Raw genomic sequence first — 47556 nt, forward strand, 5'->3', positions numbered from 1 at the left:
CTACGGCAAGACCGGCGCCAAGACGACTCAGGCCGCGAAGTACAAGGTCGAGGAGCACGTGTCCCTGAAGTGCGCCGTCACCGGCGGCTACGACGGTGGCCCGTGGCTCTTCAAGTACAGCAACGCCAAGCGTCTCGGCTACGTCAACGGTGTCACCAGCCTGCTGTACGACGCCGATGGCAACGACCGCTGGGACCACATCTCCAGCCCGTACTTCGACGGTGAGACCGCTGCGGTCTACAACGCCGCGAAGAACGTCTGGTCGGGCCAGATCACCCCGATGCCCAAGTAAGTCGGGTTGATCTCCCGGAGTCGGGGGTCCAAACCCCGGTTCCATCTGCTTCACCCGAAGGGCCTGGCTCGCGCCAGGCCCTTCGGCCATTTCTGATGACATTTCTGACAAGATCCCTGATTGTTTGTGACCAGAGGGACAGGAGTGTCGATAGGGTCGTAACACCCCTTACAGATAGATTTGTGGAGCCATCCCGTGAAGCGCCTGCTCATCCCCCTCGCAGCCGCCAGCCTGGGCCTTACCGCTCTGGCTATACCGGCCCAAGCCGCCCCCCACTGGGTCAAGGACCCTCTGACACCCCAAGCGAAGGACGCCTACGGCGCCGCCTCCTTCTGGCTCGACGCCAACGGCGCGGCCCTCAATAAGGCCACCCAGTACCACTGGGACGCCAAGAAGGTCGACAAGATCGTTCGTAAGGGCGGCACCACTCCCGACGACGGCAAGCCGGGCGCCACGGCTCCTTCGACGACCGGCTCGGGCGGCAAGACCAAGAACGTCAACCTGCCGAAGACCATCGGCAAGGTCTTCTTCATCGACAAGGCCGGCAAGCACCGCTGGTGCTCGGCCACCTCGATCCAGTCCCGCCACCGCAACCTCGTAGCCACCGCCGGCCATTGCGTGTACGAGAGCGGCCAGGACGTCTTCGCCAAGTGGGTCTTCGTCCCCGGCTACTACCAGGGCACGGCTAAGTTCGGTGTCTACGTGGGCGCCTACGCCTTCACGACCTACGACCTCGACACCTACGACGACTACGACGGCGACTACGCGTTCGTGGCCGTACACAACGGCTTCGCGCTGGCCGGCGAGAAGCAGGTCAGTAAGGCCGACTACGACAAATGGGTCGGGGACAAGTGGGCCAAGGACGTTCCCATCGACGAGGCCGAGTACAAGAAGTGTGTCGACCTCAACGGTGGTGAGAGCCACGGCTGCTGGGCCAAGCTCAGCATGACCAGCGACATCGTCGGTCCCGACTACAAGGGTGCCAAGAAACTGGCCTACAAGGAGGTCGACAAGGAGGCCTTCGACAAGGCCTCCAAGGGCACCGGCAACGGCACGCAGGCTCCGGATAAGACCGTCACCAACCAGGTCACCAAGTCGGAGTACTGGGCCTACAAGGGCCCCGGCTACCGCAAGATCGACAAGGCTGGCAACTTCACCATCACCCACTACTTCCTGAAGTACTGGGTCAAGGAGACGTCCAAGACCGACTACTTCAAGACGGTCTTCTACGTCGGCATCGCCAAGGACACCGGCCGCCTCGGTGACGTCGTCGGCGGCCAGGGCTTCGCCTGGAACCAGCCGATGAACCAGCAGACGATGGTCTTCGGCTACCCGGCCGCCCCGCACCCCGACGGCGACAAGCCGTTCACCGGCGTGACGCCGAAGTACTGCTACGGCAAGACGGGCACCAAGACCATCCAGGCGAACATGTTCAAGGTGGAGACCCACCAGGTGCTCAAGTGCTCGATGACCCCGGGCGCCGACGGCGGCCCGTGGCTCATCAAGTGGAACAACTCCAAGCGCACCGGCTACGTCAACGGCGTGACCAGCGTGTTCTACGACAACGACGGCAACGACCGGGTCGACCACATCAGCTCGGCCTACTTCGACGGCGAGACGGCGGACGTCTACAACAAGGCGAACTACGCCCAGACGAAGTCGATCGTCGGCCCGAACGGCGAGCTCCTGCAGTAGTCAAGGGCACTGAAGGTCACTGACTCTGCCCCGTAACCGGTGGTTGCGGTCAGTGACCTTCAGTGCAGTAGCGGTGGAGAGCAGGTTGAGGCTGCCGGAGTAGCGACCTCCCTGCCCAAGCAGTCGCATAGGCTCGCCCATCAGACTGCCGTCCAACGGAATCACCTTGGCCTCAGCTAGCGGTTATGCGTCGTTGTCAGTTAGGCCGGACCAGCCTTGGAGGACAAGGCGGCGAGCCCGGCGCGGGCGTCCGTCAGCTGATACGGGTCGTCGATCCGCGTCGCGATCTGCAGCGCCGCACCGAAGTGTTCCGAGGCCTTCTCAGGATCCCCGCACGCTTCGTATGCACGCCCGAGCCCATTGAGCACTTTGCATTCGGTCAACCGCTCCGGCAGTTCCCGAGCATGTGCCAGAGCCTCCTGTTGCACTCGGAGCGCGTCCATGGGCGTCCCCTGTTGCAGGAGGACCTGCCCAAGGTGGTACAGCGCGAGTGTCTCCAACGCCATGTCACCGAGGTCGCGAGCAATTGTCAGGGCCAGATCTACGGACTCCCGCGCCGCTCGTAACTGCCGCAGGTCAAGGTGGGCCGTGGCCATCTCGAACAAGACGTACGTCTCATCGTGCCGACGGTCTTTCTGGCGGACCCACGCCAGAATCTGATTGAGGTGCTCCATCGCCTGGTGTGTCTTGCCCAGACGGAGGTTGATCTGGCCGGCCAAATAGACGGTGGCCATCTCTCCGGCTCTGTCATTTCTCTCGCGGTACAGCTCCAGTGCCTCATCATTGCTGATGAGGGCAGCGGTCAGGTCGCCGGTTCTGAATAGCCCGAACGCCACGTAGTTCAATGCCTCGGCCTGCAGGCGCTTGTCGCCCGTGGCCACGGCGAGTTCCACCGCTCTTCGTTGGCAGTCCAGGAAGGCGGCATACTCGTTGGATTCCATGAGGGCATGGCCCAGGGCGGTTAGGATCTTCACTTCCCCGCCCCGGTCGCCTAGCTTCCGGACGACCTCCAGCGCGACGCGATGCGTGGTGATCCAGTCATCGATGTGCCGAGCCACGTAGCAGTAGTACGCGGTGATGTAAGCGAGCTGCCAGGCGTGCACCGGCCAGCCGTGCCGGGCTGCGTGCACCACCAGCATGACGGTGTTGTCATGCTCGCTATTGAGCCAGGCCATTGCGCTCTCCCGGTTGGCGAACTCCTTCCCCCCATGCGCGGGGCGCGGAACGGTCGGGGTCAGGAGCATGGCGTCGGGATCGACGTGGGCCATTGCAGCTCGCGCCGCATGCACGTGCCATCCGAGCAGCCGTTCCCATACCTTCGACTGCTCGCCTTCGTCCTCGGCGAGTTCCCTGGCGTACTCGCGGATGAGGTCGTGCATGTTCACTCTCTGCCCGGTCCAGTTCACCAGGTGGGCGCGGGCCAGCGCCTTCAGGCAACGGTGCGTGGTCTCCGTACTCTGGTCGGTCATGGCCGCAAGGGCGTCGAGGCTGAGGTCGTGGCCTGGGTGAAGGCTCGCGATGCGGAATGTGGTACGTACAGGTTCAGGCAGCGTCCGGTAGGAGGTGGCGATGGCGGCGCGTATCCCCGAGTGGGGATCCTCCACGAAGTCGAGGGCTTCGAGTCGGTTGCCGGTGCGGAGCCGGGTCACCAGGTCGGTCGCCGTCACCTCGGCGTCGCGGAGCTGCGCGGCGGCTAGGCGCAGCGCGAGAGGCAGATAGCCACATAGGGCGGCCAGTTCCGTGATCGACGCTGGATCGTGTTCACCGTCCAGGAGGCTATGCAGAAGCGTCTGCGCCTCCTCGGGAGGGAGCATGTCGAGAGTGACGACTTTGACGTCGTGGGTGACGGTGAGTCCACGCAGCGTGTCCCTGCTGGTGATCAGCACCCGGCTCGTCGGCGAGCCGGGAAGTAGTGGGCGGACCTGGTCGGCGGTGGCTGCGTTGTCCAACACGATGAGCATGTGCTTACCGGCGACGGTCGAGCGGTACAAGGCCGAGCGTTCGTCCACGTTCACGGGGATCTGCGTTTGCGGCACGCCGAGCCCTCTGAGAAGCTGCCATAGCGCTTGGCCGGATGTGACTGGCGCGCTCCTTGAATAACCGTGCAGGTTCACGTACAGATGACCGTCGGGGAAGCAGGCGGCCCGGCTATGCCCCCAGTGGACGGTCAAGGCGGTTTTGCCGACACCGCCCGCGCCCGTGACAGCGGCGATCAGCAGGCTGCCACCGTGTGTGGACAGGAGCGTGTCCAGTGTGGCGAGATGACGCTCGCGGCCGGTGAAGCGTACGGTGTCGGCTGGCAACTGCCGGGCTACAATGTCCAGCCGCAGTTGCGTCTCCCGCTGCCGTACCGGATCAGCAAGCTTCGCGGTGTCCGGGTCACCAGCAAGAATTTCCTCGTGCAATCGCTGGAGTGCATCACCGGGCTCCAGCCCGAGCTCATCTCGGAGGCATTGGCGCGCCAGCCGGTACTCCTCCAGCGCGTCCGCGCGCCGGCCGTCGCGATGTAACGCGATCATGAGCTGAGCGCGGAAGCGTTCGCGTAAGGGTGCCGTGGTGATGAGCTGCCGAAGCTCACCAATCAGTTCCACGTGTCGCCCCAGGGCCAGGTCCGCCTCGATGCGATCAGTGAGGGCGGCCATGCGCAGTTCCTCCAGCGCGCGGCCCTCCAGTCTCTGGAACTCGAGGCGTGTGCCCGCCAGCGCAGGCCCTCGCCACAGGTCCAGCGCGACGCGCAGTCGTTCGGTGGCCCTCCTCATGTCTCCCTCAGCCCGGGCAGCGTCCGCGTCGGCAACCTCAGCGAGGAAGACCGCCAGGTCTGAGCCACGCGGCGGAACTTTCAGCGCGTAGCCTCCGGATCTGGTGGTCAGGGCCGCCCCGGCGGCGAGGACGCGGCGCAGGGACCACAGGTGATGGTGCAGTGCTCTGCGCCCCGCGGCCGGCGGCTGGTCGCCCCACAGCGCGTAGAGCAACTCGTGGTGCGGCACCACCTGGTTCGCGCGCAGAACGAGGAGCGCGAAGAGAGTCCGCTGTTTCTCGCCGACGATCGGCACCATGGTCCGGTCATGCCAGACCTCCACCGGTCCCAGGACGCGAAACATCAACTTGGCTCCCTTTCTCGGTCATGGTGTTCCCGGCCGTGATTCGCCCAGTCTCGGCACCCACATCAGGCGATAACACTTTTACACACAAGATCATGACAGAGTCGAGAGAGCCTCCACAGCACCACCCTCCATGCTGCTTTATGTCGGTCTTATCTCCTCCGATCGCCTACCGATCAATACCTTGGAGGTTGGATGCACATCCGCCGAAAGGCCTGTTTAGCCGTGCCCGGCAACAGGCGGACCTGGCGACGAGCAACCCTCACAGCCGGGTTGGTGACCTCGCTTCTCTTATCCCCCGGCTATGTGGCGCAGGCCGCCGGCTCGTCATCCATCACTACGCCCACCCCTGCCCCTGGGGCCGAGAAGGCTCCTCAGGTCACCGAGCGCGCCGACCGCGTCTCCGCTGCCCTGAGTGCGCGTCTGCAGGGCAGCCGGGTCCTGGTCACTGACGAGACCACGGAGATCAGCCTCACCTACGTCAACCCGGACGGCACCATCACCCTGGAGACCTCCTCCGATCCCGTACGCGTCAAGAAGGACGGCAAATGGACGCCTGTGGACACCACACTCGCGGTGTCCGGCGGGTTCCTCAAGCCCAAGGCGGCTCTGGCGGACGTCTCCTTCTCGACGGGCGGCGCGGAGCGGACCTTCGCGCAGCTGACACGTTCCGACAAGGAGTTCTACGCCCTCACGTGGCCCACTCCCCTACCAACGCCCAAGGTCGAAAGCAATAAGGCCACCTATGCCAACGCCGCGGGCCCCGGTGCGGACCTTGTCCTGACTGCGCTTCCCACTGGCTTCCGCCATGACATCGTGCTGCGCCAACGTCCCAGTGGCCCTGTCGAGTACAAGATCCCTGTCAAGACCGGCGGACTGAAGCTCACCGAGACCAAGCAGGGCCAGCTGAAGCTCACCGACGGCAAGGGCAAGACCGTCGCTTCGGCGCCCGCACCTGTGATGTACGACTCGCCCGGTCAGGCCATCAAGACCGACAGCTCCCGTAAGGGGAAACTGGAGACGGAACTCTCCGCCGAAGGCGATCAGCAGTTCCTGGTGCTCAAACCCGATCCTGAGTTCCTTTCCGACCCACGCACCCGCTGGCCCGTGGTCGTCGATCCCACGCTGACGCTGAACGTGCAGTCCTACCGGACCCTGTACGCGCCGTGCGACGACGGCACCCAGCTCACCTCAGCCGAGATGGTGACCGGCATCATCGACGGCTACTGGGACTGGGAAGGCTGCGGCGCCCACAGCGAGGAGGAACAGGACGTCCCCGCCCGGGCGCTGGTGAAGTTCAACACCTCCAGCCTCGTCGGCAAGCACGTGGTCAACGCGCGCCTCGACCTCAACACGACCATGGTGGGCTACGAGGAACAGCCGGCCTGTCCGGTCGGCCGGAAGCTCACGGTCCGCCGTCTGACCGGAACGTGGTCACCCAGCACCGTCCGGTGGAGGAATCAGCCCGCGACGACGAACGACGGCTCCGTAACCACGGCTCCGCCCTCCGCTTGCCTCGGCGCCAGCCTGGTCGAGGACGTCATGTGGAGCATCCCGATCACGTCGATCGCCCAGGCGTGGGCCGACGGCGCGGCAGGCAACGGGCTGCAGCTCAAGCTCGACGACGAGGCAACGGACAGCGGCAACTTCTACTGGGAATTCAATCCCGTGACGCTCTCCCTGACCTTCGGCAGCACCCCGTGGACGGAGAACTTGCGGGCCGCGCCGATCACGGGGAACGACGGAACCTTCTACACGAACACCCTCACACCAAACCTGTGGGCGGGAGCCAGGGACGGCGACGGCGGGCTCCTGAAGGTCGACTTCGAGGTCGAGCACGATCCGGCTGACACCGCGCACGGTACGGGCGCCATCTGGAGCGGCTCTGTCGACGGCGTTCAGGCCGGCCTGAACGCTAAGATCAAAATACCTGAAGGCAAGATTTCGGACGCTTGGCAGATCCGTTGGCGGGCCCGCGCCTCCGACGGCATCGAGACCTCCGAGTGGTCGCCCTGGCAGAAGATCACCGTAGACACCACTCCTCCCACGCTGGTGTCAGGCAGCACGGGCTGCTCCCATCCCGAGGGTTCGTGGAAGCCGTTGGACTGGAACGGTGACTCTCAATGCTTCATGAACTCCTACGCAGACGATCTCGACGGCTACCAATACGGGATCGACGACCCCACGATGCCGAAGACGCTGGACAAGTACAGCGGAGAGTTCTCCATCTCATCGCTTTCCACCGGTTGGCACACCATTTACATGAAAGCCCGCGACAAGGCGCACAACACCTCTCCGGTCTATAAGACGAGCTTCGGGATCGGGGTTGGCGGGCTCGTACAGCACGCCTCCCGTACGTCGAGGGCGGTGACCTTGGAGACCGCCGCCGCACCCGCCAAGACCAAAGTCAGCTACGAGTACCAGATCGGTGACTCCGAGGACAGCCCCTGGGCCATGTGGCTACCTGTCCCTCCCCAGGACGTCACGGTGCCCGGTTCGGGACAGCCACTGGTGTCGTGGCCCCAGGTCCGCACGGACACCTCGCAGAACTTCTCACCCCTGATCTGGGATCTCGCGAAGACGCTCCAGGGCAAGGCGGACGAAGGAGGCAAGGTCCAGGTTCGTGCCTGCCTCTTGGGCGCCGCCGATGAGGAGGAGTGCTCGGACCCGATCACTGTGCTGCTCGACCAGAGCGCCTTTGGCGGCTCTTACGCCACGGCCGACATCGGCCCCGGCAAGTTGGCGACGCAGAGCGGCGACTTCGCCCTGGAGGCCACTGACACCAGCCTCTTCGACACTTCCATCAAGCGAACGCACACCACCCTGCGGCCGGAGGCCGACCGCCCGGACGAGCAGCTCGTCGAGAACAAGGTGTTCGGACCGGGATGGCGGGCCGAGTTCCCCGCGCCGCCCACCAGCGTGCCCAACTTGGCCCCCTCGGGTGATGGCGAGTCAGGCGCGCTGCAACTGATTGGGCCCGACGGCTCGACCTGGACGTACGTCAGGCGCGGAGAGAACTTCGTCGGCGTTGGCGACGCGGCCGACGGATCCCTCATCACCTTCGACTCCGGGCAGATGGTCTTCACAGATGCGCTCGGCAACAAGACGACCTACGTCAAGGTGAACGGGAGATGGGTGGTCGCGCGCACGGAGACACCCGCTACCGAGTCGGCCACCACCTACTACCGGGACGGCCAGGGGCGCATCACCCGTGTCCTTACACCGGTCGCCGCGAACGTGGCCTGCGGCGACGTCCTGGCGGCCGGTTGCCGTGCCATCGATCTGTCGTACGCGACCAGCACAACGGCCACCGGCGTTGCCTCGGGCTGGGGAGACTACACCGGCCAAGCCAAGAGCGTGACCTACACGGCGTTCGACCCCGCCACAGGCGCGATAAAGACGACCGTGATGGCCGCGTACACGTACGACTCAACAGGGCACCTGCGCCAGGTGACCGACCCGCGCACAGGTCTGGCGGCCACCTACTACTACAACGCGGAGGGCCGGGTCAGCCAGTTCACACCGCCGGGGCTCGCGCCCTGGCGCTTCGGTTACGACGGTCGCGGCCGGCTGATCGACGTGCAGCGGGAAGGTGGAGACACCGACCCGACCATGGCGATCGTCTACGACGTGCCCACCGGCGGTACAGATGCGCCGGTGGATCTGACTGCTGCCCAGACCAGCAGGTGGGGGCAGGCCACCGACCTGCCCGTGACGGGAACCGCTATCTTCCCCGCGTCGCATGTGCCGCCGCGCCAGGGTGAGACGTATCGTCCCGGCGCCTCTGACTGGGAATACGCCTCGCTTGTCTACACCGACGTGGATGGCCGGTCGGTCAACACCGTCCAGTATGGTGCCGGAACCTGGCAAATCGGCGCGACCCGGTACGACGACAAGGGGCGCACCGTGTGGGACCTGGAGGCGGGCAACCGGGCACAGGCCCTGGCGCCGACCGAGGACACCGACCCGTACGTGAGTGGAAGGTCCGATTCGGCCGCCCGCGCCGACCTGCTCGCCAGCGTGTCGACCTACACGAGCGACGGCGACCTCAGCACGGAGTTGGGGCCTGCTCGACTGATAACTCTGGCTGACGGACGTCTGGTGTCAGCGCGAGCGAGCACGACCAACGTCTACGACGAAGGCAAACCGTCCCAGGCGGTCACCTATCGGCTGGTCACCACCAGTACCTCCAAGCCAGTCATCCTGGACGGGACGGCCACCCCGACGACCGCGGACAGCCAAGTGGTCGAGACCGGGTATGACCCGATCGGCTCGGGCGACGCCTCAGGGTGGAACCTGCGCAAGGCCACCTCAGTCACAACCGTGGTGCCGGGTGGGACCGACGTCGTGCAGCGCATGCGGTACGACGCGGCCGGGCGCGAGTTCGAACGCAGAATGCCGGCCTCCGCAGGTGCCGACGCCGGCACGACGGTCACCCGCTACTACACGGCCGGCGCTCAGCCCGAGGCGGCCGAGTGCGGCAACAAACCGCAGTGGGCGGGCTGGATCTGCCGGACCGGGCCGGCCTCTCAGCCGACAGGCTCCCCGATACCGTCACGCTCCACCACCTACGCCTACTACGGTGACAACGCCGTACGCACCGACACCTCCGGCAACGTCACGCGTACAGTCACGATCACCCATGACGCCGCAGGGCGGGTTACGGCCACCGAGACGCAGGTCACCCCGGAGGGCGCGGGCGGTGCGGTCGTTCCGGAATTCACCTACACCTACAGCCCGACGACCGGCCTGCCCAGCCAGACGACCTCCGGCGACCAGACCATCACGCAGGAGCACGATGCCTTCGGACGGCTGATCTCCAGCACCGACGCCACCGGCAACACCGGCACTGTCACCTACAACATTGACGGTCAGATCGCCACAACCCACGACGGCAAGGGCCAGATCACCTTCTCCTACGACGGCGTGGACGCCTCCGGCCGGAAGGAGCACCGCGGGCTGGTCACTCGCATCGACACGGGAGCGGGGGTGTTCACCGGCAGTTACGACGAAAGCGGCGGGCTGAGGACACAGGTCTACCCCGGCGGCCTGACCGCCACCAGCCGCTATGACTCGGCCGGCGTCCAGATCGGCCTGCAATACGCCAAGAACGACACCACCTGGCTCTCCTACACGGCCGTCCCCGACATCCAGGGACGGGTGGCCCAACGGCAGGGACCGGGCGGCAGCACCCAGAAATACCGATACGACGGTGCCAGCCGGTTGGTCGAGGTCGAGGACACGTACGACGGGACCTGCACCACCCGCCTGTACTCCTTCACCCCCAGGACGAACCGGGCCTCGCAGAGCGAATATCCCTCGACCGGAGGATGCAGCACCACGGGAACCCCTGTTGTCCAGAACTTCGACTACGACGCGGCCGACCGCATCGTCACTGGCGGTTATGTGTACGACAACCTCGGCCGGACCACCACGTTGCCGGCCGAGCATGCGTCCGGCGGCTCCGACGTGACCCTCGGCTACTACTCCGACGACCGGGTCGCCACGATCACCCAAGCCGGACAGAGCAAGGCCTTCAGCCGAGACCCGATGGGGCGGGTCACCAAGACCGTCACGACCGGCGGCCCCAAGCCCGGCACCACCGTCAACCACTACAGCGGAGCGGAGGACAGCCCTGCCTGGATCAGCGAGACCGACGGCTCCTGGACCCGGAACCTGCTCGGTCTTTCCGGCCTGGCCGCGGTTCAGCGCAGCGATGGCAGTGTCATCCTGCAACTGGCCAACCTGAACGGTGACATCTCGGCGACCACCACCTCTGCGGGGACCGGGATCAGCAGCTACACCGAGTACACGGAGTACGGGGCGCCGCGGCCTTCGGCCGCGGACTCGCGCCGCTACGGCTGGCTGGGCAGCTACCAGCGGGACGGCGACGCCATCGGCGGACTCGTTCTCATGGGGCGCCGTGTGTACAACCCCGTCACTGGACGCTTCCTGCAGCTCGACCCGGTGGAGGGCGGCAGCGCGAACGCCTACGAGTACTGCAGCGGAGACCCGATCAACAAGACCGACCTCGCAGGCGAGGACGACTACCTCGGCGGTCGCGGCGAGTGGTCCGACATCAAGAGCGAGCGCGCCACCTTCGAGGAACAGGTCATCGGGACCGCCTTCGCGGCCACCTGCCACGCGCTGAAAGTCATCTGCGGAGACTGGATCTCGTTCACTCTCGAAGTGCGTGACTATTACCGCACGCACACCCAGGTCAAACATTTCCTGGAACGCAGGACGATAACTAGGATCACTTGCAGTAGGTCCATAAAGGGCGCATGCATAGGCCATACCACCGTGAAGATACCCCAGACCAGAAAGCGGACAGAAACCACAGTCACCAGCTACCACAAGAAGGTGAGCGTCCACACATGGAGGTCGGGCAGTGTCGTACTCATGCGGCGAGTGATCGACACGGGCTGGCGAGTGACCGGTCGTAAAGTGACCTTTACCTACACTGCGTGGGTGAGCTCGGCAGGCCCGTACAAGGCAAGCTTCCCCTGACCATTCCGCATCCTCACCCCTCCGATGCCGCACCTCCGGTGCGGGCAGTGCGGTGTCGGAGGGGGCTCGGCAAGATTCACCCTCGCACCCACGGAGGACACGTGCAGTCCACGCAGAACCCCCCTATGCCAGGATCGGTACGGGCAGCTCGCGCGATCATGTGCGTTCAGCTTCTCATGCTGATCCTGTTGACTGTCGTCCTGTTCCTGCCGCTCGCGCTCAACGGCATCCTGCTTCCCAACTTCTTCTACGGGATCGGCGGGGCCGCGCTCATCGGCTTGCTGATCATTATGATGAGGACTCGAGGGCGGTGGGTGCGATGGGCCAGTGGAGCAGTTCAGCTCGCGGTGGGTGCCAACGCGATCGTGGGGCTGTTCGGTGGCCTGAACGTCGGATCGTTCGCCGGACTCGCGCTGGCCGTGGCGGTCACCACGCTTCTGCTGAGCTCTTCCTCCGCTGCATGGTTCAGCGGTGCCAGATGAGGGCGTCGAGGAGGTCAGCGATCTGAAGTTCAAGAAAGGGTGTCGCCAGGCCGGGTGACCATGTGAGAGGCACAACGAGCGGACCATTGACTGTCGATGGTCCGCTCGAGTGCCTCGGGCGGTTTGCTCGGTTGAGCCGTTTCTCCTGGAACCTGCCTAGGCAGGGCGACCCCAGCCGAACCACCCTGACGCCCCGACCTTGACGGCGATGCCGACCAGTCCAGGACCCGAGTCGTTGGCGCCGGTCTCCGGGCATCTCGGTCACTTCCTTGCCGGCATGGTGCCTGTAGGACCGGCACGGAGCCAAGTCGCCTCACCCACTCCATATGAGAGGGGAACATCAACTCGCGGATTGTTTCCCTCAAACGACCGCCGGCTCCCGCGTCCGCTCCCTCAGCGCCCGGACCGGGGCCTCGTTCTTGTACGGCTCCAGCCGCCTGCGCAGGTCGGCCATGTAGGTGCGGGAGCGGGCCGACTGCAGCTCGCTCCCCAGCGTCATGGCGCCGAGAGCCACCGAGCAGGCTTCCTCCAGCTCGCCGCACTGCAGCAGCCCGGCGGCCAGCAGCGACAGGTTGAACATGCGGCCGCGCACGAAGCGGCCGTCCATGTCGAGCGAGCGCCGCGCCTGTCGTACGGTGCGCTCGCCCTCCCCCAGGTCGCGGAAGCAGTGAGCGATCTTGGCCGACAGGTAGGCCTCGTCGAAGTAGCCCAGCCAGGGCGGCTCCCCGGCCGGCTTGCGGACGTCGAACGCACGCTCGGCCTCGTGCAGCGCGCCGCCGCAGGCGCGGGCGTCGCCCAGCCCGGCGTGCGCGTGCGCCTCCAGCACGTGGCTGGAGGCCAGCAGGGTGGCCACCCCGGCGCGGCGGGCCGAGAGCTGCGCGGCCCGCGCCAGGTCGAGCGCGTGCGCGTGCTGGCCCATGTAGACCGCCTGGTGCGCCATGCCCGCCAGGATCTCGCCGCCCAGGGCGTGGTCGTCGGAGCCCCTGGCCAGGCGCAGCGCCTGGATGAGGTAGCGCTGGGCGAGGCCGTGCTGCTCCAGGTCGTAGGCCATCCAGCCGGCCAGCCTGGTGAGCTCGGCGGCGGCCGCGGCCAGCTCGCGGCCGGTCTTGTCGCCGTACGAGCCGTCCTTGAGGAGCGGCGTCACCGCGGTGTCCAGATATCTCACGACAGACGAGCGCACGCGCCCGCTGCCGAACCGGTTGTCGAGCTCCCCGAACGAACGGGTGACCTCGTGGATGGCGGCGATGTCCGCACTGCCCACCCTGCGGGCGCCCGCCGCGCTGGGCCGCCCTTCCGGCGGGGAGGTGAGCCACCGCACCGCCCCTACGGAGCCCGCCCCGATCGCGAACGTCGAATCGAGCAGGAACCTCCGTCTCTCCACATCGGCCCGCCACAGCGCCGTCACGGTCGCGACCCCCTCCTGCCACGTGTGCGTGAACTCCTGCCCGAGATCGAGGGGCGTAGCGGCGGCGGGCATGCCCAGGTCATCAGCCGTGACGGGCCTGCCCAGCCGCTGTGCGAAGATCTCGGTCAGGAGCCCGGGCACCGGGTCCCGCGGCCGCTGGCCACCGATCCATCGGAGGACGGAGCTGTGGTCGTACTTGAGGCCGGGGGTGCCACGCGTGGCTCCCAGATCGTTGAGGCGCCTGGCCAGACCCTTGTGGGAAAAGCCCGCCTCCACGATGAGCTGCCGCAGCAGTCGATTGGGCTCGCGTTTCATCGCTCTCCTCCAGGCAGGAGCCGGCGCCCGCATCCTTACAGAGGGCTCTTGTTATAGCACGCTGGGTAAAGGATGTTTGAGGAATCCTTCACTCGCTGCCGACCCGGCGGGCTCCTGCCTGGAGAGAAAACGATCAGGCGCGGGCGACTCCGTCGGCCCTGGCCTGCGCGGCGACGGCGGCCGTGACCGCGGGGGCGACCCGCTCGTCGAACGGGCTCGGGATGACGTAGTCGGCGCTGAGGTCGTCGCCCACCACGCCCGCGAGCGCGTCGGCGGCGGCCACCTTCATGTTCTCGGTGATCGTGGTGGCCCGCACGTCGAGGGCGCCGCGGAAGACGCCGGGGAAGGCCAGCACGTTGTTGATCTGGTTGGGGAAGTCGGAGCGGCCGGTGGCCACGACCGCCGCGTGGCGGGCGGCGACGGCGGGCTCGACCTCGGGCGTCGGGTTGGACAGCGCGAACACGATGGCGCCGTCGGCCATGGCGGCGACCGCCCGCTCGGCGACGGTCGAGCCGGACAGGCCGACGAACACGTCCGCCCCTGCCAGCGCGTCCTCGGTGGACCCGGTGTGCTTGGCGCGGTTGGTCTCGCGGGCCAGGGCCTCCTTGACCGGGTTGAGCCCTTCGCGGCCGGAGTAGATCATGCCCTTGGAGTCGGCGACGGCGATGTCGCCGATGCCGGCCTCCAGCAGGATGCGGCTGACCGCGACGCCGGACGCCCCGGCCCCGGCCACCACGGCCCGCAGGTCGCCCAGCGAGCGGCCGGTCAGGCGGGCGGCGTTGCGCAGCGCGGCCAGCACCACGATCGCCGTGCCGTGCTGGTCGTCGTGGAAGACGGGGATGTCGAGCCGCTCGCGGAGTTGCTTCTCGACCTCGAAGCAGCGCGGCGCGCTGATGTCCTCGAGGTTGATGCCCCCGAACGAGGGCGCCAGCCGCACCACGGTCTCCACCAGCTCGTCGACGTCGGTGCAGGCGAGGCAGATGGGCACCGCGTCGACGCCGCCGAACTCCTTGAACAGCAGCGCCTTGCCCTCCATGACCGGCATGGCGGCCACGGGTCCGATGTCGCCCAGGCCGAGCACGGCGGTGCCGTCGCTGACGACGGCGACCACGTTGGAGATCCAGGTATAGGTGTCGGCCAGCGCGGGCGTCTCGGCGATGGCGCTGCAGACGCGTGCAACGCCGGGCGTGTAGGCGAGCGCCAGATCGTCGGCGTTGCGCACCGGAACGGTCGAGCGGACCTCAAGCTTCCCCCCGCGGTGCAGGGCGAAGGCCGGATCGGATTCGTGAGCGGATGTGATGGACACAGCGACCCCAGTAGTGGTTGTGACGGAAGAGACCTTGGGCAGACGGGCGGAGATGCCTGGCCTCGGTTCGCCAGGATCCCCTCGTCGATGCCTCGGAGGGGTACGGGGGTCACCCGTCGCTCCATAGTGACACATGCTGAGACGGGATCAGGTAGCCCCCCTGACGCCGCTTCGTTGACGCATCGTTAAAAGCCCGATGACTGACTGCAGCTAAACCCGCTCTAAACTGCACAAAGCTCAACCTTTCTCCGCATACCACTTCGAGGAGGCCTCCCCGTGGCCCTCTGGTCCATGAAGCGCCGAGGCATGGCCGCCGGCGCCCTTGCGTTGACCGCCACCCTGACCCTGTCCGCGTGCGGCAGCGACTCGGGAAGTTCCGGTACGACCTCCGCCAGCGCCTCCGCGGACGCCGGTGACGCGGCGGGCGGCGCCAAGCTGGTGCAGCCCGGCAAGCTGACGGTCTGCACCAACGTCCCCTACGAGCCGTTCCAGTTCAAGGAAGGCGACAAGATCGTCGGCTTCGACGTCGACATCGTGGACCTCGTCGCCAAGAAGCTCGGCGTCGAGCAGGAGATCGTCGACATCGACTTCGCGGTGATCAAGAGCGGCGCCGCCATGGCCACCAACAAGTGCGACCTGGCCGCCGCCGGCATGACCATCACCGAGGAGCGCAAGGCGAACATCACGTTCTCCGACCCGTACTTCGACGCCACCCAGGCCCTCCTGGCCAAGAAGGGCACCGGCGCCACGTCCCTGGAGGACGTCAAGGCCAAGGGTCTCAAGCTGGGCGCCCAGGCCAGCACGACCGGCCTCGACTACGTCAAGAAGAACGGGTTCGACCCGACCGAGTACGCCGACTCCCCCAAGGAGCTCCTCGCTCTGCAGGCCGGCCAGGCCGACGTGATCGTCCAGGACCTGCCCGTGGTGCTCACCTGGCTGAAGAAGCCGGAGATCGCGGAGAAGTTCGAGCTGATCGCCAGCCTCGACACCGGCGAGCAGTACGGGCTCGGCATGAAGAAGGACGCCGACCCGGTGCTGGTCAAGACCGTCAACGAGGAGCTCGCGGCGGCGAAGTCGGACGGCAGGTACGAAGAGATCTTCGTGAAGTGGTTCGACAAGAAGCCCGGCGAGCTGGGCTGATCCATGGCGGACCAGCCGAAGGCGGCTGAGCCGGCCCGGCGCCGGCTCAGCCCTCGCAAGAGGCAGCGCATCTTCCGCGGCGTCCAGTACGCCATCCTGGTCGCCGCCTTGGTCGCCCTCGCCCTTTACGCCGACTGGGCCAGCCTGGCCCAGAACTTCGCGCGGCTGGACATCGCCGAGCTGATGCTGCCCGACCTGTTCACGGTCGCGCTGCTCAACACGATGGTGTACGCGGTCGGCGGGTTTCTGTTCTCCTTCGTGTTCGGCCTGATCGTGGCGCTGATGCGGCTGTCCACGGTGGGCCCGTACCGGTGGCTGGCGACGCTCTACATCGAGATCTTCCGGGGCGTGCCCGCCCTGCTGGTCTTCCTGATGATCGTCTTCCTGCCGCTGGCGCTGCCAGGTTTCGCGGTGCCCTTCGGCACCTACGGCCAGGCCATTCTCGGCCTCGGCCTGGTCGGCACCGCCTACCAGGCGGAGATCTTCCGGGCGGGCCTGCAGGCGGTGCCCCGGGGGCAGACGGAGGCCGCCAGGTCGCTGGGCATGTCGGCGACCAGGGCCCAGTTCACCGTGGTGGTCCCGCAGGCCATCCGGATCGTCATCCCGCCGACCACCAACCAGTTCGTGGCCCTGCTCAAGGACTCCTCGCTGGTGCTCTTCCTGGGCGTTTCGGGCCAGTACGTCGATCTGACCAAGTTCGGCAACGACATGGCGTCCACCCACGCCAACGCCACGCCCATCCTGGTCGCCGGTCTGACGTACCTGATCGTCACGGTGCCGCTGGGCTACCTGGCGGGACGTCTGGAGAAGCGCAAGGGGACGAGCCGATGACGCACGCGATCGAGATCAGGGACCTGCACAAGCACTTCGGCCAGAACCAGGTGCTGCGCGGCATCGACATGACCGTCGAGCCCGGCCAGGTCGTCTGCGTCATCGGGCCGTCGGGCTCCGGCAAGTCGACGCTGCTGCGCTGCGTCAACCTGCTGGAGGAGCCCACCCGGGGCAAGGTCTTCGTCGACGGCGTCGAGGTGAACGACCCCGACGCCGACATCGACGCGGTACGACGCCGCATCGGCATGGTGTTCCAGCAGTTCAACCTGTTCCCGCACATGACGGCGCTGCAGAACGTGATGATCGCCCAGCAGCGGGTGCTGAAGCGCGGCAAGCGGGACGCCGAGAAGATCGCCAGGGAGAACCTGGAGAAGGTCGGCGTCGGCGAGAAGTGCGACTCCTTCCCCATCCAGCTCTCCGGCGGGCAGCAGCAGCGGGTGGCCATCGCCAGGGCGCTGGCCATGGACCCCGGCCTCATGCTGTTCGACGAGCCCACCTCCGCGCTCGACCCCGAGCTGGTCGGCGACGTGCTCGCGGTCATGCGCAAGCTGGCCGAGGAGGGCATGACCATGCTCGTGGTCACCCATGAGATGGGATTCGCCCGCCAGGTGGCCGACCGGGTGGTGTTCATGGACGGCGGCGTCATCGTCGAGGACGGCCCGCCCGCCCAGGTGATCGGCGATCCGCAGCACGAGCGGACCCGCACCTTCCTGGAACGCGTGCTGCACCCCGAGGAGTGACCGCTGGACGCCCGCGCGACCGGGCGTCCAGCACTTTTCGTGTAATACTCCCGCATGGACTTGACCTCTTACGCCGAGTGGGCGGTCCGTCTCGTCAACGACCCGGAACCGCCGCCCGGCCTGCGGGAGCTGCGGGCCGAGCTGGCCGCCGTGTTCGACGCCGCGGGCGCGGAGGAGCGACTGGTGGCCCTGCTCAACGACCTGCTCGTGCGCTACCCCGTACGGCCTCAGCTCACCGACCACGACGGCCGGGGCTGGCACCTGCACCTGGCCGGCCACACCGGCGCCGCCGCCGTGATGGGGCTCGCCTCGGTGGTGGCGGAGCTGGGCGCCGACCGGCTCGGCCGCTGCCTGGAGACGCGCTGCGACCGCGCCTTCCTCGACACCTCGTCCAACCGGTCGCGCCGCTACTGCTCGCCCCGCTGCGCCAGCAGGGCCAACGTCGCGGCCTACCGGGCGCGCCGCCGCGGCGGCCAGTAGCGCAGCACGACGCGGCCCACGAGCTCGGGGACCGCGCCGAAGTCCCAGCTGTCGCGGCGGCCGCTCGCGCGCTGGTTGTCGCTCTCCAGCCACCAGCCGTCGGCGCCGTGCCAGGCGGCCCGCTTGACGATCAGCCGCTCCGGCTCGCCGGGCAGCCGGGCCACCACGATGTCGCCCGGCCGGGGCGGCACCCGGCGGCACACCAGCAGCCAGTCTCCCGGCAGCAGCGCGGGCCGCATCGAGTCGCCCTCGACACGCACTCTCATGGGCCGCCACCCCTTTCTCCCCGGGGGTTCGGAGACGAGTAAGGTCGGTACGAGGACCAAGCTCATTCGGCATCTAGGAAGGACTTTCTGATGCTCGCACGACTGCTACGACCCAAGCATGTCGCTTCCGCGCACTGCGACCTGCCCTGCGGCGTCTATGACCCGGCACAGGCCCGGATCGAGGCGGAGTCAGTGAAGGCGATCATGGAAAAGTACGCGGCGAACGAGGACCCGGTCTTCCGCGCCCGTGCCATCACCATCAAGGAGGAGCGCGCGGAGCTGGTCAAGCACCACCTCTGGGTGCTCTGGACCGACTACTTCAAGCCGCCGCACCTGGAGCAGTACCCCCAGCTCCACCAGCTCTTCTGGGACGCCACCAAGCTGGCCGGCGCCGCCGGGGCCAAGGGCACCGTCGACGTCGCCAAGGGCGAGGAGCTCCTCGGCAAGATCGACGAGATCTCCAAGATCTTCTGGGAGACCAAGGCCGCCTAAACCGGCCTAAAGGCTCTGTGCGGCCTTCAGGCCGCACAGAGCCTTTTCCGTTGAGGGCGAGTCTGAATCCGCCAAGCAGCTCCTTCTGGCGGTAAGTTGCAGTCAGCGTCGTATACGCGAGGAGGAACGTGACCGAGGACACCGAGACGCGCGCGACAGGTGAGGCCGCCATCCGCGACGTGGTGAGCATCAGGCTCCCCGCCGACAGCGCCTACCTGTCTGTGTTGCGTACGGCCACAGCCGGCCTGGCCGCCCGGCTGGATTTCACGCTGGACGAGATCGAGGATCTGCGGATCGCGGTCGACGAGGCGTGCGCCATGCTGCTCAACGAGGCGGTGCCGGGCACCGACCTGACCGCCGAGTTCGAGCTCACCGGGCAGGAGATGCAGGTCCGCGTCGAGGTGGCGACCGTCGGGAGCTCCGCACCGAAACGCGATGACTTCGCCTGGATGGTGCTGACGGCCCTCGCCGACGACGTCGACGCGGTGACCGACGCGGCCGATCGCATGGCGATCATCCTGCGTAAGCGCCGAGGCGCGGCGAGGCCGGCGTGACGGAAAGGACTGGAGCCATGGCCGCCAGCGACCACGCCGTGCCCGACCGGGTCCGTGCTCGCATGCTGTTCGCCGAGCTGTCCGAGCTGGGCCCCGACGAGCCGCGCCGGCAACGCATCAGGGACGAGTTGGTCGAGCTCCACCTTCCCCTGGTCGAATACCTGGCCCGCCGCTTCCGCAACCGAGGTGAGTGGCTCGACGACCTCACCCAGGTCGCCACCATCGGGCTGATCAAGTCCATCGACCGCTTCGACCTCAACCGCGGCGTCGAGTTCTCCACGTACGCGACGCCCACCATCGTCGGCGAGATCAAGCGTCACTTCCGCGACAAGGGCTGGGCGGTCCGGGTGCCGCGCCGCCTGCAGGAGCTGAAGCTCTCGCTCACGAAGGCCATCAGCGAGCTGTCGCAGCGCGAGGGGCGCGCCCCCACCGTCGCGGAGCTGGCCGCCTTCCTGAAGATGACCGAGGAGGAGGTGCTGGAGGGTCTTGAGTCGGCCAACGCCTACTCGACGGTCTCCCTCGACGCGCCCGACTCCGGCGACGACGACGCCCCCGCGGTGTCCGACTCGCTCGGCATCGTGGACGAGTCGCTCGAAGGCGTCGAATACCGCGAGTCGCTCAAACCGCTGCTCGAACGGCTGCCGCCGCGCGAGAAGCGCATCCTGCTGCTGCGGTTCTTCGGCAACATGACCCAGTCGCAGATCGCCACCGAGCTCGGCATCTCGCAGATGCACGTGTCGCGGCTGCTCGCCCGCACCCTCGCCCAGCTCCGCGAGGGCCTGACGGCCGACGACTAGGCGTCGTCGCCGAAGAACGCGTGAGTGGTGGGAGGCGCCAGCAACATGCCCAGCCCGGCGAGGGCGACCGCGATCAGCGGGATCCCGAGCGCGGGCTGGTCTGACTGGATGAGCGTCACGGCGACCGGCAACAGGAAGATCTGGGCCACCACGCCGGGGGCCCTCCCCCAGCGCTGGCCGGCCAGCAGCCCGCCCCATGCCACCCAGAGCAGCCCGGCGCCGATCAGCACCCCGAACGCGGCCTCGGCCAGCGCGGCCGTCAGGTCGGACGCCCCGCCGAGCACGGTCCCGACCGCGGCGTAAACTCCCAGGCCCAGCGCGACCAGCCCCTCAAGGGCGACGATCACGGCTGCCATCACCAAACTCCACGGACGCTTCCCCACACCCGAACCCTATCCGCCCCGGCCGCCTTACTTTCCCTGCGCGACCACCTTAAAAAAGGATGTTCACGACAAGCCGGACATCCATCAGCGGCTACCCTGGCCTCATGCGCGCGATGCTCCTGGTCAACCCCAAGGCCACCACCACCAACGCCCGCACGCGCAACGTGCTGCTCCGCGCGCTCGGCGCGGCCGTCGAGCTGGCCGTCGAGGAGACGGCCTACCGCGGCCACGCGGCCACGCTGGCCGCCACCGCCCGCGCCAAGGGCTACGACATGGTGGTCGTGCTGGGCGGCGACGGCACCATCAACGAGACCGTGAACGGTCTGCTCAACCCGGTCAACGGCGCCCCCGAGCCGCTCGGCGACGACCCGAGCATGAGCCGCCCCGCGCTCGCCGTCATCCCCGGCGGCAGCGCCAACGTGTTCGCCCGCGCACTCGGGCTGCCCAACAACCCGGTGGAGGCCACCGGCGCGGTGCTGGAGGCGCTGCGCGAGGGCCGCCGGCGCACCGTGGGGCTGGGGCAGGCGCTGTGGGAGGGCGAGAGCCGCTATTTCACCTTCTGCTCGGGCCTGGGCTACGACGCCGAGGTCATCAGGGCCGTGGAGGGCCTGCGCGGCACCGGCCGCAAGGCCACGCCCGCCCGCTACGTGAACACCGCGCTGCGCCACTACCTCGCCACCGACAAGCGGCGTCCGGCGATGACGCTGACCGGCCCCGGCATCCCCAGGGCCAGGGGCGTGTTCATGGCGATCGTCTCCAACACCTCACCGTGGACGTACCTCGGCAGCAGGCCCGTCCAGCCCACTCCGTGGGCGGGCTTCGAGACCGGGCTCGACCTGCTCGGGCTGCGCCGGATGGGCGTCATGGCCCTGCTGCCGGTGATCCGCCACATCCTCACGCAACGTGACAGCCTTCCGTCGGGCAAGCACCTCGTGCAGCTGCACGACGAGGCCGAGTTCACGCTCACCGCTGACCGTCCCGTGGCCTTTCAACTGGACGGAGACTATTTGGGGGAACGTGAGGCCGTGACCTTCCGTGCTACACCGAACGCGTTACAAGTTCTGGTCTAGCTGGTTACATTCGGTCATGGTGTGACGCATACGACAGCCATTACGGGGAAAACTTGGGTGTTGCCCTCTTGCGTGCACTCTCCGTGGCTGAAAAGCTCATAGTGACGTCGGAACGTAGGACCTTTAGCCAAAACCCCTGGTCCTCCGGCGTATGCGGGCAGCCCCGGCTCCACCACAAGGTGCCGGGGAATTGTTCGCACGCCTTAGTGAAACTCTTCACAAAGTAGTAGCCGCACCGGAGCCGACCGCAGGCTCCATCTACTAAGGAGTGGACGCATGGACTGGCGACACCGAGCCGCCTGCCGTGACGTGGACCCCGAGCTGTTCTTCCCGATCGGGAACACCGGACCGGCACTCATGCAGATCGAGGAAGCCAAAGAGGTCTGCCGTTCCTGTTCGGCCGTGGAAGCCTGCCTCAAGTGGGCGCTGGAGTCCGGTCAGGACGCCGGTGTGTGGGGCGGCCTCAGTGAGGACGAGCGTCGCGCGCTCAAGCGACGCACCGCTCGGGCCCGCGCCCGTGCAACCGCCTGACCGACATCGACGCAGAAGGCAGGAACCCGCCTGAAAACCGCGACGAGCCGACCAGCCTGGCACGATACCGTGTCCGCCAGGACCGCGCCGCGTCCCCGATAGCCAGGGGACGCGGCGTTCAGGCTTTCTGACGGTCTCCCGCGGGCAGCGGGATGGAGAGCGTCGCTTCCGTGCCGCCGCCTTCGCGCGGTCTCACCGAGAGCTTGCCCGACAGCTCCCCCTCGACGAGCGTGCGGACGATCTGCAGCCCGAGGCTGGTCGAGCTGTCGAGGTCGAACCCCTCGGGCAGGCCCCTGCCGTCGTCCCAGACGACGACACGCAGCCGCTCGGGGCCCGACTCCACCACCACCTGCAGCCGCTCGGGCCGGCCGTGCTGGAGCGCGTTCTGCATCAGCTCGGTCAGGGCCATGGCCAGCGGCGTGGCGATGAGCGAGGGCAGCACGCCGAACGCCCCCAGCCGGCGCGGCGTGACCCCGGCCTCCGGCGCCGACACCTCCCCCGCCATCGCGATCACACGGTCGGCGATCTCGTCGAAGTCGACGAACTCCTCCGGCGCGTGCGAGAGGGTCTCGTGCACGATCGCGATCGAGCCGACCCGCCGCACCGCCTCCTCCAGCGCCTCCCGGCCCTCCGGCACCTGCAGCCGCCTGGCCTGCAGCCTGAGCAGGGCGGCGACGGTCTGCAGGTTGTTCTTGACCCGGTGGTGGATCTCGCGGATGGTGGCGTCCTTGGTCATCAGCTCGCGCTCGCGCCGCCGCAGCTCGGTGACGTCGCGGATGAGCACCAGCGCGCCGATGCGGCCGCCGCCGACGATCAGCGGGATCGCGCGCAGCTGCACGATCGTGCCGCCGGACTCGACCTCGGTCTCCTTGGCGGCCCGCCCGCTGGCCACGATCATCAGGTCTTCGTTGATCGGCTCATCGGAGTAGCACAAGGTGGCGGTGACCCGGCCCAGCTCGACGCCCACCAGGTCGGCGTGCAGGCCGAGCCGCCGGTAGGCCGACAGCGCGTTCGGGGACGCGTACGTGACCCGGCCGGCCCGGTCGAGCCGCAGCAGGCCGTCGCCGACGCGCGGCGAGCGCACCAGGATGGGCTCCTCGCCGGAGAACGGGAAGCGGCCCTCCGCCACCATCTGCGCCAGGTCGGAGGCGCTCTGCAGGTAGGTCAGCTCCAGCCGCGACGGGGTGCGGGCGGACGACAGGTTGGTGGAGCGCTGGATGACGGCCAGGAACCGGGCGTCGCCGCCGGGGACGGCCCGTCGCACCGGGATGGTCTCCTCCCGCACCGGGACGCCCGTCGACCAGTCGGGGTCGCCCTCGCGGCAGATGCGCCGCTCGCTCCAGGCGGTGTCGATCAGCGGGCGCTCGCCCCTGGCCACGACGCTGCCGACGACGTCGTCGTGGTAGACGGTGGGGCCGGTGGTGGGCCGCATCTGGGCGATCGCGATCCAGCCGTCCTCCCCCAGCAGCGGCGCCCACAGGATGAGGTCGGCGAACGACAGGTCCGCCAGCAGCTGCCAGTCGGAGACCAGCGAGTGCAGCCAGTCGAGGTCCGCCCCGTCGAGCGCGGTGTGGCGGACGACGAGGTCGCTGAGAGTCGGCACGACTGCATCATGCGTGGTTTCCCGCCGAACATCCAAACCGGCGCCCTGGCCGTACGCGCTCAGAGGACGGCCAGTGATAACCATCACATCACCGGCGGGGGCAGGAGACGAAAGGCACGTCTCCCGTACGACTGCGTACCTGCGCGAACAGGAAGGACGCGATCCTCGGTTGCCACGCCGCCCACGGCTGTGGATATCCTTCACCATCAGCCTGAGCTGCCCGTACGGGCGCGCGGCAGGGCAGGTGAGCGGGTCTGCGCGGAGCAGAGAGCCGGGGCACCGGCGCGCTGCCCTCGCGCGCGGTTGACCGTGAGGGCAGATCTGGGTTCCGATGATCTAGCGGTGATCCGACACGCCCTCACCGCCGTGGCAGAAGTGAAGGTGAGAGCGTGACAGACGAAGGCCCTCGCGTACCGAAGTACTACGACGTGAAGCGGAGCCTGCTCGAGCTCACGAAGTCGCTCCAGCCGGGCACCGCGCTGCCCCCCGAGCGGACTCTCGCGGTGCGCTTCGAGACCTCCCGCACCACGGTCAGGCAGGCGCTGACCGAGCTGGTCGTCGAAGGACGGCTGCTGCGCATCCAGGGCAAGGGCACGTTCGTCGCGCAGCCCAAGGTGGCCCAGGTGCTGCAGCTCACCTCGTACATCGGAGACCTGCGCACGGCGGGGCTGGAGCCCGACACGAAGATCCTGGAGATGGGCTACATCACCGCCGACGAGCCGCTGGCGCGGCGGCTGGCGATCAACCCGGGCGGCCGCGTGCTGCGCATCCACCGCCTGCGGCTGGCCAACGGCGAGCCCGTCTCGGTCGACACCACCCACCTGTCGGCGCGGCGCTTCCCGCGCCTGCGCCGCGAACTGGAGGTGCACTCCTCGCTGTACGAGACGCTGCACAACGCCTACACCGTGCGGCTGACCGACGCCGAGGAGATCATCGAGACCGTGCTGGCCACCCCGTACGACGCCAAGCTGCTCGGCGTGGACGTGGGCCTGCCCATGCTGCTGCTCACCCGCCACGCCTTCGACGCCGACGGCAACCCGGTGGAGTGGGCGCAGTCGCTCTACCGCGGCGACCGCTACAAGTTCGTCACCCGCCTGCGCCGTCCCTGAGTCGCGCCCCTCTACGCTGGGCCGATGAGCGTCATCGTGGTCACCGGCACCGGCTCGGGCGTGGGCAAGACGGTGGTGTGCGCGGCCCTGGCGGCGCTGGCCCGCACGCGCGGGGCGAGCGCGGCGGTGGTCAAGCCCGCGCAGACCGGCGTGCGGCCCGGCGAGCGCGGCGACCTGGACGAGGTCATCAGGCTGTCCGGGGTGCCGACCACGTTCGAGCTGGCCCGTTTCGAGCAGCCGCTGTCGCCGGCGGCGGCGGCGCGGGCGGCCGGGGTGCCGCCGGTGTCGCTCGCGCAGGCCGCCCTGCGGATCAGGGAGCTGGCCGAGAGCAGCCGGCTGGTGGTCGTGGAGGGCACGGGCGGGCTGCTGGTGCGCTTCGACGAGGACGGCGCGACGATCGCCGACCTGGCCAGGCTGCTGGGCGCGCAGGTGCTGGTCGTGACGGGGGCGGGCTGCGGCACGCTCAACCACGCGGCGCTCACCCTGGAGGCGCTCGCGCACCGCGGGCTGGACCTGGCCGGGGTGGTCATCGGCGGGTGGCCCGCCGAGCCCGGCGTGATCGAGCGGAGCAACGTGGCCGACCTGGAGATGCTGGCGGCGCGGCCGCTGGCGGGCGCGCTGCCGGAGGGCGCCGGGCTGCTCGACGCCGGCGCCTTCGCGGCGGTGGCGCGGCGCGGGCTGGCCGTGACGCTGGGCGGCGCCTTCGACCCCGCCGCGTTCCGCGACTCGTACCACGTCTAGGATTGCCGGAACGGCAAGTCACGTTGCGGGAGTGGCCATGACGGAAGCGATCGAGGACGTCCTGACCCAGGTCGGCCCCCGGCTCAAGCGGCTGCGCGCCGAGCACGGCCTGACCCTCACCGGGCTGGCCGAGGCCACCGGCATCTCCACCAGCACGCTGTCGCGCCTGGAGTCGGGGCAGCGCCGGCCCACGCTGGAGCTGCTGCTGCCCATCGCCCAGGCCTACCAGGTGCCGCTGCAGGAGCTGGTGGGCGCGCCCGAGGTCGGCGACCCGCGCATCCGCCCCACCCCACGGCGGCTCAACGGCATGACCGTGCTGCCGCTGACCCGCCAGCCGGGGCCCCTGCAGGCGTTCAAGATGATCATCCCGCACCGGGGCGGCACACCCGAGCCGCAGACCCACGAGGGCTACGAATGGCTCTACGTGCTGTCCGGACGGCTGCGCCTGGTGCTGGCCGACCGCGACCTGGTGCTGAAGGCCGGGGAGGCGGCCGAGTTCGACACGCGGCTGCCCCACTGGTTCGGCTCCGCCGACGAGGAGCCCGTCGAGGTCCTGAGCCTCTTCGGCCGGCAGGGCGAGCGCATGCACGTCCGGGCCAGGCCGAAGTCGCGCACCTGACCGGGGGTGGGGCTAACCCCACCCCGTACCCGGACGACAAACCCATGTCCAGCGGACCTTCCACCTCAATACGGTGGATTCCATGAAGGTCCCCCGTCCCTGGTCGGCCAGGGCCTGGCTGGACACCGCGCAAGTGATCACCGGGCTGCCCGTCGCCTGCCTGCTCGCCGCGGCGACGCTCCCGCTGGCCCTGTTCCCCGCCGCGCTCCGCCACGCCCTGCCCTGGCTCACCGGGGTGCAGCGCTCCAGGTTCGCGGCGTTCCAGGGGGCGCGCATCCCGCCGGTCCCGGTGGCGTCCGGCTGGCGCACGCTGAGCCTGTGGCGGCAGGTGGGCTACCACGCGCTGTCGCCGCTCGTGAGCTTCCCCGCGGCCGTCCTGGTGTCGCTGGCCTGGGGGGCGGGCCTCGTGGGCGTGCTGGCCTTCCTGGGGCCGCTGTCCAGCCCGCCGCCCATGGTCTTCACGCCCGACCTGCGCGACCCCGCGGTGGCGGTCGTCTACGCGCTGGCCGGCGTCGTCCTGCTGGTGCTGGCGCCGCTGCTGGCCCGCGTCATGGCCGCGCTGGACCTGGCGATCGCCCGCGCGCTGCTCGGCCCCAGCCGCAAGGAGCTGGACGAGCGGATCGAGACGCTGACCGAGAGCCGCGCGGGCGTGATCGACGCCGCGGACGCCGAGCGGCGCCGCATCGAGCGCGACCTGCACGACGGCGCCCAGCAGCGGCTGGTGTCGCTCGCGATGAACCTCGGCATCGCCCGCGCCACGCTGACCGACCTTCCCGACCCCGCGCGCCAGGCCATCGAGCAGGCGCACGAGGAGGCCAAGCAGGCGCTCAGGGAGCTGCGCGACCTCGTCCGCGGCCTGCACCCCGCGGTGCTCAACGACCAGGGCCTGGACGCGGCGCTCTCCGGCGTGGCCGCGCGGGCCCCCATCCCGGTGCGGCTGGAGGTCGGCATCGACCGCCGCGTCTCCCCGACGATCGAGGCGGTGGCGTTCTTCACCGTGTCCGAGGCACTGACCAACATCGCCAAGCACGCCGCGGCCACCCGGGCCGAGGTGACCGTGCGGCGCGAGCGCGACCGGCTGCGCCTGCTGGTGTACGACGACGGCTGCGGAGGCGCGACGATGGACCGGGGCACCGGGCTGCGCGGCCTGGCCCAGCGGGTCGAGTCCGTCGACGGCACGCTGCGGCTGAGCAGCCCGCTGGGCGGGCCGACGACGATCGAGGTGGAACTACCGTGCGCATAGTGCTCGCCGAGGACTCCGTACTGCTGCGCGAAGGGCTGATCCGGCTGCTGGAGGGCTCGGGCATGCGGGTGGTCGCGGCCGTGGCCGAGGCCGAAGGGCTGCTGCGGGCCGCCGAGGAGCACCGGCCCGACCTCGTGCTCACCGACGTCCGCATGCCGCCCACGCACACCGACGAGGGGCTGCGGGCCGCGCTGGTGCTGCGCCGCCAGCGGCCGGCGCTCGCCGTCCTGGTGCTGTCGCAGTACGTGGAGGAGCGCTACGCCGCCCAGCTGCTGTCGTCCGCCACGGGCGGCGTCGGCTACCTCCTGAAGGACCGGGTGGCTGACGTCGCCGAGTTCGTCGACGCGCTGCGCAGGGTCGCGGCCGGCGGCACCGCGCTCGACCCGGAGGTGGTGGCCCAGCTCCTGCTGCGCGGCCACAGCGACCCGCTGGACCGGCTGACACCCCGCGAGTACGAGGTGCTCCAGCTGATGGCGGAGGGCCGCTCCAACGCGGGCATCGGGCAGGCGCTGGTGCTCAGCGAGGGCGCGGTGGGCAAGCACATCGGCAACATCTTCGCCAAGCTCGACCTGCCCCCCGCCGAGGGCGACCACCGGCGAGTGCTGGCCGTGCTCCAGTTCCTCAAGATCAGGAGCTTGCCGTGAGGCGGCTCTGGCTGGTCCTGGGCGCGACCCTGACGGTGGTCGCGCTGGCCGTCTCCACCAACCTCGTCTGGCAGGCCGTCGCCGACCCCAGCCCGCCCACCGAGCTGACGTGGCGGTCCATCCCGTTCCGGGGCGGCGCGCTGACGATCGAGGCCGGCGACGACATCCACGTGCACATCCAGGCGGGCCGGGCCGGTTCCGTCGGGGTGGGGCGCCAGCTGATGTGGACCGGGCGGAAGCCCACGGTGAGCGAGGAGTGGGCTGACAACGCGCTCCGCCTCGACGGCGGCTGCCCCGGCGACCACCTCCCCGGTCAGCCGGACTGCCTGGTCAACTACCAGCTGTTCGTCCCACCGGAGACCGACATCGAGGCGACCACGAGCGCCTCGCTGAGCGTCAGCGGCATCCACGGCGACGTCAGCCTCACCTCCGCCTGGGGACTCGTCGACGCCGACGACCTGACCGGTGACCTGCGGCTGCGCAGCGAGACCGGCGACATCGACGCCGCACGCCTGCGCGGCGGCGTGGTGGACGCCGAGACCGGCACCGGCACGGTGCGGCTGTCGTTCGACACTCCCCCGGCCGACGTGCGCGCCGTGGTCAGGGCCGTCGGCGACATCGGGATGGACCTGCCAGAAGGCGACTACGACGTGACCGCCAGCGCCCCCGAGACGGACGTCGAGAGCCGCGTCGACCCGTCCTCGTCACGCAAGGTGCGCGCCACGACCCGCGACGGCGTCATCCACATCTGCTGCTGACCTCCTCCTTGAAGGCTGTTTACTCATGTGACTCATTGGTAAGTTCCGGGCTATGGAGTCTGCGAAGCACGCCGGTGACGCCGCCGTCGCCGTGTCCAAGGCCTATGGTGTCGAGACCATGTTCACCCTCTCGGGAGGACATGTCTTCCCCCTGTACGACGGCGCCCAGCACGAGGGCATGCGCATCCTCGACGTGCGCCACGAACAGAGCGCGGTGTTCGCCGCGGAGGCCACCGCCCGCCTGACGAGGAAGCCCGGCCTGGCGGTGCTCACCGCGGGCCCCGGCATCACCAACGGCGTCAGCGGCGTGGCCACGGCCCACTTCAACGGCTCGCCGGTGGTCGTCATGGGCGGGCGGGCCCCCCAGTCCCGCTGGGGCAGCGGCGCCCTGCAGGAGATGGACCACCCACCGCTGCTGGCCCCGATCACCAAGCTGGCGTTCACCTCCTCCGGCCCCGAGTCGACCGGCCAGGACGTCGAGATGGCCTTCCGCACGGCCGTGGCGCCGCACCGGGGGCCCGTCTTCCTCGACTTCTACATGGACCACCTGTTCTCGCCGTCGCCGGTGCACGAGCCGCAGACGCAGACGCCCTCGCCGCTGGAGCCCGACCCCGACGACCTGCGCGCCATCGCCCGGCTGCTGGCCGAGGCCGAGCGCCCGGTCCTGGTGTACGGGTCCGACGTGTGGATGGACCGGGCCGAGGAGGCCGCCCGCGACTTCGCCGAGGCGTGGCGGCTGCCGGTCATCCCCAACGGCCAGGGCCGCGGCATCCTGCCGGCCGGCCACGAGCTGCTCGTCACCCGCGCCCGCGGCCAGGCGTTCGCCAAGGCCGATCTGGTCGTCGTGATCGGCACCCCGCTCGACTTCCGGCTCGGCTACGGCTGGTTCGGCGGCAAGGACGGCGCGCCGCTGGCCAAGGTGGTGCACATCACCGACGCCCCGTCCCACCTGGTCACCCACATGTCCCCGGCCGCCTCCACCGCCGGCGACCTGTCCGTGGTGCTGTGGAGCCTCGGCGACGCCTGCGGCGAGGCGGGCGTCAAGCCCTCCCGCTACGCCGCCTGGCTGTCCACGCTCGCCGACACCGCCTCCGCGGCCATCGCCGGCGACGCCGAACTGCTGGCCGCCGACACCGACCCGATCCATCCCATGCGCATCTACGGCGAGCTGGGCAAGGTCCTCGCCGACGACGCGGTGGTCATCGGCGACGGCGGCGATTTCGTCTCCTACGCCGGCAAGTACGTCGAGCCCCGGCAGCCGGGCAACTGGCTCGACCCCGGCCCGTACGGCTGCCTCGGCACCGGGCTCGGCTACGCCATCGCCGCCCGCCTGGCCCGCCCGTCCTCCCAGGTGGTGTTGCTGCTCGGCGACGGCGCCGCGGGCTTCTCGCTGATGGACGTCGACACGCTCGTACGGCACCGCCTGCCGGTCGTCATGATCTGCGGCAACAACGGCATCTGGGGCCTGGAGAAGCACCCGATGCAGCTGCTCTACGGCTACGACGTGGCGGCCGAGCTGCAGCCGCAGTGTCGCTACGACCAGGTGGTGACGGCGCTGGGCGGCGGCGGCGAGCTGGTCACCCACCCGTCGGAGATCGGGCCCGCGCTGCGCCGCGCGTTCGACTCCGGCATCCCGTACATGGTGAACATCGCCACCGACCCGGAGATCGCCTACCCGCGCAACACCACGGGGGTGTGAGGGCCTATCAGTTCTTGGGGACCGGCGTGACCGTGGGGCTCGGAGTGGACGAGGCGCAGGGGTCGATCGGGATGAGGACGACCTTGACCACCTTCCCCACGATGAGCTCCTCCCCGCCGTCCGGCCAGCTCTGCGCGACCTTCAGGCACTCCTCCTTGACCTTGCCGCCGGTCTGGTCGTCGGCGAAGATCTTGAACCCGGAGGCGCTGAGCATGGACTTCGCCTGCGGATACGGCAGGTCGACCACGTAGGGCACGGGCTTCTTGGGCTTGGGAGCCGTCGGGGTGGTAGAGGGCGTCTTGGACGGCGTCGCCGTAGGGGTCGCCGTGGGAGTGGGGGACTGCGACGGCTTCGTCTCCTCGGGCGTCGGCGTCGTCTCCGGGCGGACCGGCGTCTCCGTCGTCGGAGTGGGCCTGGGCTTGGGCGGCTTCGTGGTGGTCTTGGCGGGGGTCGGCTCGTCGGTGACCTCGGCCGGCTGGCTGATCGCCGCCTTGTCCGGGTCGGGGGTCGGCACCGTCTCGCCGCTCATGTTGGTCAGCGCGACCGCGCCCGCGCCCACCCCGACCACCAGGGCCGCGGCCAGGGCGGCCACCAGACCGCCCCGGCGGGGCGCCTTGGCGGCGGCGCGGCGGCTCTGCCGCGGCCCCGCCACCGTGGTCGCCTCGGGGGCCTGCATGGCGCCCGTCTGATAGGACGCCACCGGCGGGGGCATGGTGGCGCCCGTCGACGGCATGGACGGCTGGGCGGGCGGCAACTGGCCGGCGGCGATCATGCGCGCCGCCTCGCTCATCGCCCGGGCGCTCGGGAAGCGCCGCGCGGGGTCCTTGGACAGCGCCTGCTCCACCAGCGCGCGCACCGGCGGCGGGATGTCGGGAGGCAGCGGCGGAGGCGCCTCCCTGATGTGCTTGAGCGCGATCGTGACGGGGCTGTCGCCGTCGAACGGCCGCTGCCCTGCCAGGCACTCGTAGGCGACCACGCCGAGCGCGTAGATGTCGACCGCGGGTGTGACCGGGGCGCCCTCGGCCTGCTCGGGCGCGCAGTAGGCGGCGGTGCCGAGCACCATGCCGGCGTCGGTGAGCCGGTTGCCCAGGTCGGAGCGGGCGATCCCGAAGTCGGTGAGCACGAGCGTGCCGTCGCGCTGCACGAGCAGGTTGCCCGGCTTCACGTCGCGGTGCACGATGCCCTGGTCGTGGACGGCCTGCAGGGCGGACGCGGCCTGCGCGATCAGCTCCATGGCCGGCTGGGGGGCGATCCGGCCCAGGCGGGTGAGCAGCCGGTCGAGCGGCTCGCCGTCGACGAACTTCATCACCAGGTAGACGGTGTCGCCGCTCACGCCGTAGTCGTAGACGTCGACGACCCCGGAGTGGTTGATCGTGGCCATCGCCCTGGCCTCGGCCTGGAAACGGGCCAGGAACCCGGGGTCTTGCATGCGGCCCGGAAGCAGCACCTTTACGGCGACGGTCCGGGCCAGGACGGTGTCCTCGCCGCGCCAGACCTCGCCCATGCCGCCCGCGCCGATGCGGGTATCCAGACGATACCGCCCGGCCAGCGTCGTCCCTTGGGCCACCATGACTTCCCCCGCTACCCCTCTACCTCTCGAACCTCGCCCACCCCAGGGTTCTCCAACAAAGCGGACTTGTGTCGCGGTGAGGTAACACAGAGGTCACGGAACTTCGAGAGAGTACGACTCACCCTTCTCACACGCCACACAAATGCCATAAGCCGTACAAACCCTATCCTGCGGCCTCGGGGTCATGCTTGTCCCCGTTTTGCACCAGATCTCGATGCCCGTAGTCGACTACTAGGCTTGGACACATGACGCTCGCTCCAGGTCTGCGCGCCCAGCTGATGATCATGGTCGAGGTGGAGGACACCGCGACGAAGATCGGCAGCGGCGACGTGCCCGTGCTCGCCACACCGCGCCTGCTGGCCCTCGCCGAGCAGGCCACCGTGCGGGCCGTCTTCGACCACCTGGAGCCGGGCCAGACCTCCGTGGGCACCCGCGCCGAGCTGGAGCACCTGGCGGCCAGCCCGGTCGGCACCCACGTCGAGATCGAGACCGAGCTGACCGCGGTCGACGGCAGGCGGCTGACCTTCGGCTTCCTCGCCCGCGACAGGCACGCGGTCGTCGCCCGCGGCACGATCGAGCGGGTCGTGGTCGACCGCGACAGGTTCATGAGCCGCGTCACTCGATGACGGCGATCAGGTCGCCTTCCTGGATCACGTCGCCCTCGGCCACCTTCAGCCGGACCACCACGCCGTCGTCCTCGGCGAGCACCGGGATCTCCATCTTCATCGACTCGAGAATGACCAGCGTGTCGCCGTCGGAGACCGCATCGCCCTCCTTGACGACCACCTTCCAGACGTTCGCCACCATCTCCGCACGGACCTCAGCCACCGCGACTCCCTTCGAGGAAATGATCCAACAATGTCACGCGGGCCTGCCGCCGCGCATCCGCGCCACCAGACCCGTGTCGTAGTCACCCTTGACGAACTCGCGGTGCTCCAGCAGCTCCGCGCAGAACGCCAGGTTGTTCTTGGGACCCTCGACGGTGAAGCTCGCCACCGCCTTGCGGGCCCGCTCCAGCGCCTCGGTACGGGTCGGCGCGTGCACGCACAGCTTGGCCATGAGCGGGTCGTAGAACGGGGTCACCGTGTCACCGGCCGCGTAGCCGGAGTCGACCCGCACCCCGTCGCCGGTCGGCTCGTCCCACACGGTGATCGTGCCGGGCCCGGGGAAGAAGCGCTTCGGGTCCTCGGCGTAGACGCGGAACTCGATCGCGTGCCCGGCCGTCGCCGTCGTCACCTCGGGACACTCCCCCGCCGCGACCCGCAGCTGCAGCTCCACCAGGTCGAGCCCGGTGACCAGCTCGGTGACCGGATGCTCCACCTGGAGCCGGGTGTTCATCTCCAGGAAGACGAAGTCCTGCGCGTCGGCGTCGACCAGGCACTCGACGGTGCCGGCGCCGAGGTAGCCGACCGCCTCCCCGGCCCGCACGGCCGCCGCGAGCATGCGCTCGCGCAGCTCGGGGGTCAGCCCGGGTGACGGCGACTCCTCCACCACCTTCTGGTGGCGGCGCTGCACCGAGCAGTCGCGCTCGCCCAGCGCCACGACCTTGCCGCCGGGCAGGCCCAGGATCTGCACCTCGACGTGGCGGGCCCGCTCGATGTAGCGCTCCAGCAGGATGGCCGGCCCGGCCGGCGCGTCGCCCGTGGCGAACCGCGCGGCCGCCCTGGACGCCTGCTCGAACGCCTTGGCCAGCTCCCTCTCGTCGCGCGCCACGCTCATGCCGATCCCGCCGCCGCCCCCGGCGGTCTTGACCATCACCGGGTAGCCGATGCTCCGGGCGGCCTCCAGCGCCAGGTCGAGGTCGGTGGCGGGCTCGCGGGTGCCGGCCGCGACCGGCACGCCGGCCGCCTCCATCAGGTTACGCGCGTTGATCTTGTCGCCCATCCGGTCGATCGCCTCGGGCGACGGCCCGACCCAGACCAGCCCGGCGTCGATCACGGCCTGCGCGAACCGGGCGTTCTCCGCCAGGAACCCGTAACCGGGGTGGACGGCGCGGGCTCCGGTCGCCCTGGCCGCCTCCAGCACCTTGGCCGTGTCGAGATAGCTCTGCGCGGGCGCGGCCGGGCCGATCAGCACCGCCTCGTCGGCCTCACGCACGAACGGCAACCCCGCGTCCGCCTCCGAGTGGACCGCCACCGCCCGCAGCCCCAGCCGCTTGACGGTACGGATGATCCGGCGGGCGATCTCTCCCCGGTTGGCGACCAGAACAGGCCCCAGCGACTCAGTCAGCACGGAGCAACCCTACGGCTCCCGCACCCCTGATCCCTTTCCCTCGACACCACCGATCCGGACAACCGGTTCTGTAGGATTCCTACAATGGTGAGCTCACGGAAACCCGCTAGCGGCCCGGCTCACTGCGCGACCCCTACAGCCGCAGCAGCAGGCGGCCCGCCACGCGGGCCAGCGCCTCGACCGCGTCGGCATCGTACGCGACCCCCGCGCCCAGCCTCAGCCGTTCCAGCGCGGCGCTCGCCCGGTCGCGGTCGGTCGACCCGCCCAGCAGGTCGTCGTAGGCGTTGACGACCTTGATGATGCGGCTGGCCAGCGGAGGGTCCTCGCTCACCGGGTCGCACTGGCGGCTCACCAGGTCGGCCACCCGGTCCAGCACCCCTGTCTGCCTGATCACCTCGGCGCCCAGCTCGGCGATGCGCCGGGCCTGGTCGGGCTCGGCGAGCACGGTGGCGCCGCCGGGGATGGGGTCGCGCAGCGAGAGCTGGCCGATGTCGTGCATCAGCGCGGCGTACTCGAGCTCCAGCAGCTCCGGCTCGGCCATGCCCAGCTCCCTGCCGACGGCCACGGCCAGGCGGCTCACCCTGCGCGAGTGGCCCGGCTCGACGTAGCCGCCGACCTCGGTGACCCTGGACAGGGCGCGCACGGTCTGCAGGTAGGTGGCGCGGATCCCGGCGTACTTGCGGAAGGCCACCTGGGTGACCAGCAGCGGGGCCGCGAACACGAGCAGCGCCACGAGGTCCATGCTGTGCGTGGCGAGCGCCAGCAGCACCCCGGAGGACGCCACCGCGGCGCCGAGCGGGAAGGCGACGTTGAGCTCGTCGCGCAGCGCCACCCGGAAGGCCGTGCGCACCTGCTCCGCCCTGAGCATGGCCGCGATCAGCATGTCGATCAGCAGCATCAGGCCGATCAGCACCACCATCACGCCGAGGGCCGGCCACCAGGTGCCGCCCTCGCCCTGGGTCAGCCAGTAGAGCGGATCAGCGAGCGGCCTGAAGGCGGCGGCCAGCAGCGCGCCGGTGAGCAGGCGGCGGGCCATCGCGTCGAGCCGGGGAGGACGGCCGACCGCCAGGTGGGGCAGCGCGCCCGCGATCATGCCCACCGCGATCACCGCCACGACCTGGAGCGCGGAGTGGTGCAGCTGGACCTGGCTGAGGTCGAGCAGCAGCGTGTAGCCGAGCGCGGCGGCGGCCCCGATCGGGGCGACCTCCCGGTTGCCCGGCATGGTGAGCCTGGCCAGCTCTCCGGCCGCGATCAGCGCGCCGAACCCGACGGCGATCTCCGGCCGGTCGAGCCCTTCGGCCGAGACATGGGCGATGCCCGCCAGAGCCACGGCGCCCGCGGTGCAGATGAGCAGCAGCTGACCCGTGCGGAGCCGCCGGAGCGCGCGGGTCACTGCCCGGTCACCACTTGGATGGGCATGGTGGGGTCGTCGTGGTCCTTCGTGGGGGTCTCGGCGGCGTCGGGCGGCGGCAGGTCGACGCGCCGCGGCGGCTGCCACGGCTCGCGCTCCAGCGCCCGCACGAACGCCGCCACCATCACCGGGTCGAACTGGGTGCCCGCCCCCTTGCGCAGCTCCTCCACGGCCACGCTGACGGGCCGCGCGCCGCGGTAGGAGCGGACGGAGGTCATCGAGTCGAACGCGTCGGCCACCGCGATGATCCGGGCGAACTCCGGGATCTCGTCGCCGGCCAGCCCCATCGGGTAGCCCTTGCCGTCGTGGCGCTCGTGGTGGTGCATGATCCCGGCGAACGCCTCGTCGAGGAAGTCGATGCCCTGCACGATCTCCAGCCCGCGCATCGGGTGGAGCTGGATCGCGGCGAACTCCTCCTCGGTGAGCGGCCCGTCCTTCTGCAGCACCTTGGTCGGCACGCCGAGCTTGCCCACGTCGTGCAGCATGCCCGCGTAACGGATGGCGCGCATCCGCTCCACGCCCATGCCGACCTCCTCGGCGATCATGCCGGACGCCAGTGACACCCGGGTGCAGTGGCCTCGGGTGTAGTAGTCCTTGGTCTCCACCGCCTGGCACAGCGCCGCGATCGTGGCGTCGTACGAGCGCTGCTGCGCGTGATACTGGCCGAACGCCCAGCGCGCCACGAACAGCGGCACCAGCACCAGCACCGCCGAGATCGACTGGATGGTCGCCCACAGGCCCGCCACCAGCAACCCGAACGTGCCGTAGCCGAAGTAGGACAGCAGGAACTGGGCCAGCCCGCGCAACGGCATCTCGACCGGCCTGACGCGGGTCGCCAGCCGGACCATGGTGAGCGTGAGCAGGATGTTGAGCGGCACGAACACCGCGGTGGCGCCGACGTACGGGCCGATGAGGTCGTCGAACTCGTGGACCTCCGGCACGCCGATCGCGCCGCCGAGCCAGACGTAGACGAAGCCGGCCGCGTAGCCGCAGATGGCGAACTGCGCCCCGTTGAAGACGCGCTTGATGAGCGGCAGCCCGGGCCGCACGCTCAGCACGGCGGTCAGCCCCACCAGGGCCGCACCCTCGGGCCCGATCAGCACCACGGCGGCCAGCGCCGCCGAGAAGCTGACCGACACCGCGAAATGCTCCACGGTCAGCAACGTCGGCATCGACTCGCACACCAGGAACAGGAGCATGAGCACGAGCAGGACGTCGAGCTTGCCCGCGACGGCCGAGCCTCCAGGCGCGACGGCGCTCCACCCGACGAGCCCGGCCACCGCTCCGATCAGGGCGACCAGGTAGACCCTCGCGGGCCACGGCAGATCACGCATTGCGGCCCCCAACGCACGTTCAGGTCCAGGAAACCCCGGGGGGCGTGGCCATGCCCACCAGGAACGCGGCCACGGGGGTGATGAGCACGACGGCCGTGAACAGCCGGGCGATCAGTGGCTTCAACATGCGCTGGCCTCCACGTCGATTTCTGGGGCTCACGCTACAGAAGACGGCGCCCGCAAACCGGCCGAGTCACGAATCGCAAGCAAAGTGTAATCGAACAACTACCTGCGGCGACTTCTGGCCCATTCGACCGTGTTCTTCACGCCTGTGGACAAATCAACGCGCGGCTCCCAGCCGAGGCCCTCATAGGCGGGCACCGGGTCGACGGCCATGGCCGGCAGATCGCCGGGCCGCGGCGGGGCGAAGCCCGGCTTGTCGGGCGCGCCGGCCGCGTCGGCGATCAGCGAGTGGAGCCTGCGGTCGGTGGTCTGGATGCCGGTGCCGAGGTTGAACCGGCGGCCGTCGCCGGCGGAGCCGCACGCCCGGACGAAGCCCTCCACGACGTCGTCGACGTAGACGTAGTCGCGGGTCTGCGTGCCGTCGCCGTAGACGACCGTGGGAGTGCCGCCGAGCAGCGCGTCGGTGAAGATCGACACCACGCCCGCCTCGCCTTCGGGCGACTGGCGCGGCCCGTAGACGTTGGCCAGCACGAGCGTGGTGTATTCCATGCCGTACAGGCCCCGGAAGGCGGCGAGATAGGTCTCGCCGCTGAGCTTGGAGGCGGCGTAAGGGGAGCGCGGGTCGGTGGGGGCGCCGGCCGGCACGGGGATCGTCTGCGGCCTGCCGTAGACCGCGACGGACGAGGCGAACACCACCTTGCGCGCGCCGCCCTCACGCGCGGCGGCGAGCACGGCGGCGGTGCCGGTGACGTTGAGACTGGCGTCGAGCACCGGGTCGGCGACGCTCTTGCGCACGCTGATCTGCGCGGCGAGATGGCAGACGACCTCCGGCCTCAGCTCGGCGGCCAGGGCGACCAGGGCGGGGTCGCGGATGTCGAGCTCATGCAGCCGGAGCCGGCCGGTCCCGGTCGCCTGGGCGAGGTTGTCGCGGCCGCCCGAGGACAGGTCGTCGACGACGGCGACCTCATGCCCTTCGGCGAGCAGACGGTCGACGAGATTGGATCCGATGAACCCGGCACCCCCGGTGACAAGCACGCGCATGGGGAGATCCTAGTCGGACAGCTCGGCCCTCACCCGTGCGATACGCGCCAGCACTTTGTCACGCAGGTCGTCGGGGACCGGATCGCAGCCGCACTTCTTGGCGACGAGCTGCTTGATCGCCTTGTCGAGGTCGTACTCCTCCAGGCAGGGGCCGCACTCGTCGAGATGCACGCGGATGTCGGCGACATCTCCGGCGGTCAGCTCGCCGTCGAGGTACTCGTAGACCCTGTCGAGCACCTCACGACAGTCGGTCTCATGCGGCTTGCCACAGCTCATTTCGATCCCTCCGTCGGGACCAGGCCCCGCTCACGAGCGTAATCCTCCAGAAGACCGCGCAACTGTCTGCGCCCGCGATGGAGCCTTGACATCACGGTGCCGATCGGAGTGCCCATGATGTCGGCGATCTCCTTGTAAGGAAAGCCCTCGACGTCGGCGAGGTAGACAGCGATCCGGAAGTCTTCGGGCAGCGCGGCCAAGGCCTCCTTGACGTCGCCGTCGGGGAGGTGCTCGAGCGCCTCGACCTCAGCCGACTTCAGCCCGCTGGAGGTGTGGGAGCCGGCCCGCATGAGCTGCCAGTCTTCGATCTCCTCGGTGCCGGCCTGCTTGGGCTCGCGCTGCTTCTTGCGGTAATTGTTGATGAAAGTATTGGTGAGGATACGGTAGAGCCACGCCTTGAGGTTGGTGCCTTCCTGGAACTGGTGGAAGGACGCGAACGCCTTGGCGAAGGTCTCCTGCAGCAGGTCCTCGGCGTCGGCGGGGTTCCGGGTCATCCGGAGCGCGGCCGAATAGAGCTGCTCGAGGTAAGGCATGACATCACGCTCGAACCGCTCGCCCCGCTGTTCCAGAGTCTCCGCGCCTGTCGCGGGCACCGGACCCACCCCCCTAAGATCACCGGTGACCAGCTGTGGCGGGACACCGTACTCAGGGGAGGATACCCGTTCGCCGGTGACCGGGCGGTCATCGGGGAGGGCGTCGAGCAAAGTGAGCATGCTCCTCGCAACACGCCCGTGTCTTCGTCTGTTCCCGCAAGATAGAAGGTGACGAACAACCCGGTGCGGGGAAAACCATACGTACCGGCTGGTAGCCATTTTCCGGAACCCAGGAGTCGCGCGTGCTGCCCATTCCGGCCGAGGAACTCAACGGCTCAGGAACGCTGGGGCCGTACTGGACCTTTTACCACGCCGTCGTCGCCGAACAGCTCAGCAGATGGCTCCCCGCCCAGCCCTCGGTCGTCCTCGACCTGTCCGGCGGCCGCGGCCGGTGGTCCAGTCAGGCCGCCCGGGCGGGTCACCGGGTGATCGAGGTGCTCGACTTCCGCCGGACCTCCGAGGGCGTCCGGCTGCGGGAGGCGGGGCTGGTCCGCCACGTGCGCGCCGACGACCTGTCCTTCCTGCCCGACGAGAGCGTCGACGCGGTGGTCGCCGAGGAACGCGCGATGTCGATCGAGCTGATGGCCGAGTCGGCGATGAGCGACGTGGCCCGCGTGCTCAAGCCCGGCGGGCGCGCCCTGGTGTGCGTCGACTCGCTGGTGCTCGGCATGGCGATCCTGGCCGAGCAGGGCCAGTGGCAACACCTGCGGCAGACCGGCGAGGTCATGCTGGTGCCGTGGCCCGACGGCAGCATCACGCGCTGCTTCAGCAGCACGCAGCTGCGCGAGCTGCTCATGGGCGCCGGCCTCGACGTCGAGTGGGTGCGTCCGCGCACGGTGCTGTCGCCCTCGACGGTCGACCACGTGCTCGGCTCCGACACGCGCACCCTGTCCTACCTGGTGCGCACCGAGCTCGACGCGCGTCCGGACGAGGACGACACGGTCGGCATCCACCTGGTGGCCAGCGCCCGCAAGATCTGAGCGGTCAGCGCCTGCGCTCGCGCTTGCCCTGGCACTGCACGCACCGCGACGCCTCCGGGCGGGCCTCCAGCCTGCCCTCGGGCACCAGCGCGCCGCAGTCGACGCACCGTCCGTAGGTGCCTTCGTCCAGCCTCTTGATGGCATCGACCACCGCCCTGCGCTGCGTCGTCGCGACGGTCAGCATCGCCCTGGCGCGATCGGCGTCGGTCAGGTCGGAGCCCGCGTCGGCGGCAGAATACTCCCGGATCGCCACCGGGTCGCCCTGCAGCACCCCGATCGAACGGTCGAGTTCGGCGAGCATGTCTTCCAGTCGCTCACGAGCGGTCGCGGCGTCCACGGATCCGCACCTCCGGGAAAGTGAGGGCAACCCGCGACGGGAGCTCCCCGGTAATCCCGCGCGGTGCGATTGAGGGGCATTTGATAAGCAGTGACACCGCGTACACGCATGCCATTGCTTTCCTCACCGGATGCCCGCTTCACACGCTCCTTACACCTTCAGAAAAGCGCGCTTTCCCCCTCCTCCGGAAGCGGCTCGACGAGGCCGGGGCCGTTGTTCCTGACGTTGTTGACGTCGGTGCCGACGGGGTGGGCGGTGAGCCTGCCCGGCTGGGCCGGCACCAGCAGCCGCTGCGCCTGCTCCGTGTCGGTGACCTTCGGGTCGAGCCACTCGCCCCAGCGCTCACGCTCGATCATCATCGGCATGCGGTCGTGGATGCGGCCCAGCTCGTCCTCCGCGTCCGTGGTGATCACCGTGCAGGTGACGAGCCACTTCAGCGGGTCGTCGTCGGCGCGGTTCGGGTCCTTCCAGAACTCGTACAGCCCCGCCATCGCCAGGACCCCGCCGTCGGACGGATGGATGAAGTACGGCTGTTTCTTCTTCTTGTCGCCCTCGACCGGCATCCACTCGTAGTAGCCGTCGGCGGGCAGCAGACAGCGCCGCTTGGCGAACGCCTGCCGGTAGGACGGCTTCTCCGCCAGCGTCTCCGCCCTGGCGTTGATCATCCGCGACCCGACGGACGGGTCCTTGGCCCACGCCGGCACCAGGCCCCACTTGACCACCCGCAGTTGCCGCACCGCACGCTCGGCGTCCTTCGGCACGCGGCTCAGGACGGCGTAGACGTTCTTGGTCGGCGCCACGTTGTAGTCGGCGCCCAGCTCCTTCTCAGGGTCGGCGTCCTGCTCCACCTGGAACTCCTCGAGGAGCTGGTGCTTGTCGCGCGCCGACGCGTATCTACCGCACATTCCTCCACACTGCCACGTCCGTCATTCGCTCGCGTGTACGAGTCGCATGCGCAATACTCTGAGTATCGAAGAGGACACGAAGGGATACGGACGATGGTGACGACTTCTCGCAAGACTCACGGATGCCCCGCTCCGTCTCCCGAGCCGGAGGTGTCCGCCACGACCGGCGAAGTCCCGCCCGACCCCGCGGGCGAAAACGAGCTCACGACCCTTCGCGACGTCTACGACGCCTTGGTCGGCCGCACGAAGATGCGCGCCGAGATCATCGACGGAAGGTTGATAGTGAGCCCCCTAGGCACCTTTGAACATCAGGACATGGCGACCACCCTCGCCGTCGTGCTGCGCCCGCACGTCGGCGCCCGCGGCTGGAAGGCCGTCGCCGGTCTCGGCATCTGCGCCGACGGGACACGTGACCCGTACGAGCCGGACGTCGCCGTGTGCCCGCCGGACGCGCCCCGCTGGGGAGATCGCGAGGTGTACGCGAGCGGGCTCGTCATGGCGGGCGAGGTCGTGTCGGCCAGCAGCGTGCGCGACGACAGGGAGCACAAGCCCGGCATCTACGCGACCGCCCGCATCCCGATCTACCTGCTCGTCGACCCCATCGCGGCGCCCGCTCAGGTCACCGTGTTCAGCGAGCCGAAGGACGGGCGCTACACGATCTCCACCAGCGTCGACCTGGGCAAGGAGATCCACCTCCCCGACCCCGTCGACTTCCTGCTCGACACCGCCGTCTTCCTGTGACGGCGCGGCGGGCCAGTAGGCTTTGAGCATGCCTGACGCCCACTGGTCCGCCCCGCACGCCGACGCTCCCGTCTCGGCGTCCGTCTCGCTGCCCGGCTCGAAGTCGGTGACCAACCGGGCGCTGGTGCTCGCCGCACTCGCCGACGGTCCCTGTGTCGTACGCCGCGCGCTGCGCAGCCGCGACGCCGACCTGATGGCCGGGGCGCTGCGGGCCCTCGGCGCCACGCTCACCGCGTCGGCCGAGACCGCCTCAAGCGTCGACTACACGGTCACGCCGGGGCCGATCCGCGGCGGCGCGCGCATCGACGCCGGGCTGGCCGGCACCGTCATGCGGTTCGTGCCGCCGGTGGCCGCCCTCGCCGACGGCCCGGTGGCGTTCGACGGCGACCCGCACGCGCGCAAGCGCCCGATGGGCCCGATCCTCGACGCGCTGCGGGCGCTCGGCGCACGGGTCGACGGCGACGCGCTGCCGTTCACCGTCCACGGGCCGCTCACCGGCGGCGAGGTGACGGTCGACGCCTCGGCCTCGTCGCAGTTCGTCTCGGGCCTGCTGCTGGCGGCCGCCCGGTTCGAGAAGGGGGTGGCGGTCCGCCATGTCGGCCCGCCGGTCCCCTCGCAGCCGCACATCCAGATGACCGTCCACATGCTCCGCACCGCCGGCGTCCGGGTCGACGACCACGAGCCCGACGTGTGGCGCGTCGAGCCGGGGCCGATCGCGGCCCGCGAGTGGGTGGTGGAGCCCGACCTGTCGAACGCGGCGCCGTTCCTGGCCGCCGCCCTCGTCACGGGCGGCACGGTGACGGTCCCCGGCTGGCCGCTGGAGACCACCCAGCCGGGCGACACGCTGCGCGACCTGCTCGCCCGGATGGGCGGCGACGTCCGTCTGGAGTCCGCCTCAGGCGACGTCGCCGACCTCGTCGTGAGCGGCACGGGAGAGATCGCCGGGATCGACGCCGACCTGCGCGAGGTGGGCGAGCTGACCCCGACCGTCGCCGCGCTGGCCGCGCTCGCCGGCACGCCGAGCCGCCTGCGCGGGATCGCCCATCTGCGCGGCCACGAGACCAACCGGCTCGCCGCGCTCGTCACCGAGATCAACCGGCTCGGCGGCGACGCCGAGGAGACCGGCGACGGGCTCGTCGTCCGTCCCCGCCCGCTGCGCGGCGGCCTCTTCCACAGCTACGACGACCACCGCATGGCCACGGCCGGCGCGGTGATCGGCCTGGCCGTTCCCGGCGTCGAGGTGGAGAACATCGCGACGACGGGTAAGACCCTTCCGGAGTTCGCCGACATGTGGGCCGCCATGCTGGGCGACCGGTGACCGCCATGCGCGGATACCTCCCCCTTCCCGGGGTATGCGGCCCCTCTGGACGAGCCAGCGAGGTCATAGGAGTGGACCGCTGAGAAGGCGGGAGTACGACGAGGACGACGTACGGGTCAGGCCGGGCAAGGGCTCCAGGCCGCGGACCCGCATCCGCCCTGCCCACGACGACGCGGAGCAGGGCTTCGTGGTGGCGGTCGACCGGGGCCGCTACACGACACTGGTGGAGGCCAGGCGCAAGCAGCAGCGCCGCCTGGTGGTGGCCATGAAGGCGCGCGAGCTGGGCCGCAAGGGCATCGTGGTCGGCGACCGGGTGGCGCTCGTGGGCGACGTCTCCGGCCGGCCCGACACGCTGGCCAGGGTCGTCCGGGTGGAGCCGCGCACGTCCATGCTGCGGCGCTCGGCCGACGACACCGAAGACACCGACGGCATCGAGCGGCCGGTGGTGGCCAACGCCGACCAGCTCGTCATCGTGACGGCGCTGGCCGACCCGCCGCCCCGGCCGCGCATGATCGACCGCATCCTGGTGGCGGCGTTCGACGCGGAGATCGACCCGCTGCTCTGCCTGACCAAGTCCGACCTGGCGCCGCCGGACGACCTGGTGGCCCAGTACGCCCCGCTGGGGGTGCCGCACGTCGTCGTCCACCGGGGCGGCTCGCTGGACGAGCTGCGCGACCACCTCAAGGGGCGCATCAGCGTGCTGGTCGGGCATTCGGGGGTGGGCAAGTCGACGCTGGTCAACGTGCTCGTCCCCGACGCGAACCGAGCCGTGTCGCAGGTGAACGCCGTGACCGGGCGCGGCCGCCACACCTCCACCTCGGCCGTCGCCCTCGAACTGCCCGAAGGCGGGTGGATCATCGACACGCCCGGTGTCCGCAGCTTCGGCCTGGCCCACGTGTCGGTGGAGACGGTCCTGGCCGCCTTCCCCGACCTGGTGGAGGGCACGGTCAAGTGTCCCAAGGGCTGCACCCACCTGACGGAGGGCTGCGCCCTGGACGCCTGGGTGGCCGCCGGTCACGCCGACACGGCCCGCCTGCGCTCCCTCCGCCGCCTCCTGGCCAGCCGGGAAGGCGCGCTCGACGACAGCCCCTGACCCGACCTCAGCGGGAAGGGCGCAGGGTCCAGGAGACGGTGAGGGTGGCCACCACCGTGCCTTCCTCGTTCCGTACCTCGACCTCGACGTCGAACTCCGGCCGCTCACCGGCGTCCAGCCGCCCCACCACCTCCTCGCGCGCGGCCAGCAGCCGCGCCGAGGCCACGATCTCGCCCTTGGCCAGCTTGAGGTAGCGGACGGTCGACGCGGTGGCCAGGGGGACCGCCCGATTGAGCTGGTCGCCGAAGGCCGTGAGCATGGCGGCGCCGGACGCCGACTCGGCCAGGGTGAACAGGGCGCCCGCGTGCGGACCGCCGACATGGTTGTGCAGGTCGGACCGGTCCGGCAGGCGGCAGACGGCGCGCCCGTCGGCGGCCGAGTCGAAGGTGATGCCGAGAGTGCGAGCGAAGGGCACGGTCTGGAGCAGCAGATCGCCGACGTCAAGTGACATGCCCGCATGCTACTAGCCGGTAACCGAAAATCGGGCTTATCAGAAAAGCCGCCGCGGGTGACTGCTGTTCGGCACAGGCGGCACGGTAGCGTGACACTTCGTGCAGGGATACCACGATGACCTCCGTCTCGCCCACGTCATGGCCGACGCCGCCGACGACCTGACGATGCGGCGCTTCAAGGCGGTCGACCTCAAGGTCGAGACCAAGCCGGACCTCACCCCGGTCAGCGACGCCGACCGCGCCGTCGAGGAGTCGATCCGCGGCACGCTGCGCCGCGCCAGGCCGCGCGACGCGGTGGTGGGTGAGGAGTTCGGCAAGACCGGCTGGGGGGCCAGGTCGTGGATCGTCGATCCCATCGACGGCACCAAGAACTACGTGCGCGGGGTCCCCGTCTGGGCGACGCTGATCGCGCTCATGGAGTACGGCAAGGTCGTGGTCGGCCTGGTGTCGGCCCCGGCGCTGGGCCGGCGCTGGTGGGCGGCGACCGACGGCGGCGCATGGACCGGCAGGAGCCTGACGAAGGCGACCCGGATGCGCGTGTCGTCCGTCTCCAGCCTCGGCGACGCGTCCTTCTCCTACTCCAGCTTCAGCGGCTGGGAGAAGACCGGCCGCCTCGACGGCTTCCTCGACCTGGGCCGCTCCTGCTGGCGCACGCGCGCGTACGGTGACTTCTGGTCGCACATGATGGTGGCCGAAGGCTCGGTGGACCTGTCGGCCGAGCCGGAGCTGTCGCCGTGGGACATGGCGGCGCTCACGGTCATCGTCGAGGAGGCGGGCGGTCGCTGGACCGACACGGCGGGCGTGCGCGGCCTGGAGGGCGGCAGCCTGGTGTGCACCAACGGCCTCCTGCACGACGAGGTCATCAGCCGGCTCAACTCCTAGAGCGCCAGCACCTTCGCCACGGCGTCCATCAGGCTGCCGTGGTACGCGCCGCCGAACAGCACCACGTGCACGAGCAGCGGATGCAGCTGGTGCAGCGGGACCCGTTCGCGCCAGCCGTCCCCAAGCGGGGCCTCCTCCTGGTACGCGCCCAGGATCCGGTCCAGGTACGGCGCCCCGAACAGCGCGAGCATGGCCAGGTCGGTCTCCCGGTGGCCGCCGTGGGCCGCGGGGTCGACCAGCACGACCCGGCCGCCCGACCACAGCAGGTTGCCGCTCCACAGGTCGCCGTGGATGCGGGCGGGCGGCTCCGGCTCCCCGGCGACCTCGGCGAACCGCGCCACCGCCCGCTCGACGAGCTCCAGGTCACGGGACGGCAGCCGGGCCGTCCGGGCGAACGGCAGCACCCGCCGCTCCGCGTAGAAGGTCGGCCAGTCGCCGGCGGGCGTGTTGTCCATCGGCAGCTCCGCGATGAACCCCGGCCAGGGCGCGCCGAAGGCGTCGGCCCCGGCCCGGTGCATGAGCGCCAGGTCGCGGCCGAAGCGCCCGGCCGCGGCGGCGCTCGGCGGCTCCTCGTCCACCCACGACAGGACCAGCCGATCCGCACCGGCCTCGATCACCTCGGGCACAGCGATGACCTCGCCCAGCCAGCGCAGCCCGGCCGCCTCGGAGGCGAAGACCGGCGAACGGGCTCCCGTCTTGGCGAACACCACGCGGCCGTCGTCGAGCACGCCCCGCTGCAACCGCCAGCCGTGGGACGTGCCCAGGTCCTCAGTCGATCTCATCGGCGATGTGCTTGGCGATGCCCACGGACGCGGCCTCCACCAGGGTAAGCACCTCGACGAACCCTTCATCGCCGCCGTAGTACGGGTCGGGCACCTCGGCGCCGGCAGGCGCGTCAGGGTCGAAGGAACGGAACAGCCGCACCTCCACGCCGGAGGACGCCATCCGGCTGAGGAACGCCCGGTTGTCGCGGTCCATGGCCAGCACCAGGTCGTAGCGGTCGAACCAGTCGGCGGTGAACTGCTGGGCGACGTGCTCGGATCCGTCGTACCCGTGAGCGGCGAGCACCCGCAGCGCCCGCTCGTCCATCGGCCCACCGGCGTGCCAGCCGCCGGTGCCGGCGCTCTCCACGATCACCTGGTCGCCCAGCCCGTGACCGTCCAGCACCTTGCGGAGCACGGTCGCGGCCATCGGGGAGCGGCAGATGTTGCCCATGCAGACCACGCACACGCGGTAAGTCACTGAAGTCATACCTCCATCATGGGGCCCGTCCGGAGTGCCGGTCGTCCGTTCGCCCTCGCGGAGCCGGAACGTACCGGCGTGATCGCGGTGGCCCCAGAAACAAGAAAAGCCCCGAAGCCGTAGCCTCGGGGCCTTTCCCATATGAAAATTGTCCGGCGGTGACCTACTCTCCCACACCCTCCCGAGTGCAGTACCATCGGCGCAGAGAAGCTTAACTTCC

45 protein-coding genes and 1 rRNA gene (1 of these 46 only partly in view) are annotated in these 47556 nt (G+C 69.7%); 26 read left to right on the forward strand and 20 right to left on the reverse strand.

Annotation, left to right across the window (positions count from 1 at the left end; genetic code table 11):
* Positions 1 to 292, forward strand: the end of a protein-coding gene (locus ACZ6YG_RS41625; RefSeq protein WP_466020982.1) for a trypsin-like serine peptidase. It extends 1217 nt beyond the left edge of the window; 292 of the gene's 1509 nt are visible here — the last part of the coding sequence; the start codon falls outside the window, past its left edge; its stop codon occupies positions 290 to 292.
* Positions 293 to 487: 195 nt separating this feature from the next.
* A complete protein-coding gene (locus tag ACZ6YG_RS41630) occupies positions 488 to 1987 on the forward strand; it encodes a trypsin-like serine peptidase (protein WP_466020983.1) in 1500 nt (499 codons plus the stop codon).
* Between the two features lie 200 nt (positions 1988 to 2187).
* On the opposite strand, the gene ACZ6YG_RS41635 is transcribed toward ACZ6YG_RS41630, so the two are convergent.
* Positions 2188 to 5088: an AfsR/SARP family transcriptional regulator gene (locus tag ACZ6YG_RS41635; protein ID WP_466020984.1), complete on the reverse strand. Its 2901-nt coding sequence runs from the start codon at positions 5086 to 5088 to the stop codon at positions 2188 to 2190.
* A 276-nt stretch (positions 5089 to 5364) separates the two neighbouring features.
* Here ACZ6YG_RS41635 and ACZ6YG_RS41640 point away from each other — a divergent pair, with 276 nt between their 5' ends.
* Both ACZ6YG_RS41640 and ACZ6YG_RS41645 read left to right on the forward strand, forming a co-directional pair.
* On the forward strand, positions 5365 to 11598 hold the full coding sequence (locus ACZ6YG_RS41640) for a DNRLRE domain-containing protein (RefSeq protein WP_466020985.1): 6234 nt from the start codon (positions 5365 to 5367) through the stop codon (positions 11596 to 11598).
* Positions 11599 to 11774: 176 nt separating this feature from the next.
* Positions 11775 to 12080: a hypothetical protein gene (locus ACZ6YG_RS41645; RefSeq protein WP_466020986.1), complete on the forward strand. Its 306-nt coding sequence runs from the start codon at positions 11775 to 11777 to the stop codon at positions 12078 to 12080.
* 361 nt (positions 12081 to 12441) lie between these two features.
* On the opposite strand, the gene ACZ6YG_RS41650 is transcribed toward ACZ6YG_RS41645, so the two are convergent.
* On the reverse strand, positions 12442 to 13800 hold the full coding sequence (locus ACZ6YG_RS41650) for a hypothetical protein (RefSeq protein WP_466020987.1): 1359 nt from the start codon (positions 13798 to 13800) through the stop codon (positions 12442 to 12444).
* A gap of 133 nt (positions 13801 to 13933) precedes the next feature.
* Positions 13934 to 15106 (reverse strand): NAD(P)-dependent malic enzyme, encoded by a 1173-nt coding sequence (locus ACZ6YG_RS41655; RefSeq protein ID WP_466020988.1) that lies wholly within the window; start codon positions 15104 to 15106, stop codon positions 13934 to 13936.
* Positions 15107 to 15397: 291 nt separating this feature from the next.
* On the opposite strand from ACZ6YG_RS41655, the gene ACZ6YG_RS41660 reads away from it, so the two are divergent.
* Genes ACZ6YG_RS41660 through ACZ6YG_RS41675 form a run of 4 tightly spaced genes read left to right on the forward strand, consistent with a single transcriptional unit; the run spans position 15398 to position 18297 of the window.
* A complete protein-coding gene (locus ACZ6YG_RS41660; RefSeq protein ID WP_466020989.1) occupies positions 15398 to 16246 on the forward strand; it encodes an ABC transporter substrate-binding protein in 849 nt (282 codons plus the stop codon).
* 3 nt (positions 16247 to 16249) lie between these two features.
* A complete protein-coding gene (locus tag ACZ6YG_RS41665; protein ID WP_148029352.1) occupies positions 16250 to 17077 on the forward strand; it encodes an amino acid ABC transporter permease in 828 nt (275 codons plus the stop codon).
* Positions 17074 to 17817 (forward strand): amino acid ABC transporter ATP-binding protein, encoded by a 744-nt coding sequence (locus tag ACZ6YG_RS41670; protein WP_271276584.1) that lies wholly within the window; start codon positions 17074 to 17076, stop codon positions 17815 to 17817. The genes ACZ6YG_RS41665 and ACZ6YG_RS41670 overlap by 4 nt, the downstream gene beginning before the upstream one ends.
* A 54-nt stretch (positions 17818 to 17871) precedes the next feature.
* Entirely contained in the window at positions 17872 to 18297 is a 426-nt protein-coding gene (locus tag ACZ6YG_RS41675; protein ID WP_148029350.1) for a CGNR zinc finger domain-containing protein, read from the forward strand.
* Here the strand turns inward: ACZ6YG_RS41675 and ACZ6YG_RS41680 are convergent.
* The gene (locus tag ACZ6YG_RS41680; RefSeq protein ID WP_148029349.1) at positions 18267 to 18563 is read right to left on the reverse strand and encodes a S24 family peptidase; all 297 of its coding nucleotides are present in this window, start codon (positions 18561 to 18563) and stop codon (positions 18267 to 18269) included. The two genes, ACZ6YG_RS41675 and ACZ6YG_RS41680, sit on opposite strands and share 31 nt — an antisense overlap.
* 90 nt (positions 18564 to 18653) lie before the next feature.
* Between ACZ6YG_RS41680 and sodN the strand changes: the two genes are divergently transcribed.
* The 3 genes from sodN to ACZ6YG_RS41695 all read left to right on the forward strand — a co-directional run bounded on the left by sodN (position 18654) and on the right by ACZ6YG_RS41695 (position 20406).
* Positions 18654 to 19055 (forward strand): superoxide dismutase, Ni, encoded by a 402-nt coding sequence (gene sodN / locus ACZ6YG_RS41685; protein ID WP_148029348.1) that lies wholly within the window; start codon positions 18654 to 18656, stop codon positions 19053 to 19055.
* Between the two features lie 128 nt (positions 19056 to 19183).
* Positions 19184 to 19609, forward strand: a complete 426-nt coding sequence (locus ACZ6YG_RS41690; RefSeq protein ID WP_148029347.1) for an ATP-binding protein — start codon at positions 19184 to 19186, stop codon at positions 19607 to 19609.
* Between the two features lie 17 nt (positions 19610 to 19626).
* Complete coding sequence (locus ACZ6YG_RS41695) at positions 19627 to 20406, forward strand: RNA polymerase sigma factor SigF (protein ID WP_187280956.1); 780 nt, start codon at positions 19627 to 19629, stop codon at positions 20404 to 20406.
* Here the strand turns inward: ACZ6YG_RS41695 and ACZ6YG_RS41700 are convergent.
* Complete coding sequence (locus ACZ6YG_RS41700) at positions 20403 to 20762, reverse strand: hypothetical protein (RefSeq protein ID WP_246640839.1); 360 nt, start codon at positions 20760 to 20762, stop codon at positions 20403 to 20405. The two genes, ACZ6YG_RS41695 and ACZ6YG_RS41700, sit on opposite strands and share 4 nt — an antisense overlap.
* A 131-nt stretch (positions 20763 to 20893) precedes the next feature.
* Between ACZ6YG_RS41700 and ACZ6YG_RS41705 the strand changes: the two genes are divergently transcribed.
* Both ACZ6YG_RS41705 and ACZ6YG_RS41710 read left to right on the forward strand, forming a co-directional pair.
* Complete coding sequence (locus ACZ6YG_RS41705; RefSeq protein WP_148029345.1) at positions 20894 to 21859, forward strand: diacylglycerol/lipid kinase family protein; 966 nt, start codon at positions 20894 to 20896, stop codon at positions 21857 to 21859.
* A 276-nt stretch (positions 21860 to 22135) separates the two neighbouring features.
* Complete coding sequence (locus ACZ6YG_RS41710) at positions 22136 to 22390, forward strand: WhiB family transcriptional regulator (protein WP_148029344.1); 255 nt, start codon at positions 22136 to 22138, stop codon at positions 22388 to 22390.
* Between the two features lie 118 nt (positions 22391 to 22508).
* On the opposite strand, the gene ACZ6YG_RS41715 is transcribed toward ACZ6YG_RS41710, so the two are convergent.
* Entirely contained in the window at positions 22509 to 23993 is a 1485-nt protein-coding gene (locus ACZ6YG_RS41715; protein ID WP_148029343.1) for a PAS domain-containing sensor histidine kinase, read from the reverse strand.
* Between the two features lie 389 nt (positions 23994 to 24382).
* Here ACZ6YG_RS41715 and ACZ6YG_RS41720 point away from each other — a divergent pair, with 389 nt between their 5' ends.
* The 7 genes from ACZ6YG_RS41720 to ACZ6YG_RS41750 all read left to right on the forward strand — a co-directional run bounded on the left by ACZ6YG_RS41720 (position 24383) and on the right by ACZ6YG_RS41750 (position 30806).
* Entirely contained in the window at positions 24383 to 25102 is a 720-nt protein-coding gene (locus tag ACZ6YG_RS41720; RefSeq protein ID WP_148029342.1) for a GntR family transcriptional regulator, read from the forward strand.
* Positions 25103 to 25126: 24 nt separating this feature from the next.
* Complete coding sequence (gene bioD / locus ACZ6YG_RS41725) at positions 25127 to 25843, forward strand: dethiobiotin synthase (RefSeq protein WP_466020990.1); 717 nt, start codon at positions 25127 to 25129, stop codon at positions 25841 to 25843.
* 37 nt (positions 25844 to 25880) lie between these two features.
* Complete coding sequence (locus ACZ6YG_RS41730; protein WP_466020991.1) at positions 25881 to 26462, forward strand: helix-turn-helix domain-containing protein; 582 nt, start codon at positions 25881 to 25883, stop codon at positions 26460 to 26462.
* Between the two features lie 82 nt (positions 26463 to 26544).
* Complete coding sequence (locus ACZ6YG_RS41735; protein WP_466020992.1) at positions 26545 to 27705, forward strand: sensor histidine kinase; 1161 nt, start codon at positions 26545 to 26547, stop codon at positions 27703 to 27705.
* Positions 27696 to 28349: a response regulator transcription factor gene (locus ACZ6YG_RS41740; RefSeq protein WP_148029338.1), complete on the forward strand. Its 654-nt coding sequence runs from the start codon at positions 27696 to 27698 to the stop codon at positions 28347 to 28349. The genes ACZ6YG_RS41735 and ACZ6YG_RS41740 overlap by 10 nt, the downstream gene beginning before the upstream one ends.
* Positions 28346 to 29107: a DUF4097 family beta strand repeat-containing protein gene (locus ACZ6YG_RS41745; RefSeq protein ID WP_148029337.1), complete on the forward strand. Its 762-nt coding sequence runs from the start codon at positions 28346 to 28348 to the stop codon at positions 29105 to 29107. The genes ACZ6YG_RS41740 and ACZ6YG_RS41745 overlap by 4 nt, the downstream gene beginning before the upstream one ends.
* Before the next feature lie 52 nt (positions 29108 to 29159).
* On the forward strand, positions 29160 to 30806 hold the full coding sequence (locus ACZ6YG_RS41750) for an acetolactate synthase (RefSeq protein WP_148029336.1): 1647 nt from the start codon (positions 29160 to 29162) through the stop codon (positions 30804 to 30806).
* Positions 30807 to 30813: 7 nt separating this feature from the next.
* Here ACZ6YG_RS41750 and ACZ6YG_RS41755 read toward each other — a convergent pair whose 3' ends face one another.
* Positions 30814 to 32376, reverse strand: a complete 1563-nt coding sequence (locus ACZ6YG_RS41755; RefSeq protein ID WP_466020993.1) for a serine/threonine protein kinase — start codon at positions 32374 to 32376, stop codon at positions 30814 to 30816.
* A gap of 245 nt (positions 32377 to 32621) precedes the next feature.
* On the opposite strand from ACZ6YG_RS41755, the gene ACZ6YG_RS41760 reads away from it, so the two are divergent.
* The gene (locus ACZ6YG_RS41760) at positions 32622 to 33002 is read left to right on the forward strand and encodes a thioesterase family protein (protein ID WP_187280954.1); all 381 of its coding nucleotides are present in this window, start codon (positions 32622 to 32624) and stop codon (positions 33000 to 33002) included.
* Here ACZ6YG_RS41760 and ACZ6YG_RS41765 read toward each other — a convergent pair.
* The 7 genes from ACZ6YG_RS41765 to ACZ6YG_RS41795 all read right to left on the reverse strand — a co-directional run bounded on the left by ACZ6YG_RS41765 (position 32992) and on the right by ACZ6YG_RS41795 (position 39395).
* A complete protein-coding gene (locus ACZ6YG_RS41765; protein WP_148029334.1) occupies positions 32992 to 33204 on the reverse strand; it encodes a biotin/lipoyl-binding carrier protein in 213 nt (70 codons plus the stop codon). The genes ACZ6YG_RS41760 and ACZ6YG_RS41765 overlap by 11 nt on opposite strands.
* Before the next feature lie 33 nt (positions 33205 to 33237).
* Positions 33238 to 34608, reverse strand: coding sequence for an acetyl-CoA carboxylase biotin carboxylase subunit (locus ACZ6YG_RS41770; protein ID WP_466020994.1), 1371 nt, complete (start codon positions 34606 to 34608; stop codon positions 33238 to 33240).
* Between the two features lie 133 nt (positions 34609 to 34741).
* Positions 34742 to 36001 (reverse strand): HD-GYP domain-containing protein, encoded by a 1260-nt coding sequence (locus ACZ6YG_RS41775; RefSeq protein WP_148029333.1) that lies wholly within the window; start codon positions 35999 to 36001, stop codon positions 34742 to 34744.
* Positions 35998 to 37353, reverse strand: a complete 1356-nt coding sequence (locus ACZ6YG_RS41780; protein ID WP_219548976.1) for an HD-GYP domain-containing protein — start codon at positions 37351 to 37353, stop codon at positions 35998 to 36000. The genes ACZ6YG_RS41775 and ACZ6YG_RS41780 overlap by 4 nt, the downstream gene beginning before the upstream one ends.
* Before the next feature lie 225 nt (positions 37354 to 37578).
* A complete protein-coding gene (locus tag ACZ6YG_RS41785; protein WP_466020995.1) occupies positions 37579 to 38517 on the reverse strand; it encodes an NAD-dependent epimerase/dehydratase family protein in 939 nt (312 codons plus the stop codon).
* Positions 38518 to 38526: 9 nt separating this feature from the next.
* Positions 38527 to 38793: a mycothiol system anti-sigma-R factor gene (gene rsrA, locus ACZ6YG_RS41790; protein ID WP_148029330.1), complete on the reverse strand. Its 267-nt coding sequence runs from the start codon at positions 38791 to 38793 to the stop codon at positions 38527 to 38529.
* Complete coding sequence (locus ACZ6YG_RS41795) at positions 38790 to 39395, reverse strand: sigma-70 family RNA polymerase sigma factor (protein ID WP_261808837.1); 606 nt, start codon at positions 39393 to 39395, stop codon at positions 38790 to 38792. The genes rsrA and ACZ6YG_RS41795 overlap by 4 nt, the downstream gene beginning before the upstream one ends.
* Before the next feature lie 233 nt (positions 39396 to 39628).
* On the opposite strand from ACZ6YG_RS41795, the gene ACZ6YG_RS41800 reads away from it, so the two are divergent.
* The gene (locus ACZ6YG_RS41800) at positions 39629 to 40366 is read left to right on the forward strand and encodes a class I SAM-dependent methyltransferase (RefSeq protein ID WP_148029329.1); all 738 of its coding nucleotides are present in this window, start codon (positions 39629 to 39631) and stop codon (positions 40364 to 40366) included.
* A gap of 4 nt (positions 40367 to 40370) precedes the next feature.
* On the opposite strand, the gene ACZ6YG_RS41805 is transcribed toward ACZ6YG_RS41800, so the two are convergent.
* A complete protein-coding gene (locus ACZ6YG_RS41805) occupies positions 40371 to 40703 on the reverse strand; it encodes a TraR/DksA family transcriptional regulator (protein ID WP_148029328.1) in 333 nt (110 codons plus the stop codon).
* Positions 40704 to 40861: 158 nt separating this feature from the next.
* A complete protein-coding gene (locus ACZ6YG_RS41810) occupies positions 40862 to 41608 on the reverse strand; it encodes an SOS response-associated peptidase (RefSeq protein ID WP_148029327.1) in 747 nt (248 codons plus the stop codon).
* Positions 41609 to 41857: 249 nt separating this feature from the next.
* Here ACZ6YG_RS41810 and ACZ6YG_RS41815 point away from each other — a divergent pair, with 249 nt between their 5' ends.
* Genes ACZ6YG_RS41815 through rsgA form a run of 3 tightly spaced genes read left to right on the forward strand, consistent with a single transcriptional unit; the run spans position 41858 to position 44760 of the window.
* Positions 41858 to 42349 (forward strand): Uma2 family endonuclease, encoded by a 492-nt coding sequence (locus ACZ6YG_RS41815; protein ID WP_466020999.1) that lies wholly within the window; start codon positions 41858 to 41860, stop codon positions 42347 to 42349.
* A gap of 28 nt (positions 42350 to 42377) precedes the next feature.
* Entirely contained in the window at positions 42378 to 43667 is a 1290-nt protein-coding gene (gene aroA / locus ACZ6YG_RS41820) for a 3-phosphoshikimate 1-carboxyvinyltransferase (RefSeq protein WP_466020996.1), read from the forward strand.
* A gap of 34 nt (positions 43668 to 43701) precedes the next feature.
* The gene (gene rsgA / locus ACZ6YG_RS41825; RefSeq protein WP_261808317.1) at positions 43702 to 44760 is read left to right on the forward strand and encodes a ribosome small subunit-dependent GTPase A; all 1059 of its coding nucleotides are present in this window, start codon (positions 43702 to 43704) and stop codon (positions 44758 to 44760) included.
* Between the two features lie 7 nt (positions 44761 to 44767).
* Here the strand turns inward: rsgA and ACZ6YG_RS41830 are convergent, their stop codons facing one another.
* Positions 44768 to 45211: a DUF4442 domain-containing protein gene (locus ACZ6YG_RS41830; RefSeq protein ID WP_148029324.1), complete on the reverse strand. Its 444-nt coding sequence runs from the start codon at positions 45209 to 45211 to the stop codon at positions 44768 to 44770.
* Positions 45212 to 45311: 100 nt separating this feature from the next.
* Here ACZ6YG_RS41830 and hisN point away from each other — a divergent pair, with 100 nt between their 5' ends.
* Positions 45312 to 46094 carry a histidinol-phosphatase gene (gene hisN / locus ACZ6YG_RS41835; RefSeq protein ID WP_148029323.1) on the forward strand — a complete coding sequence of 261 codons (783 nt, stop codon included), beginning with the start codon at positions 45312 to 45314 and terminating at the stop codon, positions 46092 to 46094.
* Here hisN and ACZ6YG_RS41840 read toward each other — a convergent pair.
* The 3 genes from ACZ6YG_RS41840 to rrf all read right to left on the reverse strand — a co-directional run.
* Positions 46091 to 46876 carry a fructosamine kinase family protein gene (locus tag ACZ6YG_RS41840; RefSeq protein ID WP_466020997.1) on the reverse strand — a complete coding sequence of 262 codons (786 nt, stop codon included), beginning with the start codon at positions 46874 to 46876 and terminating at the stop codon, positions 46091 to 46093. The genes hisN and ACZ6YG_RS41840 overlap by 4 nt on opposite strands.
* Complete coding sequence (locus ACZ6YG_RS41845; protein ID WP_466020998.1) at positions 46863 to 47345, reverse strand: low molecular weight protein-tyrosine-phosphatase; 483 nt, start codon at positions 47343 to 47345, stop codon at positions 46863 to 46865. Before ACZ6YG_RS41845 ends, ACZ6YG_RS41840 begins: the two co-directional genes overlap by 14 nt.
* A 141-nt stretch (positions 47346 to 47486) precedes the next feature.
* Positions 47487 to 47556, reverse strand: a 5S ribosomal RNA gene (gene rrf, locus ACZ6YG_RS41850); the annotation flags it as partial.

This window comes from Nonomuraea sp. NPDC054003 (assembly GCF_055585125.1).

Excerpts from the sequence above, each read along its gene's own strand:
- ACZ6YG_RS41665 (WP_148029352.1), top strand. The coding sequence starts at position 16,250 with ATGGCGGACCAGCCGAAGGCGGCTGAGCCGGCCCGGCGCCGGCTCAGC.
- sodN (WP_148029348.1), top strand. The coding sequence starts at position 18,654 with ATGCTCGCACGACTGCTACGACCCAAGCATGTCGCTTCCGCGCACTGC.
- ACZ6YG_RS41845 (WP_466020998.1), bottom strand. The coding sequence starts at position 47,345 with ATGACTTCAGTGACTTACCGCGTGTGCGTGGTCTGCATGGGCAACATC.
- ACZ6YG_RS41750 (WP_148029336.1), top strand. The coding sequence starts at position 29,160 with ATGGAGTCTGCGAAGCACGCCGGTGACGCCGCCGTCGCCGTGTCCAAG.
- ACZ6YG_RS41780 (WP_219548976.1), bottom strand. The coding sequence starts at position 37,353 with ATGCGTGATCTGCCGTGGCCCGCGAGGGTCTACCTGGTCGCCCTGATC.
- ACZ6YG_RS41680 (WP_148029349.1), bottom strand. The coding sequence starts at position 18,563 with ATGAGAGTGCGTGTCGAGGGCGACTCGATGCGGCCCGCGCTGCTGCCG.
- ACZ6YG_RS41735 (WP_466020992.1), top strand. The coding sequence starts at position 26,545 with ATGAAGGTCCCCCGTCCCTGGTCGGCCAGGGCCTGGCTGGACACCGCG.
- ACZ6YG_RS41700 (WP_246640839.1), bottom strand. The coding sequence starts at position 20,762 with ATGGCAGCCGTGATCGTCGCCCTTGAGGGGCTGGTCGCGCTGGGCCTG.
- ACZ6YG_RS41815 (WP_466020999.1), top strand. The coding sequence starts at position 41,858 with ATGCGCGCCGAGATCATCGACGGAAGGTTGATAGTGAGCCCCCTAGGC.
- ACZ6YG_RS41810 (WP_148029327.1), bottom strand. The coding sequence starts at position 41,608 with ATGTGCGGTAGATACGCGTCGGCGCGCGACAAGCACCAGCTCCTCGAG.
- ACZ6YG_RS41675 (WP_148029350.1), top strand. The coding sequence starts at position 17,872 with ATGGACTTGACCTCTTACGCCGAGTGGGCGGTCCGTCTCGTCAACGAC.
- ACZ6YG_RS41670 (WP_271276584.1), top strand. The coding sequence starts at position 17,074 with ATGACGCACGCGATCGAGATCAGGGACCTGCACAAGCACTTCGGCCAG.
- rsrA (WP_148029330.1), bottom strand. The coding sequence starts at position 38,793 with ATGAGCTGTGGCAAGCCGCATGAGACCGACTGTCGTGAGGTGCTCGAC.
- ACZ6YG_RS41840 (WP_466020997.1), bottom strand. The coding sequence starts at position 46,876 with ATGAGATCGACTGAGGACCTGGGCACGTCCCACGGCTGGCGGTTGCAG.
- ACZ6YG_RS41635 (WP_466020984.1), bottom strand. The coding sequence starts at position 5,088 with ATGTTTCGCGTCCTGGGACCGGTGGAGGTCTGGCATGACCGGACCATG.
- ACZ6YG_RS41760 (WP_187280954.1), top strand. The coding sequence starts at position 32,622 with ATGACGCTCGCTCCAGGTCTGCGCGCCCAGCTGATGATCATGGTCGAG.
- ACZ6YG_RS41650 (WP_466020987.1), bottom strand. The coding sequence starts at position 13,800 with ATGAAACGCGAGCCCAATCGACTGCTGCGGCAGCTCATCGTGGAGGCG.
- aroA (WP_466020996.1), top strand. The coding sequence starts at position 42,378 with ATGCCTGACGCCCACTGGTCCGCCCCGCACGCCGACGCTCCCGTCTCG.
- bioD (WP_466020990.1), top strand. The coding sequence starts at position 25,127 with ATGAGCGTCATCGTGGTCACCGGCACCGGCTCGGGCGTGGGCAAGACG.
- ACZ6YG_RS41710 (WP_148029344.1), top strand. The coding sequence starts at position 22,136 with ATGGACTGGCGACACCGAGCCGCCTGCCGTGACGTGGACCCCGAGCTG.
- ACZ6YG_RS41645 (WP_466020986.1), top strand. The coding sequence starts at position 11,775 with ATGCTGATCCTGTTGACTGTCGTCCTGTTCCTGCCGCTCGCGCTCAAC.
- ACZ6YG_RS41660 (WP_466020989.1), top strand. The coding sequence starts at position 15,398 with ATGAAGCGCCGAGGCATGGCCGCCGGCGCCCTTGCGTTGACCGCCACC.
- ACZ6YG_RS41695 (WP_187280956.1), top strand. The coding sequence starts at position 19,627 with ATGGCCGCCAGCGACCACGCCGTGCCCGACCGGGTCCGTGCTCGCATG.
- ACZ6YG_RS41730 (WP_466020991.1), top strand. The coding sequence starts at position 25,881 with ATGACGGAAGCGATCGAGGACGTCCTGACCCAGGTCGGCCCCCGGCTC.
- ACZ6YG_RS41830 (WP_148029324.1), bottom strand. The coding sequence starts at position 45,211 with ATGTCACTTGACGTCGGCGATCTGCTGCTCCAGACCGTGCCCTTCGCT.
- ACZ6YG_RS41755 (WP_466020993.1), bottom strand. The coding sequence starts at position 32,376 with ATGGTGGCCCAAGGGACGACGCTGGCCGGGCGGTATCGTCTGGATACC.
- ACZ6YG_RS41785 (WP_466020995.1), bottom strand. The coding sequence starts at position 38,517 with ATGCGCGTGCTTGTCACCGGGGGTGCCGGGTTCATCGGATCCAATCTC.
- rsgA (WP_261808317.1), top strand. The coding sequence starts at position 43,702 with ATGCGGCCCCTCTGGACGAGCCAGCGAGGTCATAGGAGTGGACCGCTG.
- ACZ6YG_RS41705 (WP_148029345.1), top strand. The coding sequence starts at position 20,894 with ATGCGCGCGATGCTCCTGGTCAACCCCAAGGCCACCACCACCAACGCC.